General features: G+C 63.2%; 47 protein-coding genes, 1 tRNA gene and 2 pseudogenes. 24 read left to right on the top strand and 26 right to left on the bottom strand.

Features of this window, described 5'->3' with window-relative positions; genetic code table 11:
• The 3 genes from A3E77_RS13625 to A3E77_RS13615 all read left to right on the top strand — a co-directional run.
• On the top strand, positions 1–460 hold a 460-nt coding region (locus A3E77_RS13625), incomplete at its 5' end, for a substrate-binding domain-containing protein (RefSeq protein WP_293646846.1).
• Between the two features lie 101 nt (positions 461–561).
• Entirely contained in the window at positions 562–1,743 is a 1,182-nt protein-coding gene (locus A3E77_RS13620) for a GGDEF domain-containing protein (RefSeq protein WP_293646844.1), read from the top strand.
• A gap of 118 nt (positions 1,744–1,861) precedes the next feature.
• Positions 1,862–4,219, top strand: a complete 2,358-nt coding sequence (locus A3E77_RS13615; protein ID WP_293646842.1) for an EAL domain-containing protein — start codon at positions 1,862–1,864, stop codon at positions 4,217–4,219.
• A gap of 94 nt (positions 4,220–4,313) precedes the next feature.
• On the opposite strand, the gene A3E77_RS13610 is transcribed toward A3E77_RS13615, so the two are convergent.
• From A3E77_RS13610 to A3E77_RS13600, 3 genes are all read right to left on the bottom strand, one after another.
• Positions 4,314–4,922: a hypothetical protein gene (locus tag A3E77_RS13610; RefSeq protein ID WP_293646840.1), complete on the bottom strand. Its 609-nt coding sequence runs from the start codon at positions 4,920–4,922 to the stop codon at positions 4,314–4,316.
• 250 nt (positions 4,923–5,172) lie between these two features.
• Positions 5,173–6,315 carry a beta family protein gene (locus tag A3E77_RS13605; protein WP_293646838.1) on the bottom strand — a complete coding sequence of 381 codons (1,143 nt, stop codon included), beginning with the start codon at positions 6,313–6,315 and terminating at the stop codon, positions 5,173–5,175.
• Positions 6,315–7,610 (bottom strand): XRE family transcriptional regulator, encoded by a 1,296-nt coding sequence (locus A3E77_RS13600; RefSeq protein WP_293646836.1) that lies wholly within the window; start codon positions 7,608–7,610, stop codon positions 6,315–6,317. Before A3E77_RS13600 ends, A3E77_RS13605 begins: the two co-directional genes overlap by 1 nt.
• A 203-nt stretch (positions 7,611–7,813) precedes the next feature.
• On the opposite strand from A3E77_RS13600, the gene acnA reads away from it, so the two are divergent.
• Positions 7,814–10,486, top strand: a complete 2,673-nt coding sequence (gene acnA, locus A3E77_RS13595; protein ID WP_293646834.1) for an aconitate hydratase AcnA — start codon at positions 7,814–7,816, stop codon at positions 10,484–10,486.
• A 73-nt stretch (positions 10,487–10,559) separates the two neighbouring features.
• On the top strand, positions 10,560–10,835 hold the full coding sequence (locus A3E77_RS13590) for a CBU_0592 family membrane protein (protein WP_293646832.1): 276 nt from the start codon (positions 10,560–10,562) through the stop codon (positions 10,833–10,835).
• 69 nt (positions 10,836–10,904) lie between these two features.
• Here A3E77_RS13590 and A3E77_RS13585 read toward each other — a convergent pair.
• From A3E77_RS13585 to A3E77_RS13570, 4 genes are all read right to left on the bottom strand, one after another.
• A tRNA-Val gene (locus A3E77_RS13585) sits at positions 10,905–10,980 on the bottom strand.
• An 85-nt stretch (positions 10,981–11,065) separates the two neighbouring features.
• On the bottom strand, positions 11,066–12,037 hold the full coding sequence (locus A3E77_RS13580) for a magnesium and cobalt transport protein CorA (protein ID WP_293646830.1): 972 nt from the start codon (positions 12,035–12,037) through the stop codon (positions 11,066–11,068).
• A gap of 83 nt (positions 12,038–12,120) precedes the next feature.
• Positions 12,121–12,633, bottom strand: a complete 513-nt coding sequence (locus A3E77_RS13575) for a hypothetical protein (protein ID WP_293646828.1) — start codon at positions 12,631–12,633, stop codon at positions 12,121–12,123.
• Positions 12,634–12,671: 38 nt separating this feature from the next.
• A complete protein-coding gene (locus tag A3E77_RS13570; protein WP_458574453.1) occupies positions 12,672–13,679 on the bottom strand; it encodes a MarR family transcriptional regulator in 1,008 nt (335 codons plus the stop codon).
• A gap of 276 nt (positions 13,680–13,955) precedes the next feature.
• On the opposite strand from A3E77_RS13570, the gene A3E77_RS13565 reads away from it, so the two are divergent.
• From A3E77_RS13565 to A3E77_RS13540, 6 genes are read left to right on the top strand one after another with little or no spacing between them, the layout of a single operon-like run.
• Positions 13,956–14,534 carry a thermonuclease family protein gene (locus A3E77_RS13565; RefSeq protein ID WP_293646824.1) on the top strand — a complete coding sequence of 193 codons (579 nt, stop codon included), beginning with the start codon at positions 13,956–13,958 and terminating at the stop codon, positions 14,532–14,534.
• A 45-nt stretch (positions 14,535–14,579) separates the two neighbouring features.
• Entirely contained in the window at positions 14,580–14,960 is a 381-nt protein-coding gene (gene crcB, locus A3E77_RS13560) for a fluoride efflux transporter CrcB (protein WP_293646822.1), read from the top strand.
• On the top strand, positions 14,957–16,171 hold the full coding sequence (locus A3E77_RS13555) for an RluA family pseudouridine synthase (protein WP_293646820.1): 1,215 nt from the start codon (positions 14,957–14,959) through the stop codon (positions 16,169–16,171). Before crcB ends, A3E77_RS13555 begins: the two co-directional genes overlap by 4 nt.
• Positions 16,171–16,791, top strand: coding sequence for an FMN-binding negative transcriptional regulator (locus A3E77_RS13550; protein ID WP_293646818.1), 621 nt, complete (start codon positions 16,171–16,173; stop codon positions 16,789–16,791). Before A3E77_RS13555 ends, A3E77_RS13550 begins: the two co-directional genes overlap by 1 nt.
• Positions 16,788–17,024: a hypothetical protein gene (locus A3E77_RS13545; protein ID WP_293646788.1), complete on the top strand. Its 237-nt coding sequence runs from the start codon at positions 16,788–16,790 to the stop codon at positions 17,022–17,024. The genes A3E77_RS13550 and A3E77_RS13545 overlap by 4 nt, the downstream gene beginning before the upstream one ends.
• On the top strand, positions 17,021–17,710 hold the full coding sequence (locus tag A3E77_RS13540) for an ATP12 family chaperone protein (RefSeq protein WP_293646786.1): 690 nt from the start codon (positions 17,021–17,023) through the stop codon (positions 17,708–17,710). Before A3E77_RS13545 ends, A3E77_RS13540 begins: the two co-directional genes overlap by 4 nt.
• 35 nt (positions 17,711–17,745) lie before the next feature.
• Here A3E77_RS13540 and A3E77_RS13535 read toward each other — a convergent pair whose 3' ends face one another.
• From A3E77_RS13535 to crtY, 9 genes are all read right to left on the bottom strand, one after another.
• Entirely contained in the window at positions 17,746–18,549 is an 804-nt protein-coding gene (locus tag A3E77_RS13535; protein ID WP_293646784.1) for a crotonase/enoyl-CoA hydratase family protein, read from the bottom strand.
• A gap of 13 nt (positions 18,550–18,562) precedes the next feature.
• Positions 18,563–19,171, bottom strand: a complete 609-nt coding sequence (locus tag A3E77_RS13530; RefSeq protein ID WP_293646782.1) for a 2-hydroxychromene-2-carboxylate isomerase — start codon at positions 19,169–19,171, stop codon at positions 18,563–18,565.
• 4 nt (positions 19,172–19,175) lie between these two features.
• Positions 19,176–20,708: an acyl-CoA synthetase gene (locus tag A3E77_RS13525; RefSeq protein WP_293646780.1), complete on the bottom strand. Its 1,533-nt coding sequence runs from the start codon at positions 20,706–20,708 to the stop codon at positions 19,176–19,178.
• A 248-nt stretch (positions 20,709–20,956) separates the two neighbouring features.
• Positions 20,957–21,475, bottom strand: coding sequence for an ATP-binding protein (locus A3E77_RS13520; RefSeq protein ID WP_293646778.1), 519 nt, complete (start codon positions 21,473–21,475; stop codon positions 20,957–20,959).
• Positions 21,472–22,041, bottom strand: coding sequence for a nicotinamide riboside transporter PnuC (gene pnuC / locus A3E77_RS13515; protein ID WP_293646776.1), 570 nt, complete (start codon positions 22,039–22,041; stop codon positions 21,472–21,474). The genes A3E77_RS13520 and pnuC overlap by 4 nt, the downstream gene beginning before the upstream one ends.
• The gene (locus A3E77_RS13510; protein WP_293646774.1) at positions 22,038–22,997 is read right to left on the bottom strand and encodes a phytoene/squalene synthase family protein; all 960 of its coding nucleotides are present in this window, start codon (positions 22,995–22,997) and stop codon (positions 22,038–22,040) included. Before A3E77_RS13510 ends, pnuC begins: the two co-directional genes overlap by 4 nt.
• Positions 22,997–23,578 (bottom strand): LOG family protein, encoded by a 582-nt coding sequence (locus A3E77_RS13505; RefSeq protein WP_293646772.1) that lies wholly within the window; start codon positions 23,576–23,578, stop codon positions 22,997–22,999. The genes A3E77_RS13510 and A3E77_RS13505 overlap by 1 nt, the downstream gene beginning before the upstream one ends.
• Entirely contained in the window at positions 23,578–25,056 is a 1,479-nt protein-coding gene (locus A3E77_RS13500) for a phytoene desaturase (protein ID WP_293646770.1), read from the bottom strand. The genes A3E77_RS13505 and A3E77_RS13500 overlap by 1 nt, the downstream gene beginning before the upstream one ends.
• A complete protein-coding gene (crtY, locus tag A3E77_RS13495) occupies positions 25,053–26,210 on the bottom strand; it encodes a lycopene beta-cyclase CrtY (RefSeq protein ID WP_293646768.1) in 1,158 nt (385 codons plus the stop codon). The genes A3E77_RS13500 and crtY overlap by 4 nt, the downstream gene beginning before the upstream one ends.
• A 73-nt stretch (positions 26,211–26,283) precedes the next feature.
• Between crtY and A3E77_RS13490 the strand changes: the two genes are divergently transcribed.
• The 9 genes and pseudogenes from A3E77_RS13490 to A3E77_RS13450 form a co-directional block, all read left to right on the top strand.
• The gene (locus tag A3E77_RS13490) at positions 26,284–27,042 is read left to right on the top strand and encodes a sterol desaturase family protein (protein WP_293646766.1); all 759 of its coding nucleotides are present in this window, start codon (positions 26,284–26,286) and stop codon (positions 27,040–27,042) included.
• Positions 26,987–27,397: a DUF2141 domain-containing protein gene (locus tag A3E77_RS13485; protein WP_366652640.1), complete on the top strand. Its 411-nt coding sequence runs from the start codon at positions 26,987–26,989 to the stop codon at positions 27,395–27,397. The genes A3E77_RS13490 and A3E77_RS13485 overlap by 56 nt, the downstream gene beginning before the upstream one ends.
• A 33-nt stretch (positions 27,398–27,430) precedes the next feature.
• Positions 27,431–29,056, top strand: a complete 1,626-nt coding sequence (gene lnt, locus A3E77_RS13480) for an apolipoprotein N-acyltransferase (RefSeq protein WP_293646764.1) — start codon at positions 27,431–27,433, stop codon at positions 29,054–29,056.
• 50 nt (positions 29,057–29,106) lie between these two features.
• On the top strand, positions 29,107–30,327 hold the full coding sequence (gene metK, locus A3E77_RS13475) for a methionine adenosyltransferase (RefSeq protein WP_293646762.1): 1,221 nt from the start codon (positions 29,107–29,109) through the stop codon (positions 30,325–30,327).
• A gap of 151 nt (positions 30,328–30,478) precedes the next feature.
• Positions 30,479–31,381 carry a hypothetical protein gene (locus A3E77_RS13470; RefSeq protein WP_293646760.1) on the top strand — a complete coding sequence of 301 codons (903 nt, stop codon included), beginning with the start codon at positions 30,479–30,481 and terminating at the stop codon, positions 31,379–31,381.
• Between the two features lie 76 nt (positions 31,382–31,457).
• Positions 31,458–32,171: a tRNA (guanine(46)-N(7))-methyltransferase TrmB gene (trmB, locus tag A3E77_RS13465; protein WP_293646758.1), complete on the top strand. Its 714-nt coding sequence runs from the start codon at positions 31,458–31,460 to the stop codon at positions 32,169–32,171.
• A gap of 45 nt (positions 32,172–32,216) precedes the next feature.
• Entirely contained in the window at positions 32,217–33,530 is a 1,314-nt protein-coding gene (locus A3E77_RS13460; protein ID WP_231729164.1) for a tyrosine-type recombinase/integrase, read from the top strand.
• A gap of 191 nt (positions 33,531–33,721) precedes the next feature.
• On the top strand, positions 33,722–34,366 hold the full coding sequence (locus A3E77_RS13455) for a GntR family transcriptional regulator (protein ID WP_293646756.1): 645 nt from the start codon (positions 33,722–33,724) through the stop codon (positions 34,364–34,366).
• A 39-nt stretch (positions 34,367–34,405) separates the two neighbouring features.
• Positions 34,406–34,630, top strand: a pseudogene (locus tag A3E77_RS13450) (transposase); the annotation flags it as partial.
• A 60-nt stretch (positions 34,631–34,690) separates the two neighbouring features.
• Here A3E77_RS13450 and A3E77_RS13445 read toward each other — a convergent pair.
• The 5 genes and pseudogenes from A3E77_RS13445 to A3E77_RS13425 all read right to left on the bottom strand — a co-directional run.
• Positions 34,691–34,981: pseudogene (locus tag A3E77_RS13445) on the bottom strand (FAD-binding oxidoreductase); the annotation flags it as partial.
• A gap of 191 nt (positions 34,982–35,172) precedes the next feature.
• Complete coding sequence (locus A3E77_RS13440; RefSeq protein WP_052182497.1) at positions 35,173–35,745, bottom strand: hypothetical protein; 573 nt, start codon at positions 35,743–35,745, stop codon at positions 35,173–35,175.
• A 55-nt stretch (positions 35,746–35,800) separates the two neighbouring features.
• Positions 35,801–36,100, bottom strand: coding sequence for a UbiX family flavin prenyltransferase (locus tag A3E77_RS13435; protein WP_293646754.1), 300 nt, complete (start codon positions 36,098–36,100; stop codon positions 35,801–35,803).
• Positions 36,101–36,328: 228 nt separating this feature from the next.
• Entirely contained in the window at positions 36,329–36,556 is a 228-nt protein-coding gene (locus tag A3E77_RS13430) for a helix-turn-helix domain-containing protein (RefSeq protein WP_293646752.1), read from the bottom strand.
• Positions 36,553–36,822 (bottom strand): MarR family winged helix-turn-helix transcriptional regulator, encoded by a 270-nt coding sequence (locus tag A3E77_RS13425; protein WP_058539116.1) that lies wholly within the window; start codon positions 36,820–36,822, stop codon positions 36,553–36,555. The genes A3E77_RS13430 and A3E77_RS13425 overlap by 4 nt, the downstream gene beginning before the upstream one ends.
• A 158-nt stretch (positions 36,823–36,980) precedes the next feature.
• Here A3E77_RS13425 and A3E77_RS13420 point away from each other — a divergent pair, with 158 nt between their 5' ends.
• Both A3E77_RS13420 and A3E77_RS13415 read left to right on the top strand, forming a co-directional pair.
• Positions 36,981–37,772 carry an alpha/beta fold hydrolase gene (locus A3E77_RS13420; protein ID WP_293647197.1) on the top strand — a complete coding sequence of 264 codons (792 nt, stop codon included), beginning with the start codon at positions 36,981–36,983 and terminating at the stop codon, positions 37,770–37,772.
• Complete coding sequence (locus tag A3E77_RS13415) at positions 37,769–38,182, top strand: hotdog fold thioesterase (protein ID WP_037557619.1); 414 nt, start codon at positions 37,769–37,771, stop codon at positions 38,180–38,182. Before A3E77_RS13420 ends, A3E77_RS13415 begins: the two co-directional genes overlap by 4 nt.
• A 389-nt stretch (positions 38,183–38,571) precedes the next feature.
• Here the strand turns inward: A3E77_RS13415 and A3E77_RS13410 are convergent, their stop codons facing one another.
• The 5 genes from A3E77_RS13410 to A3E77_RS13390 all read right to left on the bottom strand — a co-directional run bounded on the left by A3E77_RS13410 (position 38,572) and on the right by A3E77_RS13390 (position 45,796).
• Entirely contained in the window at positions 38,572–39,696 is a 1,125-nt protein-coding gene (locus tag A3E77_RS13410) for a serine hydrolase domain-containing protein (RefSeq protein ID WP_293646750.1), read from the bottom strand.
• Between the two features lie 173 nt (positions 39,697–39,869).
• Entirely contained in the window at positions 39,870–41,402 is a 1,533-nt protein-coding gene (locus tag A3E77_RS13405) for a carboxylesterase/lipase family protein (RefSeq protein ID WP_161786580.1), read from the bottom strand.
• A gap of 70 nt (positions 41,403–41,472) precedes the next feature.
• On the bottom strand, positions 41,473–43,575 hold the full coding sequence (locus A3E77_RS13400) for a TonB-dependent receptor (RefSeq protein WP_293646748.1): 2,103 nt from the start codon (positions 43,573–43,575) through the stop codon (positions 41,473–41,475).
• 242 nt (positions 43,576–43,817) lie between these two features.
• Complete coding sequence (locus A3E77_RS13395; protein ID WP_037557615.1) at positions 43,818–45,122, bottom strand: hypothetical protein; 1,305 nt, start codon at positions 45,120–45,122, stop codon at positions 43,818–43,820.
• Positions 45,119–45,796 carry a GntR family transcriptional regulator gene (locus A3E77_RS13390; protein WP_197411506.1) on the bottom strand — a complete coding sequence of 226 codons (678 nt, stop codon included), beginning with the start codon at positions 45,794–45,796 and terminating at the stop codon, positions 45,119–45,121. Before A3E77_RS13390 ends, A3E77_RS13395 begins: the two co-directional genes overlap by 4 nt.
• A 196-nt stretch (positions 45,797–45,992) precedes the next feature.
• Here A3E77_RS13390 and A3E77_RS13385 point away from each other — a divergent pair, with 196 nt between their 5' ends.
• Positions 45,993–47,006 carry a serine hydrolase domain-containing protein gene (locus tag A3E77_RS13385; protein WP_037557614.1) on the top strand — a complete coding sequence of 338 codons (1,014 nt, stop codon included), beginning with the start codon at positions 45,993–45,995 and terminating at the stop codon, positions 47,004–47,006.
• 214 nt (positions 47,007–47,220) lie between these two features.
• Complete coding sequence (locus A3E77_RS13380; RefSeq protein ID WP_293646746.1) at positions 47,221–48,834, top strand: long-chain fatty acid--CoA ligase; 1,614 nt, start codon at positions 47,221–47,223, stop codon at positions 48,832–48,834.
• Positions 48,835–48,843 lie beyond the last annotated feature (9 nt).

Genomic DNA, 48,843 nt, shown 5'->3' with positions numbered 1-48,843 from the left:
CCGCCGCCACATCGCCTTCGTCGGGCCGCAGCAATCGCCGCAACGCCAGTTCGACGAGCGCCGCGACGGCTTCACCGCGACCCTCGCCGCGCACGGCCTCGCCCCGATCATTGCCGAGCCGCCCGCCGCCGCCGACCGCCACGCACAGGGCGTCGCCGCGGTGCAGGCCTTGCTGGCCGCGCATCCCGAAACCGATGCGATCTTTGCCGCCTCCGACATGCTCGCGCTGGGCGTGCTCCAGGGGCTCAAGGACGCCGGCCGCCGTGTTCCGCAGGACGTCGCGCTGATCGGCTTCGACGGTATCCGCGCCGGCACCCTTGCCGACCCCGCGCTCACCACGCTCGAACCCGACCTCGACGCCGCGGGCGAGGCGCTCGTCGCCATGGCGCTCGAAGACGACGAACGGACGCGCAGCGGCACGCGCATTCCGGTCCACCTGGTCGTTCGCGGCACCGCCTGATGCGCGGCATCCCTGGGGTTACCGTGACTTAACTCCCGGAAAAGTAACAATTCGTTATCTAAGCGGTTGCTACCCTTGGGGGCGGGGCAGAAAGCGGTGGTGTGAACGGACAATTTTTCATTTCCTTGCTCAATCCGGGCATCGGCTTGCTGTTCGCGACCGCTTTTTTCCTGCTGTGGCTGAATCGCCGCGAGCGTTATGTCGCCTATGCCGCGGGCGCCTACACCGCGTCGGCGATCGCGTTCCTGATCCTGGATGTCGGCCCGGTGCTGCCGATGGAATTGCAGCGGCTGCCCGCAAACATCGGCTTCCTCGCGACCGGCGGCCTGTTTGCCGCCGCGATCATCAAGCGGTACGACCTGCCGGTGCCCTGGCGCACGATGGCGGTGACCTCGGCGGTGTCGATTGCCGTCTTCCTCTGGTTCCTGCTCGTCCATCCCAGCATCGCCGGGCGCATCCTGTCGATCAGCATCGGGGCGGGGGTCATTGCCGCGACGGTCGTCCGCGCCCTCTGGCCGATCGACAAGCCCTATCTGATCGACCGCGTGCTGTTCTGGGTCGCGGCATTTTCGGCGCTCAATCTGATCATCCGCCCCATCGTGCTGTTGTCGCTGCGCGGCGGGTTCGACAATTATGTCGGATTCCAACAATCGATTTACTGGACCACGGTCCAGTTCACACAGGCAATGGTGTCGATCGCTGCGGCGATCAGCCTGATGGTCGCGGTCGCGATCGACCAGATTGCCGAGCTTCGCCGGCAGGCCGATGACGACAATCTGTCGGGCCTGCTCAACCGCCGCGGGTTCGAGGCGCAATCGGGCGACACCCTCCGTCGCTGCATGAAGGACGATCGTCCGGTCGCGCTGATGGTCGCCGACCTGGACCAGTTCAAATCGATCAACGACAATTACGGTCACGCCGTCGGCGACGCGATCATCGCCGCATTCGGCGCCCACGCCCGCCGGATCGGCCCGGCCGACATGATCGCGGGTCGCATCGGCGGCGAAGAATTTGCCTTGCTGGTCCCCGGTGCGGGGATCGAGGCGGCGCGCCAGTTTGCCGAGGCGATTCGCGCCGGGCTCGCCGCCGCCTGCACCGATCGCATCCCGGCCAAATTATGTCCGACGGTCAGCATCGGCATCGCGATCGGGGCGCCGGGCACCGACCTCGCGGCGCTCATGGCCGACGCCGACCAGGCCCTTTATGAAGCGAAACGGACGGGGCGCAACCGCGTCCGCGCCTTCACCCCCAAGCCGGTCCGCCTTGCCGCGCGCGGGCAATAATTGCGCGCGGCGGCGACGGGGAACGGGTGCGCCGAACGGGTGGGGGCCGACCCGGCGTGACTAAGATAATCTTTACCCGTCCCCGATAACCAGCAAGACGGGGACCGAGGGGGAAAACATGTTCAGCGTCCTCGAATGCGTTGTCTATCAGCATGACCTGCGGCTGGTTCTAATTGCCGCACTGGTGTGCATCCTCGGCAACATCTGCCTGTTCGTCATTCTCAACCGATCGACCTTCTGCGTCGATACGCGCCGTCGGCACTGGCTGGTTGTCGCGGCGATTGCGCAGGGCGTCGGGGTGTGGGCGACGCATTTCGTCGCGATGCTGGCCTATCGCGGGACGATGCCGATCCGTTTCGATGCCAGCCTGACCCTGTTGTCGGTCGCGATCGCGATCGGATTTTTCTGGGGTGCCTTACGCTGGCTCGGGGCCGCGCCGACGGCCCGCGATTGCGCGATTGCCGGCGCGGGTGCCGCGGTCGGGGTCGCGGCGATGCACTTTACCGGCATGGCGTCGATCATCGCGCCCGCACGCGTCACCTATGACCTGGTCCCGATCCTCGTGTCGGTGGCGCTGTCCTGGGCCTGTTTCTCCGGCGCGCTCCTGGTCTTTTCGCGCGCGTCCGGGTGGCGCAAGGTCGCGCTGCCCGCGACCTTGTCGGTGCTTGCGATCGTCGCCCTGCATTTCACGGCGATGTCGGCGACGACGCTGGTGCCCGACCCGACCCGCGGCGCCGATCTGGCCGCTGATGCCAGCCGCGACTGGCTGGTGCCCGCGATCGTGTTTGCCAACGCCGCGCTCGTCGCCCTCGCGCTCACCGGCTCGCTCGTCGACCGCTGGCTCACCGACGCGCACGGCCTGGCCGAAGCGACGCTCGAGGCGCTGGCGATCACGCACGACGACCGGATCGTCGAGGTCAACGGCCAGCTGTGCGACCTTGTCGGGGTCAGCAGCGGGGCCTTGCTCGGCAGCGCGCCGGGTGACTGGTTCGCGGCGGTCGACGGCGGCCCCTTCGCGATCCCCGCCGGCCAGTCGGCGGAGGCGCGGTTGCGGGGCAGTCCCGACGAGGACCAGATCCTCGAAATCGCGACGCGGACGATCGAATATCGCGGCCGCAGCTGCCAGGTGATCGCGATCCGCGACCTGTCCGACCGCAAGCGGGCGCAGCGCGCGATCGAGCATCTGGCATCGCACGACGCGCTGACCGACCTGTCGAACCGCGCCCATTTCGCGCACGCGCTCGACGCGGCGATCGACGCGCAGGAGCCGTTCGCGCTGCTCGCGCTCGACCTCGACCGGTTCAAGGCGGTCAACGACATCTTCGGCCATGGCGCGGGCGACGAGATATTGCGCCGCATCGCCGACATTCTTCGCGCATCGGTGCGCGGCAACGACCTGATCGCGCGCATCGGCGGCGACGAATTTCTGATCATCCAGAAATCGGTCTCCAGCCCCGATGACACCCGCAAGCTGGCCGGCCGCATCCTCGAAAATGTCGCGATCGAGATGGACGTGGCGCACGATCCGATGGCGGTCGGGATCAGCATCGGCGTCTCGCTGTTCCCGCAGGACGGCCATGATGCCGAAACGCTTCAGCGCAACGCCGACACCGCGCTTTACCGTGCCAAGAACAACGGCCGCGGCCACGCCGCCTTTTTCGATCAGGAGATGGACGAAATCGCGCGCGAACGACGCGCGCTCGAACATGACCTGCGCCATGCGATCACGCGCGGCGAGCTGTATCTGGTTTTCCAGCCGCTCGTCGCGACCGCGTTCGGCTCGGTGGTCGGCTATGAAGCGCTGCTGCGCTGGCAGCATCCCGAACGCGGCGACATCGCGCCCGACGATTTCATCCCCGTCGCCGAAGAAATCGGCGCGATCGTCCCGATCGGCGAATGGGTGCTGCGCCAGGCATGCGCCGTCGCGGCGGCCTGGCCCGATAATGTGTCGGTCGCGGTCAATGTGTCGACCGTCCAGTTCCAGGTTCCCAACCTGCCCGCGATCGTCCGCGACGCGCTGACGCAATCGGGGCTCGATCCCCACCGGCTCGAGCTGGAGATCACCGAAACCGCCTTCATCCGCAACCGGCAGAGCGCGCTCAGGATCCTGCACGAAATTCGCGCCATGGGGGTGCGGATCGCCATGGACGATTTCGGCACCGGCTATTCGTCGCTAAGCAATCTCAAGGCGTTTCCGTTCGACAAGATCAAGATCGACAAAAGCTTCGTCAGCTCGATCGACGACGACGATGCGGCGCGCTCGATCGTGCGCGCGATCGTCGGCCTGGGGCGCAGCTTCAACATGCCGATCGTTGCCGAGGGGGTAGAGACCGAGGGCCAGCGCCAGATGCTCCTCGACGAAGGCTGTCCCCAGGCGCAGGGCTATTTCTTCGGCTATCCCGCCAGCGACCCCTATGCGGCGCCCTTTGCCGCAGGTGCCGCAGGCACCGCGCGCGAAGCGGGGGCAGAGGGCTGATCCGGCGGCCATCGCGGCCGCCGCCACCTCCGTCCCGCCGCCACCCCCGTCCTGCCGCCGCCGCCGCCGCCGGGAGGGGGGGGCGCGCGCCGCCCTATTCCTCCCCGTCGGCCGGCCCGCCGCATTCTTCGCACAACAGCCGCCCCCATCCGCGCTGCTTGCGCAGGATGGCAAGCCGCGACAGGATCGCCTCGTCGGTCTCTTCGGACGTCGGCCCCTGCGACTTGCCCCCGTCCGGATCGTCGCGGAACCCGTCGAAGACCATGCCGCCGAAATATTCCGCGCGCGACAGGAAACGGTGCCGCACCGCTTCGGGCAGCTCATAGGCCGCGGCCTCTTCGGCGGTCAGTTGCACGTCGCGCCCGTTTTTCAGGTCGCCGCGCTTGATCAACAGCCCCAGCATCGCGTCCGACGGCACGATCCGCCGCTCGACCTCCTTGCCGTCCCGCAGGATCACCGTCTCGCGCCCCTCGACCGCGCGCTCGTAAGCGACCGCCTCCAGCCCGCGCAGCGCCCGCGCGATCGCCGCGTCGCACGCCTTGTCGAACGGAGGGAACAGCGCGCGCGATCGGTTGACCGACGTCCGGCTGACCCCCGCAATCCGCGCCGCATCGCTCACGCACCCCGTCTTGCCCAGCGTAGCCAGAAACACCCGCGTCCGCGCCGCCGTCCACCCGTCCGACCGCACGCGGAGGCCAGGCATGAAGGGATTGGAGTGCTTGGGCCCCTCCCGCCCCCCTTTGATCCCCTCCCGCTTGCGGCAGGGGAAGCGAGCCCCGGACTTGATCCGGGGTGCAGCGGGGTGGGCACCATCCCCCACGCTGTCCTTCTCCCCCGATTTCCCACGCGAACCCCGCGCCGCCTTACGCCCCATAGCTCAACCTCCCGAATCACCTTGGAATGAATCGGAACGGTTTTGAACCTATTTGGCTAATGTAGGAAAGAGGTAATATCTACCGATTAAAGAGTTCATCTTGCAGTTCGACAGGCGCCGGAGCTCTCTTTTCGAACTCAAATCCTTTAATGTTGCCGATATCCCGGACAACACGAGTGATGTGGTGGCAAGTGTTTATCCCGCGCCAAACTTTCGCCGTGCCCAAGGAGGCAACACCTTTCGAGCACCGATAAATCTGCTCGTCGGCCTTGGAGAAATCTTGCCCAGCAAATTTACCGCTCGACACGATCGCTTCGCAAACCTTCCGCATGGCTGAACCATGCGAACCAGTATTGGGGCCGCGCTGAACCAGCCAGCCATCTTCCGTCGCATACCTGATATGACGAATTGCCATCCCGCCACCGCCGCCGAAAGAAAGCTTAGAACAATCAGCAGCGTAGTCCCCGAACATCATGTGCTCGGCGGTAGTTGGGTCAAAATTTACTGCCCGCTTCCACGCAAGCCATTCGGTGCGAGGAACAATGTAATGGCCATTCGGGTCCGCGGGATTCTTTTCTGGATAATTGGTGCCCTGAAACACGATACTTTGCCAGAGCGCCAAAGCCTGTAGATCGTCAAGCGCAGCCCCGATAATGGGCGCTACAAAATCCGGCTGTGACAAGTCAGCATCGTGAAAGTCCACTGTGACCACACACTGGGCAGCGTCAATATCTAGCTGTTCGAGCACATCGACGGCACGCTGCAACCCTGCCCTATCGGCCAGATCGCTTGAGGACACCGTCAGACCAAATTTGATAGCAGCGTCATCGTTCAAGGCGTCCTTGAACGCGGCAATTTCCAAGGCTCCCAAATCGGATAGACTTGCAGAAGGAATCGCCCAGACGTCTGCCTTCCTCGCTCGTTCAAACATATGGGGGAGCCAGGACGACATCCTATCTCGGCCAAACTCGTCCAGAAGATAGCCTGAATCGATAAGTACCGGCTTTTTGGACCATACCGGCGCAAGAGCGTGACTGATGTCCGGGACAGGTTCAGCCATGGGAATTTTTGTTTGCAGAGCGTCATCACGCTCATTTGGCGGAGGCACGATCATGCGCGGCAAGATGCGCCCGGCAATATCTGCGGCGAGATCGCCAACACCAATCAACTCACCGGCCTTCATGCGGAGAGCAGGAGCGTAAATAGGCTTCTGATGATTCATCATAGAGGAAACCCTTCATCCGACAGGAATTGCTTTCGCACAAGACCCTGTCCAATTTTGTTAGAAAATATCGAATAATTCTTCCGCTCCATCCTGATGCGACCAAACACAATGGCGGGATGGATGCCTAGTAAATTAGCAAACTTTTCAATTGGTTCGGGAGATTTTGCGATCCTTGCCGGTGAACGAACCCATGCCTCGGTAGGTATTAGCAAGCTTCCGGCAAAAGAATTCGCTTCCTGTTCTAGATCATCGAGTTCCTCAAAGGCAAGATCATCAAAGAAACCTGCCGACAGACCAGTCCTGTAGTGTAAAATTACGTGAGCCACTTCGTGAAGTAGCGTGAACCAGAAATTATCTATTGAATCTCGACATATAGTCATTCCTATTACGGGAATGTCGTCTGCCCTGAAAGATGCTCCGTCGAACGGAACACCCTTTATATGCGCCTCTATGACGAGAACGATTCCATGCTCTAAGAGCAATTCTTGCGCCCTGCGCGGGCCGTCATCCAGAACGCTCAATCTGACTAAATCTATAAGCCAAGAGAGATTTATCGGCCGATACTTTGGCCTCGCTTCTTCAATGACGCGCTCAGCGCGACGAGTGACCTGCGCTTTCCACGAAAGCAAAGACCAGTCTTGTGCCCGATCGACCGTTTTTAAGCCCGTCCTAAGTAGCGACGGCGTTCCATAACGGCTTACATGGTCACCCACTAGGCGGACCAATGTCGAGATAGCCTTCTCGTCCTCCTGATCTTGGCCATCCAGCCACTTATGACCGCGAGCATGCCGGACAACCTTCATAAGATCGTCGGTTGTCACATCATATGTATATTCCCAATCACCCCGAGGGCGGAGCTCGTCCAGCCGCAGCCGCACGCCCAGTGTTTGCGCTACTTTTTGATAGTTCGAAAGTGTAATTGAACGATACTTTTCCGATTCCCAACGTTGAATAGCCTGCTCCCTAAGTCCTAGCTTCCGAGCGAGGTCCTTTTGGGAAAGCCCTCTCATAATCCGGGCGACGATCAGAAACGCGCCAGGGTCATTCCCGGCGCGATCGCGGATGGATTCATACTCACCGGACTTAGCGGCAGAAAAAGCTCGTAGCGCATCTGCCAGTTCATGGCGCTCAGCCAAAAAGGACCGACGCACAGCTTCTACGACTTCGTGAGGGAGGCCAGCCATTATTGACCTCAGAATTTGCTCCGAGGATAAGGCACCATCAAGCTCGGCAACTGTGCCGGCGATCTCTCGTGCTTGGCGGTCGTTAGATATCAGCGCGTCAGACGACATGGGTCACCAATGACACAACACATATGTTGTGTAAAGAGCTTCGCGACAAATTTTCCGCGCTCCCCCACCCCCTTGCATTTCCCACCCCCCGGCGTAAGGCGGCGCCAACATAAACCCGCGCGTGCGACTCCCGTTGGCCCCGCTCTCCCGCTTCGCCATCGGACAGTCATTCCCCGCCGCGCCAACATGGGGACTGCAATCCTATGACGACCACGGGCAACGACACGCTTGCTACCCGCTCGACGCTCAGCGTCGGCGGCAAGGACTATGCTTATTATTCGCTCGACAAGGCCGCGGCCAAGCTGGGCGACGTCTCGCGCTTGCCGTTCAGCATGAAGGTGCTGCTCGAAAACCTGCTGCGGTTCGAGGATGGCGGCTTCACCGTGTCGACCGACGATGTCCAGGCGCTGGTCGACTGGCAGAAGGACCCGCATTCCAACCGCGAGATCCAGTATCGCCCGGCGCGCGTGCTGCTTCAGGATTTCACCGGCGTGCCTTGCGTCGTCGACCTCGCCGCGATGCGCGATGCGATCGCCAAGCTCGGCGGCGACACGTCAAAGATCAACCCGCTCGTCCCCGTCCACCTCGTCATCGACCACAGCGTGATGGTCGACGAATTCGGCCATCCCAAGGCGTTCGAGCAGAATGTCGAGATCGAATATTATCGCAACGGCGAACGGTACGACTTCCTAAAATGGGGGTCGAAGTCGCTGTCGAATTTCAAGGCGGTGCCCCCGGGCACCGGCATCTGCCACCAGGTGAACCTGGAGCATATCGCACAGGCGGTGTGGTCGAGCGAGGATGCGTCGGGCCAGGTCGTCGCCTATCCCGACACCTGCGTCGGCACCGACAGCCACACGACGATGATCAACGGGCTGGGCGTGCTCGGCTGGGGCGTCGGCGGGATTGAAGCCGAAGCGGCCATGCTCGGCCAGCCCGTGTCGATGCTGATCCCCGAAGTCGTCGGGTTCAAATTCACCGGCAAGCTGAAGGAAGGCGTCACCGCCACCGACCTGGTGCTCACCGCGACGCAGATGCTGCGCGCCAAGGGCGTCGTCGGCCGCTTCGTCGAATATTTCGGCCCCGGCCTCGCCTCGCTGTCGCTCGCCGACCGCGCGACGCTCGCCAATATGGCGCCCGAATATGGCGCGACCTGCGGCTTCTTTGGCGTCGACGACAAGACGCTCGACTATATGCGCCTGACCGGCCGCAGCGACGAAAATATCGCGCTGGTCGAAGCCTATGCGAAGGCGCAGGGGCTGTGGATCGTCGAGGGGGCCGCGGACCCGATCTTTACCGACACGCTCGAACTCGACCTTGGCACCGTCGTGCCGTCGCTCGCGGGGCCGAAGCGGCCGCAGGACCGCGTCTCGCTCCCCGACGTCGACGATGTGTTCAACGCCGACATGGCGAATGTCTATAAAAAGGCGCAGCAGCGCGTGCCGGTCGAGGGCAAGGATTTCGACATTGGCGACGGCGACGTCACCATCGCCGCGATCACCAGCTGCACCAACACCTCGAACCCCGGCGTGCTCGTCGCCGCGGGGCTGGTCGCAAAGAAAGCCGACGCGCTGGGGCTGAAACCCAAGCCGTGGGTCAAGACCTCGCTCGCACCGGGGTCGCAGGTCGTCACCGACTATCTGATCAAGGCGGGCCTCCAGCAGCACCTCGACAATATCGGCTTCAACCTCGTCGGCTATGGCTGCACCACCTGCATCGGCAATTCGGGGCCGCTGGCCGAACCGATTTCCCGGGCGATCAACGAAAATGGCCTCGTCGCCGCGGCCGTCATTTCGGGCAACCGCAACTTTGAAGGCCGCGTGTCGCCCGATGTGCGCGCGAACTTCTTGGCTTCCCCGCCGCTCGTCGTCGCCTATGCCTTGAAGGGCACGGTGATCGAGGATTTCACCACCACCCCGATCGGGCAGGACCAGCAGGGCAAGGACGTGTTCCTCGCCGACATCTGGCCGACCAACCTCGAAGTGGCCGACGCCGTTGCGGGCGCGGTCGACCGCGAGATGTTCGAGGCGCGCTACGCCCACGTCTACAAGGGCGACGAGCATTGGCAGAAGATCGAGGTCGAGGGCTCCGACACCTATCAGTGGCGCGCCGGCTCGACGTACGTGGCGAACCCGCCCTATTTCGAGGGGATGACGATGACCCCGGCGCCGGTGTCGGACATTGTGGACGCCAAGCCGCTCGCGATCCTCGGCGACAGCATCACGACCGACCACATCAGCCCCGCCGGTTCGATCAAGGCGGACTCGCCGGCCGGAAAATGGCTTATGGAACATCAGGTTAACAAGGCCGACTTCAACAGCTACGGCGCCCGCCGCGGCCACCACGACGTAATGATGCGCGGCACCTTCGCCAACATCCGCATCAAAAACGAAATGGTCCCCGGCATCGAAGGCGGCATGTCGCGCTACGGCGCGGAAGTCATGCCGATCTACGACGCCGCAATGCGCCACAAGGCCGACGGCACGCCGCTCGTCGTCATCGCGGGCAAGGAATATGGCACCGGCTCGTCGCGCGACTGGGCGGCGAAGGGCACCAATCTGCTCGGCGTCCGCGCGGTGATCGTCGAGAGCTTCGAGCGCATCCACCGCTCGAACCTCGTCGGCATGGGCGTGCTCCCGCTCCAGTTCCAGGACGGCGACACGCGCGAGACACTGGGCCTGACCGGCGACGACCAGTTCACCATCACCGGCGTCGCAGACCTCAAGCCGCGCCAGACGGTCACCGTCAATGTGACGCGCGCCGACGGTTCGACCTTCAGCTTCGATACGCTCTGCCGCATCGATACCGCGAACGAGGTCGAATATTATATGAACGGCGGCATCCTGCATTATGTGCTGCGCAAGCTTGCCGCCTGACGGGACAGCCCGCTGATGCTATGAGCGCCCGCCCCCCTGTCGGGGCGGGCGTTTTCATTTGGAGGGTACGCGCATGGGCGCGGAGATCATCGTCATCGAAATCATCGGCTGGGCCGCCGCCGCCATCATCCTTGCGGCCTATATCCTGCTGTCGATCGGCAAGCTCAACGGCCGCAGCCCTCTATACCAGTGGATGAATGTCGTCGGGGCGGGCGGCTTCATCATCAATTCGGGCTATAACGGGGCTCTTCCCTCCGCCGGACTCAATATCATCTGGGCCGCGATGGGACTATTCACGTTATGGAGCGTCCGGCGGGCGCGGCAGACCGCCCGCGCCGCGGTGCCTTGAGGATTTGCGGCGGCATTCCACCCCGCAACCTTCGCTGCCGCGTTGGGCCGAACCGACAAGCGGAAACGATGGTGGGCGCTGACGGGCTCGAACCGCCGACCCTCTCGGTGTAAACGAGATGCTCTACCAACTGAGCTAAGCGCCCCCTGCCCTGTCGCTGGACGCGCCATGGTCGGGAAGCGCGCCCCTGCCATAAGCGATCGCCGCTGGCAAGCGACGCATCGCGAAGGTCAAAGCCAGCCGATGTGCTTGAACCGCCAGAAAACGAGGCCCGAACCGCCGAAGATCAGGGTCAGCGCGAATGGATAGCCAAACGCCCAGTCGAGTTCGGGCATGAACTGGAAGTTCATGCCATAAATTCCTGCGATCGCGGTCGGCACGGCCAGGATCGCGGCCCAGGCGGCGAGCTGGCGCGTGATGACGCCCTGCCGCTGCTGTTCGAGCATGCCGTTGGTCTCGATTACCGACGCGGCGATATCGCGCAGTCCGACGAGGCGATATTCGGCGCGCTGCACATGATCCCAGATGTCGCGGAAAAAGGGCCGCACCGCGATATCGATATTGGGCAGGTCGTCCTCGGTCGCAAGCCGCCCGGCGACCTCCTTCATCATCCCGACAAGGCGCTGGAAACGAATGATTTCGTGCCGCTGCGCATAAAGATGGCGAATTTCGTCGGCATCGAGCGGGGTGTCCATCACGCTCTCCTCGACCAGCAGCATCCGGTCCTCGATCGCGTCGACAACCGGGAAATAGCCGTCGACGATGAAATCGAGCACGGCATAAAGGACATAGTCCGGCCCATGCGCCAGCTTGGCGGGCAGCGTTTCGAGCCGCGCGCGAATATCGGTGTGGGTGCGCGCCGACCCGTGGCGGACGCTGACGAAGAAATGCGGACCCAGAAAAAAGGCCGTTTCGCCGGGATGGATGGTGTCGGCGTCGAGGTTTGCGGTGCGCGTGATAACGAACAGCTGGTCGCCATAGATCTCGACCTTCGGCAATTGATTCGCTTTCAGCGCGTCTTCGACCGCGAGCGGGTGAAGGCCGAATCGCTTGGCGATACCCTCCAGCTCGCCGGGCGTCGGCTCGTATAGGCCCAACCAGAAAAAATCACCGTCGTCGCAATCTTCGGGCAGTTCCTCGTCGGGGCCGATGTCGCGGACGAGCTTGCCGTCGTGATAGAGGCGGGCGGCCATGATTGGCATATGCGAAAACTCCCTTGAACTGCGGCGCTTACATAGGACGCGCGACTGGGAAGGGAAACGCGTTCGATCGCGGCGACGCGCGATCAGATGTCGCGACTGTCATAAGCCCATTGCAGCAGCGCCTGCCGTTGTCTGGGCCGGCAAAAGGGATCGCCCGGTTCGCAATGTTTGCGGACCTGCGCGGCATGCCGTCGGAACGCACGCCATCGCCCGATCTGGCGATCATCCTCTCCCGCCAGGCGGCGTCCCGAATAATAGCGGCAATACCATTGGAACCAGCCGCGCGGATCGTCGGGGTGAAGCCATCCCTTCTGCTTCCACACGCGCAGCGGAACGCTCGCCCCGATGCCGAAATAATTGAGCGAGCAGTCACCGCGCCCCGAGGCGAATTTGGCCTGATCGAACCAGTCGTCCGGAAATTCGGCGGTGCAGTCGGTCATATATTTCCCGCAGAACACCCCAAGCGCCAGCATCTGGGCCGGGGTAAGGTCGGGCTCGAAACCAGGCGCGAATGCAGCCCCCATCGGCGCGGCGCGCGTGTAGCGATAATCCTGCTGCATCCGGTCGTTCACGACCACGTTCACGGCGTTCGTCATGCCCGAAATCTAGCCGGGCCGATCCACGCCGACCATGGCTATTCGTCGAGCGCCTCGAAATAGCGGGCGAGCGCGTCGCCCGCGCCTTCGGCCAGCGCGATGAAAATGCGGCGGCCGTCGTGCGGGTCGGCTTCGCGCAGGAACAACCCGGCATCGGTCATCGTCTTAATCCACCGCAGCGCGGTGGTCGCGGGGACCGCGGCGGCGATGCACAGGCTCGAAACCGAAACCGGCTGGCGCTCAAGCCGCGCGGCATAGAGGTCGAGCAGCATGTCCCACGCCGGATCGGCAAACAGATCGGCGGGAAAATATTGCTCGCGCATCCGCCGCTGACGCAGCATCCGCCGCACCATCTTTGCGCGCTGCCGATCAAGCGTCCGCTCTTCCGGCACAAAGCTGCGCGGCATCACCGCGTAGCTGCGCGATGGCGCGCGGACCTGGCTTGGCGGATAGTCGGCGGAGTCGTCATTCCACGCCGAAACGCCCGTCGGCGTGCCGGGAAGTCCGCCGCCTTGCCCCGCAAGATCGCCGAGCAGCCGCGAAATGCGCGCGACCTCTTCCTGTAGACGGTCGATCCGCTCCATCGCGTCGTCGCGCGCGATATCATGGACCATGGCATGTCGCGCCCGCCGCGCCGCCGCCAGCGCAACGAGCCGGTCGACCGGATCGGCATCGACCAGAAGCTGGGCGGAAAGCGCCGCAGGGATCGCGGCCGCCACATGGTCGAGCGCCGACAGCGGAGTTTCACAGATCAGGTTGCAGCCTTGCTCGCCTGCCGCCGCGCACAGGTCGGCGAACAATTCGCCTTCGATCGTATCCGCCGCGGCGATCCAGATTATGTCCAAAGTCACGGTTTTCCGGACATAGCCGGCAGCGCGGGACGGCGGAAGGATGTTGGCGAGGCGCACCCCGGCGACAGACGCCATATCCGGAAGGGCGGCAGGCGGTCCCACGAATAGCAAGGGTGACGCCACGCCTTCGCCGATCGATCTGGCTGCCCCCGCCGCGGGCCAGGCATATTCCACGCGAACATCGTCAAAGGACATCGCCGAACCATCCAACGCAATCTGTGTGCCCTGGTCCATCATGCTCTCCATCCCCCTTCCATCGCTCCACCTTGGCGTAACTATGTCGTCATTGCGGCTATATTCACCTTTTGTTCGTTCCTGTTTGCCGCCAATCCGGACCCAAACCGCCGTTCCTGTGTGGGTTGGCGCGTGTCGGCCAGATCGGAATGCCTCCATTTTGGACATGGTTTGTTCTTTTCGTCAACTTTTTATTCGCGCTTGCCAAGCGGACGGGGCAGGCTCAGTCGGAAATGGATGGTCGCGCGCGTGTCTCCCCTCACCCATTTGCGCTGGCGCCGCCGCATTCGGTCGCTGGCCGGACTGCTTTTGCTCTTCGGACTCGCGTGCGCCGCGTGGGTATGGTTGCCGACGCCCGCCTTCTCTGTCCGCCCCGTTCATGTGATCGACGGCGACAGTCTGACCGTTCGGCACGACAGCGCATCGCTGACGATCCGTCTCGCGGGGATCGACGCGGTCGAATATCGGCAGGATTGTACGCGCTCCGGCGCCGTCTGGCCGTGCGGGCGGGACGCGCGATCGGCGCTGGACAAGCTTGTCGGGCACGGCTCGGTTCATTGCGAACTGGGGTCGAAAGACCGCTATGGCCGTACGCTCGCGACGTGCCGCACCGCCCCCTTGCCGGACGGCGTCGACATCGGCGCGGAAATGGTGCGCCAAGGCTGGGCCGTCACGACCGACGGCGCCTATATGGTCGAGGAAGCCGAAGCAGGAGCCCGGCAGCGCGGCATCTGGCAGGGCCGCTTCGTCCGCCCCGCCGACTGGCGCGCGACGCACGAACCGCCCGCAACGGCGGCGCCCCGCCCAGACGCATAAAGCGCGCGCTTTGCCTCGCCGCCGATTCCGGCTAGGGCGAGCGACATGAACAGCCTGTTTCCTGTTATGATAGGTGGCGCAATCGGCGCCGGGGCCCGCCATCTGGTCGGTCAGGCGATGCTCGCGCGGCTCGGTCCCGGCTTCCCTTGGTGGACGCTGTCGATCAATATCGTCGGGGGTCTTTTGATGGGGCTGCTAATCGGCGCGCTGGCACGCAGCAGCGATGGCGGGGAGACTGCGCGCCTGTTTATCGGTGTCGGAGTTCTTGGCGGCTTCACCACCTTTTCCTCTTTCAGCATGGAATTCTGGATGCTTTTCGAACGCGGTCAAAACGCGCAAGCAGCCGCCTATGTCCTCGCGTCCGTGATCGGCGCGATCATGGCCTGCGGCCTTGGCCTCTTCATCATGCGGCAGGTGCCGGCATGAGCGAGACCAAGGCAAAACTCGACGGCGCGACGATCGCCGAGGAAGATGACGGCATCCGCCTCGACCGCTGGTTCAAACGCCATCGCGAGGGGACGCCGCACGCGCTGCTCGCGCGCTGGGCGCGATCGGGGCAGCTGACACTCGACGGCAAAAAGGCCGATGTGTCGGACCGCATCGCGGCGGGGCAGAAACTCGTCATGCCGACGCCGCCGGTCGAGGCCGAGCCTCGCCCGGCCCGCAAGGGCCGTCCGCTGACCGACGCCGATGTCGAACTGGCAACCGGGATGGTGATCCACCGCGATGCCAGCGCGATCGTGCTCAACAAGCTGCCCGGCCTGGCGACGCAGGGCGGCACCAAGACCGAAAGCCACGTCGACGGCTTGCTCGATGCGCTGAAATATGATGGCCCGACACGCCCCAAGCTTGTCCATCGGCTCGACAAGGATACGTCGGGCGCGCTGCTGATTGCCCGCACCCCGCGCGCTGCGGCCTATTTCGCCAAGAGCTTTTCCAATCGCAGCGCGCGCAAGACCTATTGGGCGATCATCGTCGGCGTTCCCGACATCCAGCAGGGCGAAATCGACCTGCCGCTCGCCAAGCAGCCGGGATCGGGCGGCGAAAAAATGCATGTCCACGACAGCGGCCTCGCGTCAAAGACGCGCTATCGCGTGATCGAGCGTGCGGGGAACAGCGCGGCGTGGGTCGAACTGCAACCGCTGACCGGCCGCACGCATCAGCTCCGCGTCCATATGGCGGCAATCGGGCATCCGATCGTCGGCGACGGCAAATATGGCGGCAAGGGCGCATTCCTGACCGGCACGATCAGCCGCAAGATGCATCTGCACAGCCGCCGCCTGCGCATTGATCATCCCGACGGCGGCGCGATCGACGTTCATGCCGACGTGCCCGAACATTTCGCCGCGAGCCTCGACGCGCTGGGTTTCGATCGGTTGCTGGGGGACGTCGGCATCGACGATGCCGCCAAGGGTCCGCCTGCCAAAGCGGTCGAAAAGGCCGCCGCAAAGGCGCACAGCAAGCAGATTCGTAAGGCCCGTCGCGGCGAGCGCCGCGGGCGCACCGCGACGAGCAAGCCGACCGACCATGTCGGAAAGCCGAAACCCAAAGCGAAACCCAAGCCGAAACCGGGCAAACCGGCGGACAAGAAGCCAAGCGCGAGGAAGCATCCGGCGCGCCCGCCCAAAGCGGGCTGATGCATCCCAACAGCGTCTTTCGTCCCAAGCAGGACGACCTCGCCCAATTGTTGGTGCGCGAGATCGGCTTTGCCGCGATCTTCGCCGACACCCCCGACGGGCCGCGCGTCGCCCACGCGCCGGTCGTGCTGAGCGATGACGCGGCAACGGTCCAGTTCCACCTTGCGCGCGGCAATGCGCTGACCCGGCACCTCGACGGCGCGAACGCGCTTGCCGTGGTCCAGGGCCCCGACGCCTATGTCAGCGCAAGCTGGTATGCCGACCCCGACCAGGTGCCGACGTGGAATTATGTCGCGATCGAAATCGAGGGCACCGCGCGGCGCCTTGGCGATGCCGAACTGGTCGAGCAGCTCGACACCTTGTCGGCCGGCCATGAAGCGCGCGTCGGCGCGAACCCGCCGTGGACGCGCGACAAGATGAACCCCGCCCTGTTCAGCAAGATGACCGGGGCGATCATTGGCTTCGAGCTGCGCATCACCGCCTGGCGCCCGACGATCAAGCTGTCGCAGAATAAATCCGCCGCCGAGCGCGAGCGGGTGATCGCGGGCATGGAAGCAACCGGCCATGGCGCGCTGGCACAGTTGATGCGCCACCTTGGCGGCGATAGGAAGGACGCATGACCCAGGCCGACGACGCCCTCGCCAAAAAACGCTTTTTCGCGATCAACATCATGCGCCTGATGGGCGCGGCCTTCGTGGCGATCGGCTTTATCCTGATCAGCGGCGGCTTTGCACTTGCGGGCCAACCGACCGACCGCTGGATCGGCGCGGCGATTGTGCTGGTCGGCGCCTTTGATTTCGCGGTGATGCCGCTGCTGCTCGCGCGCCGCTGGCGCTCGCCCAAAAATCCGTGAAGCGGTTCTGGAAAGAGGTCGCTGTCGTCGCGGGCGACGGCGGCTGGGGCATCGCGCTCGACGGGCGGCCGGTTCGCACCCCGCAGCGCGCACCGCTGGCGGTAGCCAGCCCGGCGTTGGCCGATGCAATCGCCGCCGAATGGCGCGCGGTCGGCGAAACGATCGCCCCCGCGGCGATGCCGATCACCGGGCTGAGCAATGCGGCGATCGACCTGGCCGCGCCCGACTTTGCGGCCTTTGCGACGCCGGTCGCTGCCTATGCCGAAAGCGACCTCTTTTGCTACCGCGATGCGCGCGACGCGGTGTTGCAGGCCGAACAGGCGGCGGCGTGGAACCCGCTGCTCGCCTGGGCCGAGGATCGCTACGGCATCGAGTTTGCGTTGACGCAAGGTGTGCTGCCAGTCGATCAACCCGCAGCGACCGTGACGGCGCTGCGCTCGGCAGTATTCGGGCAGGACCAGTGGCGAATCACGGCGCTGACCCCGCTGGTGACGATCGGCGGCTCGCTCGTCGCGGGCCTTGCGTTGCTCGACAACGCGTTCGACGCCGACGCGCTGTGGGAGGCGGTCAGCCTCGACGATCTCTATCAGGAGCGTCGCTGGGGCGCCGACAGCGAAGCGCAAAAAGCCCGCGCCGCGCACAAGCGCGACTGGGATAATGCAGCACGGTTTTTGGGGCTGCTTTGATTATCCGCCCCATCGCTTCGCGACAGGGACGATCTTCAATCCACGAAATTGGGCCGCCGCTTCTGCATCCCAGCCATCACCGCTTCCATCTGGTTCGGGGTGCGGATGACCTTGATCTGCTCGTCGCTTTCGGCCTGAAGAATGTCCGCGTCGCTCGCGTCGGCCAGCATGTTGCAAAGCCGCTTGGCGCCGCGGATCGCATGGGGATTTTTATCGGCGATCACCCTCGCCAGTTCCATCGCCCGCGCCAGCGGATCGTCGGACACATGCGTCGCGAAACCCAGCAGCTTCGCTTCCGATCCATTAAACTCGCGATTGGTATAGATCATCTCGCGCAGCACATCGTCGGCAACCTGGGTGCGCCACAGCGCCATGCCCGCTACATCGGGAACAAGCCCCCAGCGCATTTCCATGATCGCGATGCGCGTGTCGGGATGAACGATACGGATGTCGGCGGCGGCCATGATCTGGCTGCCCGCGCCAAAGGCGACGCCGTGGACTGCGGCGATCACCGGGACCGGCAGCTCGCGCCAGCCCCAGGCCGCATATTGGGCTTTGTTTGCGATACCCCTCGTCCGGTCGGCAAGACCACCGCCCGCGCTGCTCGCGCCGGGATCGCGATCATTGCTGAGGCTGGAGAGGTCGAGCCCGGCGCAAAAAGCACGACCTTCGCCCGACAGGACGACAACGCGCAGGCCCGCCATCGCCTTCAACGCATCCACCGCTTCGGCCAAGGCTTCCCACATCGCGGGGTCGAGCGCGTTCATCTTGTCGGCGCGGATCATCCGCACATCGGCGATCCCGCCATCGAGCATGTTGATCGAAATCCGGTCTTTCATGGATGAGTCCCTTTTATCGCTTCAATGCGGCCTCGACGAGCGGGAGCTGGTCGTTGCCGAAATACATATCATTGCCATCGACGAAAATCGTCGGCGAGCCGTAGCCGCCACGCGCGATCACTTCATCGGTATTGGCGCGCAGCCGCGCCTTGACCGCATCGCTGCCCGCCACGCCCGCCAGCGCGGCGCCGTCGAGCCCTTCGGCATCGGCGACCGCCGCGAGCACGGCAGGATCGTCGAGATTTTCCTGTCGATCAAAATAGCTCGCAAATGCCGCGCGCGCAAAGCGCGCCAACGCCGCCTGATCATCTTCTAGGGCGCAGCAGAAACGCATCGCGGCGATGCTCTTTGCCGGATGCCATTGCGAAGGGAAGTTCATCGGGACGCGCGCGAGCCGCGCCCAGTCCTTGAGTATTTTCCAGCCATGTTGAAGCCGCCGGTTGTCCGCCTGCTCGCGCGCCGCATAGACGGCGGGGTTCACCGCGTTGAACACCCCCCCGACCAGGATCGGTCGATAGATCGCCGTCGCGCCCGCTCTTCCCAGCACGCCCGGCAGATTGTGAAACGCGAGGCAGGTCCAGGGCGAGGAAAGGTCAAAGAAAAATTCGACGCGCGCGGTCATCGCCTCAGGCCTCCGCCTTCGCCTTTTCCCAATATTGGTCGCGCAGCAGGCGCTTGTAGAGTTTGCCCGTGTCGTGGCGCGGCAGCGCTTCCATGAAGTCGATGCGGCGCGGGATCTTCACCCCCGACAATTTCTCGCGCGCGAAAGCGATCAGTTCGTCGCGCAGCGCGTCGCCCGCCTCGGCCATGTCGGCGGGCTGGATCACCGCGATCACTTCTTCGCCCATCTCGTCATGCGGCCCGCCGACGACCGCGACGTCGGCGACCTTGGGATGGGTGACCAGATGATTCTCGATTTCCTGCGGATAGATATTCACGCCGCCCGATATGATCATGAAGCTCTTGCGATCGGTGAGGTACAGGAAACCCTCGTCGTCCAGCTTGCCCACATCGCCCAGCGTCGACCAGCCCTTGGAATTGCGGCTCGACGCAGTTTTTTCATCATCACCATGATATTCAAAAACATTTTCGCTCTCGAAGAAAACCGTGCCTTCCTCGTTCGGGCCAAGCTCGGTCTCATTATCCTCGCCCATGATATGCACGGTGCCCAGGATAGGACGGCCGACCGAGCCCTTGTGCGTCAGCCAGTCGGGGCTGGAAATGAAGGTCATGCCATTGCCTTCCGACCCCGCATAATATTCAAACAGCACCGGTCCCCACCAGTCGATCATCGCCTGCTTGACCGGCACCGGGCACGGCGCCGCAGCGTGGATCGCAACCTTGAGCGATGACGTGTCGTATCGGGTGCGGATGTCGCCCGGCAGCTTGAGCATCCGCACGAAATGGGTGGGAACCCACTGGCTGGAGTTTACGCGATATGTTTCGATGTGCGACAGTGCCGCCTCGGGATCGAATTTCTTCATCAGCACGACGGTGCCGCCCAAACGATGGACCGTCATGGACCAGCGCAGCGGCGCGGCATGGTAAAGCGGCGCGGGCGAAAGATAGATGCTGTCGGCGTTGATCTGGAACACCGCCGAGGCGAGCATGACCAGACTGTTCATCGCATCGATCGCAGGCTCTTCGGGCAGCGGCACGCGCACCCCCTTCGGCCGCCCGGTCGTGCCCGACGAATAGAGCATGTCGACCCCGGCGCGCTCGTCGGCGACCGGCGTCGCCGGCATCGCGGCGACCGCATCCTCCCAGCTGGCCCAGCCCGCAATCTCGCCGCCCATCGCAAAGCGTTTGATCCCGGTCGTGAGTTGCTGCGCGGCGCCCGCAAGGCTGGCGGACACGACAAGGATCTGCGCGCCCGAATTTTCGAGGATATAGTCGGTTTCGTCCTGCGTCAGCCGCGACGAAATGCACACATAACGCAGTCCCGCACGCTGGGCGCCCCACGTCAGGCCGTAATAATGGGGCGTGTTGTCGAGCATGAAAGCGACGACATCCTCATGCCCCAGCCCATGCGCGCGAAAAAGCTGCGCGGCGCGGTTCGAGGCGGCATCGAGTTCGCCATAGCTGATGACCTCGCCCGTTTCGGCGACGATGATCGCTGCTTTGTCGGGATTGTTGCGAGCATGAACAGAAGGGTGCATCGGGCCATCATCTCCGGAATCGTTGATTTCTTTATATCGAAGATCAGTAGCAACCTGAAACTTTCGGTCAAGCAAGCTGGCGCGCTTGACAGCATCTGCAAGATAGCAGGGTGAGGGCCTTGCATGGGGATCGGGGGCACGACGGGAAGCGGACACCCTCCCCTGCCCTCTGCGGACGCGGACATGGCGCGACGCTTCACGCCCGCTCGTGACCCCAAAACCGAGTTTCGTCCATAAAGCCGATCGGGTCAGCCAAGCTCCGCGGCCTCGATCGCCGCCAGTGCGTTCGCCAACCGCGCGTCGCCTTCGCCCTCGACCCACGCCCATCGAAGCCCGCGCCGGTCGAGTTCGCCGATCGCCACATCCATGAATTGCGCCCGCGCGAGTTCGCTGCCGAACAGGCGCGTGCCATCTTCGTGCCATGGCAGGTCCATTGCCGGGACCAGATAGAGGTCGGCGACCGCGTCCCACAGGTCGATTTCGGGCAAGCGGCGACCGAGCAGCATGATCGCCCAGGCCTGGGTCATCAGCGGATCGGTATCGGATATCAGCCATTCGGGCTGCTGCGCGAGCGCCTCGCGCGTTGCCGCCCGATGACCGTCAAAGATGGCGAGCAGGTCGACCTCGTCGAGGTCGGTCCCATTCGCTTCGGCGTAGGTGCGCCCATATTCAGGCACCACCAGCCCACCGAGCCGGAGCGCCAGCCGCGGCGCGAGCGTCGATTTGCCAGTGCTTTCGGCGCCGTGAAGGCAGATATGATGCGTCATATCGCCACCCGGCCCGTCGCCGCCGCGCGGCGCCACTGGATCAACCCGTCGATCGACAGGCCGAGCAGGACAACATAGACGGCGCTGGTGGCATAGAGGCCCCGCGACGCGAACAGCGGCACCGCGATCAGGTCGACGACAATCCAGACGAACCAGCTTTCGACGTGGCGCCGCGCGAGCAGCCATTGCGCGGTGACGCTAAGCATCGCGATTGCACCGTCGATCCACGGGGCCACTGCATCGGTGGCGCGGTCCATCGCAAAGCTCCAGCCGGCCCACGCGGCGATCGTCGCCACGGCCCAGCCGCGGCGCGCCCGCGCCGTCATCCAGCGCACCGGGACCCCCGCATCATCGCGCGCGCCTATCCACGCGGCCCAGCCATAAAGGTTGAGCGCAAAGAAAAACCCCTGGAGGAGCATGTCGCTGTAGAGCTTCGCTTCAAAAAAGACGAAAGCGTAGAGCGTCACGGCGATGAGCGCGAAAGGATAGTTCCACACGCTGCGCAGCGCGACGAGCGCCACATTGGTCAGGACGAACGCCGCCGCGATCCATTCGATATGGCTCACGCCACAGTGCCGCCGCGCGGGCGCGTCCACAGGCCGTCGCGACTGATCCTTCGTTGGGGCGGGCGGCGCAGCACCGACCAGCCCGCGCGGGCGACCCAGCCGAGCTTGGCGCCAAGCGAACTGGATGCACGGTGGTCCCAGGCATGGTCGCCGCGGGCGCGCACCTCGCGCGCGATGTCGCCATAAATCCCCGCCGCGGCGAGCACCGCCCAGCGGCTGCGCGGCGGCAGCAGCCTTGCTCCCCATCGCGCCGACGCCTCATATTCCTCGGCCATTTCGGCAAGCCATTTCGCCATCACCGACAGGCGCGGACGAAAGGCGGGGTGCATATGCTGTCCGGGCGGGATGTCGAGTTCGACCATCCATTCGACAGGCAAATAGCATCGGTCGGCGGCGGCGTCCTCGGCCACGTCGCGCGCGATGTTCGCCAGCTGGAATGCGATGCCAAGGTCCGAAGCCCGATCGAGCGTCCTTTCGTCGGCGGGGTCGACCCCCATCACCAGCGCCATCGCGACCCCGACCGCACCCGCGACATGATAGCTGTAGCGCAGCAAGTCCTGCTCGCTGCGCGGGCGCCAATCGCGCGCGTCCAGATCGAACCCCGCCACGATATCGTCGATCACCGATCGCGGAATCGCAATCTCGGTAAGCAGCAGTCCCAGCGCGTCGAACGCCGGTTCGCCGGTCGGCTCGCCGGCAAAAGCCCGGTCGGTCTGGGTCCGGATATGCGCGACCGCGGCCGCGGGATCATGCCCCGGCTTCATCGCGCCGCCGTGATCCTGTCCGTCGGTCAAATCGTCGGCGGCACGGCACCAGGCATAGAGCAGCCAGACACGTTCGCGCGTTTCGCGGTCAAACAGCTGGCTGGCGAGCGCAAAGCTTTTCGATCCGCGCGCGATGCTGTCGTGCGCGAAACCGTGGAGGGCATGCGAATCATAGGCCCCCGCCTCGATCATTACAGATTTTCGGCCTTCATCGCGAAAATCGTCTTGTGCGGTTCATACGCGGCCATCTTGCCCAACAGTTCGTCCAACCCCGCGTCGACGATCATGATCCCGGCGTGCGCAGGGCGAATAAACCCGACCTCGACCATGTGGCGGTTGAACGCGATCAGGTCGTTGTAAAAGCCCGCGGCATTGAGCAGGCCGACCGGCTTGTTGTGATAGCCAAGCTGCGCCCAGCTGATCGCTTCCCACAATTCATCCATCGTGCCGACGCCGCCGGGGATGGTCAGGAAGCCGTCCGACAGGTCGGTGAACATCTTCTTGCGTTCGTGCATCCCCGAAACGACGTGCAATTCGGTGCAGCCGCGGTGCGCGACCTCGGCGCCGACGAGCGCATCGGGGATGATACCGATCACCTCGCCGCCCGCTTCCAGCGCGCTGTCGGCGATGGCGCCCATCAGCCCCAGCCGGCCGCCGCCATAAACGACGCCGATGCCGCGCTCCGCCAGCGTGCGGCCGACATGGCGCGCGGTTTCGATATAGATCGGATCTTCGGGGGTTGCGGACCCGCAATAGACGGCAAGGCGTTTCATCATATTTCCAACATCAGATTGGCGGTCGCCTTGGCGCTGCCGACGACCCCCGGGATACCCGCGCCCGGATGCGTTCCCGCGCCGACGAAGTAAAGATTGGAAATCACATCGTCGCGGTTGTGCGCCCGGAACCAGGCGCTTTGCCAAAGCACGGGTTCGAGGCTGAACGCGCTGCCGAGATGCGCCGACAGGTCGCGGCCGAAATCCATGGGCGTATAATGAAAGCGCGTGACGATGCGGTCGCGAAGGCCGGGCGCGACGCGGCGTTCCACTTCCTCGAGGATGGCGTCGGCAAACTGCCGCCCGAACGCGCCGTCCCAATCGACCTTCGACTTGCCCAGATGCGCGACGGGGGCGAGGGCATAGAATGTCGATTGGCCCGGCGGGGCCATGCCGGGATCGGTGATGCTGGGATGATGCAGGTAAAGCGAGAAATCGTCAGGAATGACGCCCGTCTTGTAGATGTCGTCGAGCAGTCCCTTGTAGCGCGGGCCGAAAAGAATGCTGTGATGCGCAATGTCGGGATAAACGCCTTCGACGCCGAAATGGACGACGAACAGCGAAGGCGACCAGCGTTTGCGCGACAGGCTGCGCGCCGCCTTGACGCCGCGCGGATGATCCGCGAGCAGCGTCCGGTAGCTGTGCATGAGGTCGCCGTTACACGCCACCATGTCGGCGTCGCCGCACCATCCGCTTTGCGTCGTCACGCCGGTTGCCCGGTCGGCCGTGGTTTCGATCCGCGTGACCGGATCGTCCAGGCGCAAGGTCCCGCCCAGCCGCTCGAACAGCCGGACCATGCCGGCGACCAGCGCGTTGGTGCCGCCGCGCGCGAACCAGACGCCGCCATCTTTCTCGATCGTATGGATCAACGCATAGATCGCGCTCGTCGTCATCGGATTGCCGCCGACCAGCAGCGTATGGAACGACAGCGCCTGCCGCAACCGTTCGTCCCGGACGTAGGAGGAAACGATCGAATAGACGCTGCGCCAGGCCTGATATTTCATCAGTGCGGGCGCGGCCTTGATCATCGACGCAAAGTTCAGAAAGGCGACCGAGCCGAGCTTGACATAGCCCTGCTCGTAAACGCCCTTTGAATAGGCGATGAAGCGGTCATAGCCATCGACGTCGGCGGGGTGCAGCGCGGCGATTTCGGCGCGCAGCGCCGCTTCGTCGTTGGAATAGTCGAAATTCGTCCCGTCGGGCCAGTTGAGACGATAAAAGGGCATGACCGGCATCAGGTCGATGTCAGCCGCCATGTCCTGCCCGCTAAGTGCCCATAATTCTTCGAGGCACGGCGGATCGGTGATGACCGTCGGCCCGGCGTCAAAGGTGAAGCCGTCTTGCCGCCAATGATAGGCGCGCCCGCCGGGCTTGTCGCGTGCCTCGACGATCGTCGTTGCGATCCCCGCCGACTGAAGCCGGATCGCCAACGCAAGCCCGCCGAACCCGGCGCCGATGATGATCGCGCGGCGCGTCATCGCCAGTCCAGCCTCGAAAGCGCGGCAATGGCGCGGCGAACCGACACGGGCGGCTTGCCGGACAGGATGCGCAATTTGTCGGCGGCGTTCGACCGGCCCGCATAAAAACGCGCGATCAGCCCGGGCGCGAGCCCGTAAAAACGCTGGAAAATGCGGTAACGCGCGTCCGGATCGGCGGCGCGGAACAGCATCGCACCCAACATGCGGTAAAAGCGCTGACGGCGCCACGATGCCGCGGCGCGGCCGCGCAGGCGGGCGGCTAGGTCGCCGCGATCGACGAGCGCGGGCAGCGCCGCCGCCGTTCGCACCGCGGCGGGCAAGGAATAGCCGGTCATCGCGTGGAATTCGCCGGCGCGCACGCCGATGCGCGCCGTTCGATCGACCGCGGGCCACAGCCGATCGAAATCGCCCGCGACGACGACTGGCAACATCCCGGTTTCCTCGCGCGTCACAGCCGTGACGTTCCACTGGCGGCGCTGCGCATAGGTTGCGATTCGATCGCGGACGGCTGCGACGTCAAGATCGGGGCTGTCACTATAATATGTGTCTTCAACAAAGATTGTCTCCGCATCGAAAGGCAGCAGATAGATAAAGCGATAGCCGTCGAGCTGCTCGACCGTGGCGTCCATGACGAGCGGCCGGTCGATGCCATGCCCGCCTTCGACGGTCAGCGCCTGACCCACGAATTTCTGCCAGCCGCAGTCAAGCATCGACGTCTTTCCGGTGCCGCGCGCGTCGATGACATGCTTTGCCAACAGCCGCCCGCCACGCGCCAGCAGGACATGGTCGGGTGCGACATGCTTGGCCCTGTCGGCGATGATCCGGTCCGCGGGCAGCGCCGCGGCGACCGCTGTGGCGAGGGCTTCGCCGGTAATGCTCTTATATCCCATCCGCACCTTGCGCGCGCGCGCGGGGAAGGCGACGTCATAACTTTCCCAATGACAACGGACCAGCGGCGCAACGAGCCAGCGGTCCTTTTTCGCAATGTCGCTGTCGAAAAAGGACCAGATATGGTTGCCGCCGATCGGACCGGGTTCGACAAGCCGGACATCGAGATCGGGCCGCTTTGCCGCCAGGCACAGCGCCGCCAGGCCACCGGCGAGGCCGCCGCCGACGATCGCGATATCGCATTTATCGAAACTTTGCCCCGCCATCGTTCCGCCTTAGCCACCCCAGCGCGAAGCGCAAAGCCATTGCAACATGGGCGCGAGCGTTTAGCCTTGCCGCATGACCGGCTGGGCGATCCTTTTTTCCGCGCTTGCGATGACCGCCATCGTCGGCGTGCGATATCTGATCACCAGTGGCGCCTTCGCCTTCGCGACCCGGCTCCGGCATCCAGACCTCTATCGCGGGCTTGGACCGCAGATGCGGCGTGAAATCGGGTGGAGCCTTGCCAGCGCCGCAATCTACGGACTTCCCGCCGGGGTCGTGGCGTGGGGATGGCAGGAACGGGGCTGGACGCGCATCTATACCGATTGGAACGTCCTGCCGCTCTGGTATCTGCCCATCAGCCTGCTCGCCTATCTGGTCCTGCACGACACATGGTTTTACTGGACGCATCGTTGGATGCATCGGCCGCGGCTGTTCCGCCTGGCGCACAGTGTGCATCATGACAGCCGCCCGCCGACCGCCTGGGCGGCGATGAGCTTCCACCCGCTGGAAGCGATGACCGGCGCGGTGGTGATCCCGGCGCTGGTGTTCATCCTTCCGATCCATGTCGCGGTGCTGGGGCTGGTGCTGACGATCATGACCGTGATGGGCGTCGGCAATCATATGGGGTGGGAGATGTTTCCGCGCGCGCTTGTTCATGGACCAGCAGGGCGATGGCTGATAACCGCGACGCATCACGACGCGCATCATGCCGCTTACCGGGGGAATTATGGGCTTTATTTCCGTTTCTGGGACAAAATTTGCGGCACGGATATCGGGCTTGGCACTTTTGCCGCTGCTCAGCGTCGCCGCAAGCCCGCCGCCGCCGACGGTTGACGTCAGCATAACGGGCCTGCGCAGCACAAAGGGGCAGGTGCTCGTCTGCCTGACCGCCAATCCCAAGGCCTTTCCCGATTGCAGTAAGGACAAGGCGTCGGTTCGGATGGCGGTAAAAGCGGCAAATGCGGGTGGCTTCAAGATTTCGGCCCCTGCCGATGGCACCTATGCCGTCGCCGTCGTCCACGACGAAAACAGCAATAACAAAATGGATATGGCGCTGTTCATGCCAAAGGAAGGCTTTGGCTTTTCGCGCAACCCGGCGATCGGCATGGGTGCACCCAAGTTCAAATCGGCAAGCTTTGCGGTGGCCGGGGACACGCATCAGGCGATCAAGATGAAATATATGCTCTAGTGGGCATCAACGCGCCCGGCTAAAGCAGCGCGCGTGACCGCGCTATCCCCCCGCATCGCCGCTTTTGCCGACCGCTGGCCCAAGCTGATTGCCCTGACGCTGGGCGCCATTTCGGCGACGGGGTTTGCGCCGCTCCATCTCTGGCCCCTGACACTGCTCGCGCTCGCGGGCTGGATGGCGCTCGTGGCGCGCAGCCCCAAGGGCTGGCGAACGTTCGGGATCGGCTGGGCGTTCGGGGTCGGGCATTTCGTCGTTGGGCTGAACTGGATCGCGACGGCGTTCACCTATCAGGCGGCGATGCCCGCGTGGCTGGGGTGGATCGCGGTGGTGCTGCTGGCGCTGTATCTGGCGGTGTATCCGGCACTGGCGGCGTGGGGGGCATGGATGGTGCGCAGTTGGGGCGAACCGGTGACGCGCTTGACCGCACCGTCCTATATTCTTGCCTTTGCGGCGCTGTGGACGCTGACCGAGTGGCTGCGTAGCTGGGTATTCACCGGCTTCGCGTGGAATCCGCTGGGTGCCGTTGCAATCGGCTTCGCCCAACCGGCGCAATGGATCGGGACTTACGGCTTGTCCGGACTCGTTTTCATTGTCGCGGCGATTTACGTGCTCCCCTATTTTCAGCGCCGCACGACCGACGAGGCGCCACGCGATCTATCGGAACGCCGCCAGCTCATGACTCAACTCGGCTTTGGCGTTGTGATCGCCGCCTTCATGGCCCTCGTCTATTTCGCGCCGTTCCCATCCGCCCAACGTCCGATGGAGGAGGGAACCATCCCCATCACCGTCGTCCAGCCCAATGTCGGCCAGGCCGACAAATGGGTGGGCGCAAAGGCCGACGCCAATTTCGCCAAGCTCGCGCGGCTGACCGCGCCGAAGGACGACACCCCGCGCCTGATCCTGTGGCCCGAGGCGGCGGTGCCCGACTATCTCGAATGGGGCTATCCAGTGGTCTATTACGACCGCTCGCCCGCCACGGCGCGCGCGCGGTTGGCCGCGCTCATGAACCCCGGCGACCTGATGCTGCTCGGCGCGCTCAAGCTTGAACTCGATCGCAGCGGCGATGTTATCGGGGCGCGCAATGCGGTCATGACCGTCCATTCCGACGGCACCCTTGGCCCGCGTTACGACAAGGCGCATCTGGTCCCCTATGGTGAATATCTGCCGCTGCGCCCGGTGCTGTCGGCGATCGGCTTGTCGCGGCTCGCCCCCGGCGACATCGATTTCTGGCCCGGCCCCGGCGCCCGCACCCTCGACCTCGGCGCTTTCGGCCGGGCGGGCCTGCAAATCTGTTACGAAATCATCTTTTCGGGCCAGGTCGTCGATCGCGACCACCGCCCCGATTTCATCTTCAACCCGTCGAACGACGCGTGGTTCGGCGCATGGGGTCCGCCGCAGCATCTGGCGCAGGCGCGGCTGCGCGCGATCGAGGAAGGCTTGCCCGTCGTGCGCGCCACTCCGACGGGGATCAGCGCGGTGATCGGCGCTGACGGCCGGCTGATCGAATCGCTCCCGATGCACGCCGCGGGACGGATCGACACGCTACTGCCGCCCGCCCACGCCCCCACGCTGTTCGCGCGCTTCGGCAACCTTCTGCCCGTCGGATTTGCGTTGCTGCTGTTCGCGCTGGGCATTGCCTTTCGGCGGCGCGGGCGTTAACAGCGCACCGACATAAAGCTTCCTTTATATCCGTTCACAGAAGGCTCTCCATGCGCAACAGCTTCCTTTTCACCTCCGAAAGCGTGTCCGAAGGACATCCCGACAAGGTGGCCGACCAGATTAGCGACTCGATCGTCGACCTGTTTCTGTCGAAGGACCCCGAAGCCCGCGTCGCATGCGAAACGCTGACCACCACCCAGCTGGTCGTCCTTGCCGGCGAAATCCGTTGCAAGGGCGTGTTCGAGAATGACGAATGGGCGCCGGGCGCGCTCGAAGAGATCGAAGCCACGGTGCGCAAGACGGTGAAGGACATCGGCTATGCGCAGGATGGCTTCCACTGGGAAAGCTTCCGCTTTGAAAACAATCTTCATGCCCAGTCGGCGCATATCGCACAGGGCGTCGACGAAAGCGGCGACAAGGATGAAGGCGCCGGCGACCAGGGGATCATGTTCGGTTATGCGTCGGATGAAACCCCCGACCTGATGCCTGCGACGCTCGATTACAGCCACAAGATCCTCGAACGCATGGCCGCCGACCGCAAGGCAGGCATCGCGCCCTTCCTCGAACCCGACACGAAGAGCCAGGTGACGCTGCGCTACGCCAACGAGCGCCCGGTCGAGGCGACCGCGATCGTCGTATCGACCCAACATGCACCGGGCTATTATTTCCACAATGGCGAAGGCGACGAAGCAAAATATACCGAGCTGCGCAAATATGTGCTCGGCGTGATCGCCGACGTACTGCCCGCCGAGTTGCTGACCGCGAACACCGTCTATCACATCAACCCGACCGGCCGTTTCGAGATCGGCGGGCCGGACGGCGACGCGGGCCTGACCGGCCGCAAGATCATCGTCGACACCTATGGCGGCGCCAGCCCGCACGGCGGCGGCGCGTTCAGCGGCAAGGACCCGACCAAGGTCGATCGTTCGGCGGCCTATATCACCCGTTACCTCGCCAAGAACATCGTCGCCGCGGGCCTCGCCCGTCGCTGCACGATCCAGCTCAGCTATGCGATCGGCGTCGCCGAACCGTTGTCGATCTATGTCGACCTGCACGGCACCGGCACGGTCGATGAGGGCAAGATCGAGGCGGTCATCCCGCAGTTGGTGCGCCTGACGCCGAAGGGCATCCGCACCCACCTCGGTCTCAACAAGCCGATCTATCAGCAGACCGCCGCTTATGGTCACTTCGGCCGCACCGCGACGGGTGACGCCTTTCCGTGGGAGCGCACCGACCTGGTTGACAAGCTGAAAGCGGCGCTCACCGCCTGAGGCGCAGATTCCAGCCCTTTCTTTCGGACGGATCGCTTGCGCCGCGGCGCGACTTGTGACAGCTATCCCTCTGGGTAAAGGGGGGATTAAGATGTCGAAGCACCGGATCGCGACGATTTTCGCGGGCGCGCTGGTCGCGCTGGCGCCCGAGATGGCGGCCGCACAGACGCCGACCGATATTGCCTTTAAAACCGGCGAATCGTGGACCCATTCGTCCAGCGGCATCGTCGTGCCGCCAACGCTTGGCGGCAGCCCGCGCTTTAACGGCAAGATCATTATCGGCCCCGACCTCGACGTCAGCGTCGGGTTCGGTGGCCCGGGCCGTGATGCCATTACCTTCTTTATTTTCCGCGACACGACAGGCTCGGTACCGATCTGGATGGCGCAGTCGCAGACAGCGATCCTGCTGGACAAGAAGCAGGCGTGGGCGACGCCTGTTCCACCAATGAGCTTTACGCCGCCGGGACAAGCGGCCAACAGCGGGCTCAAAATGGTCTATGTGCCGCAGGGCCACAAAACGATAACCGCCACCGGCATCGCCATCTTTGCCGTCAACGGCTGGTATGTGAAAATGCGGATGACCAGCTTCGGCAAGTCGCCCGCCGCCGTCTCGGCGATCATGGAAAGCGCGCTGCACGAGATCCGTTTTCCTGCCCCGACCCGCGCCCTGGGCCCGGTGCGGCCAATTGCCGATTGCCCGTCCAAACTCACCTTCGGCACGGCTGCCGATTCAAAGGCCAGCCCGTCGGTTCTGACGACCGGCATAACAAGCGCAGCACCGACGCTCCGCGCGGCGCTATGGTGCCGCGACACGACATTGGAAAGTAATCGCGCGGTATATCGCCCTAGTGGAATGAGCGATCGCTATCTGCTCGCAGTCGGCGACAATGGCAACGGCGTGTCGGTCCTGCCGCAAGCCGGATATTATTCGTCGAATTTTTACACGGCGAAGAATATTTTTACATTGGTGGCGCAGGATAAAATGCCGTCGCCACAGCGAATCTTGGCCCTGATAAATGGCTCGCGCACCGTGGCCGTCACGCCAAATCCTTAACAGTGCGGGGGCGCAGGCCGGTCCCGCCATTTGCAGCGCTTGCCCCGACGACCTTGGCTCGGCTAGGGCGCGCGCCATGACTGCACATAAGCCCGGCGACCCGACCACGATCAACCGCCTCTATGGCCGTTCAAAGGGCAAACCCCTGCGCGCAGGCCAGCAAGAGCTGGTCGACACGCTGTTGCCGCAAATCGCGGTGCCGACCGACGGCGACGTGACCGCGACACGCCTGTTCGGTTACGACCGGCCGCTGCATTTCGAGATCGGCTTCGGCGGCGGCGAGCATATGGCGGGACGCGCCGACATGCTGCCCGACCATGGCTTCATCGGCGCCGAACCCTTCATCAACGGCGTCGCACAGGCGCTGGTCCATGTCGCGGGAGACCATGGTGCGCGGCTGCCGCTCGGCAACGTCCGCATCCATCATGGCGACGCGCTCGAAGTGCTGCGGCGCATTCCCGACGGGGCGCTGAGCTTCGCCTATCTGCTCCATCCCGATCCCTGGCCCAAGGCGCGCCATGCCAAGCGGCGGATGATGAACGACGGCCCGCTGGACCTTATCGCGGCAAAGCTGAAGCCCGGCGGCGAGTTCCGGTTCGGCACCGATCATCCCATCTATCTCGCGCACGCATTAATGGTGATGCGGCGCCATCGTCATCAGTTCCAATGGCTGGCAAAGGACGCGCAGGACTTCCTCGTCCGCCCCGGCGGCTGGCCCGAAACGCGGTACGAAGCCAAGGCGCGCGCGCAGGGGCACGAGGTCTGGTATTTTCGCTGGAGGCGTATATAGGAGTGCTATAGGGTTGAAAAGGCTAGTTTTTTATAGCCACTCCCTATGCTATCTTTTCCCCAATTACGCGGCAATTTCCGCCACGGTGATTGCCGGGTGATTGCTGGAAACGCCGTATTGGGAGACCAATTTATGGCAAGCGGAAAGATCACAAAACGGTCGGTCGATGCTCTCATTTCGAGCGGGCAACATGACATTCTTTGGGATGATAGCATAAAGGGTTTTGGCGCAAAGCGAACCAAAGCTGGCGCCGTGTCTTACGTGTTGCAATTCCGAATGGGCGGTCGCGAATCTAAGACGCGTCGCTACACGATAGGCAGCCATGGCTCGCCATGGACGCCAGCCACCGCCAGAGCCGAAGCGGAGCGACTGGCTATTCTGATCGCCCAGGGAATCGATCCAGGCGAAGCAGAGCGGCAACGACGGCGAGAGTCGGTCGATCTAGCCTTCGATAATTACTCTGATCGCTTCGCTGAGGCCTGCGTTGGAGAAGGCTGGAGGCGCCTCGTCAAGCGCAGCCTCGAGCTGCATGTAAAGCCGGTCTTGGGATCAAAGCCCCTTCCCAATCTTACGCGAATCGACATCGTTGCCGTCTTCGACCGCATGCCGCGCGCGCAGATCGCAAATATCCGTAACGTCTTCGCTGTTTTGCGCCGCCTTTTGCGCTGGGCCGTCAGCCGGGGAGATATCGATCGGAGTCCGATGGAAGGCATGGAAACCCCGCCCCCGGTCAAACCTCGCGATCGCTGGCTTTCAGACGAGGAGCTTGGCCGCATCTGGATGGCGGCGCCAAACACGCATTCCTGTTTCGGACCCATCATCCGCCTTCTGATCGTCACCGGTCAGCGACGAGAGGAGGTTTCGTCGCTGCGTTGGGAGGAACTCAACCGTAAAGATCTCCTATGGACCCTGCCCGGCGAACGGGCAAAGAATGGCGAGCCCAACCGAATTCCGCTCAACGAACTTGCAGTTGCGATCCTCGACGAGGTTGCCGGGTCGGCTATCTGGCCGCGTAGCGGCAGGATGTTCACGACCTCCAGGGGCGGAAGGTTCACCGGATATAGCAAAGGCAAGATCAAGCTCGACCTGCTTATGTCGCAAGACGGCCGCGAACCGTTACCGGACTGGCGACTGCATGACTTGAGACGAACTCTTGCAACCGGGTTTCAACGGCTAGGCGTTCGATTTGAAGTGACCGAAGCTGTGCTCAATCACGTCGGAGGTTCCCGCGCGGGCGTCGCCGGTATCTACCAGCGCCACGACTGGAAGGACGAGAAGCGCGAAGCAATGAAGAGTTGGAACGATCATCTGGCGGCGATCATTCGTTTGGCGAATATGGCGCGTGATCGCGCATGGTAAGCGCTTATAAAAAGACTTGCTGTCCACGATCGATTGCGCCGAACAAAATATGCAGAGTGAATCTGTCGATTTCCGTTGCGAACAGCTCTTGCAGCCGGATCCGTTCGCCAACGACTGACTCTTGCGTTCTTGCTGAATCAAGGGGGATATTCGCGGCGTGCGTAGCAGCGCCAAAGTTGGAGACAATTCGAGTGAACAAGAAGGATGAAATTTACGATCTTCTCGTTAGCCGAATGGTTGGCGCGCAATATAATTTTGGCCAGCGGCTGTCGGTCAAGGATCTTGTGAGCGATACCGGAGCGAGCCGCCAGCCGATCATGGCCGCGCTCAACCGTTTGAGTTCGGAAGGATTTGTTCGCATAATTCCGCAGGTCGGTTGCGAGGTGATAAATCCAAGCTATGACCAGATCGCAGATTTCTATATCATGTTTGAAAGGCTCGAGGGACTGCTGACGGAACTGGCGGCAGCGCGTCGGACCGATTCGCAAACGCGCGATTTGCGCGCGCTGCAAGCACGTATTCTCACGATCGACTTTGACGAGCCGCGCAGCGCGGTAATTTATTGCGAACTCAACCGTGCCTTCCATCAGCTCATCCACGATATGGCTCAGTCGCCCTTTCTCGACGCGCGGCAGAACAGCAATTTTGACATGTCTGATTTCTTCATCAACCAAGCCGGTGGTTTCAATCATTTCATGGCCGATACCGCACGTGAACATGATGAAATCATTGAGGCGATCGCTTCCAAATCTCCTGCCCGCGCGCGCGGGCTGGCAGAATCACACATCGGTGTCCGCCGTCAGGGCCAATGGCACAGATTTGAGGTTGTGGTTTAAGGAGGATTTGGGCTTCGTCGTAGTGACGAAGGAACGAAGATGAAGCCCAAATCCTCCTTAAAAAAATCGCCGCCCAAGGCTCCCGCGGAGCGGGTGGTGAAGGACATCCGGCGTGCGACACGTCGGCACTTCTCGGCCGAAGACAAGATCCGGATCGTGCTGGAAGGCTTGCGCGGCGAGGACAGCATTGCCGAGCTGTGCCGCAAGGAAGGGATCGCCCAGAGCCTGTATTACACCTGGTCGAAGGAGTTCATGGAGGCCGGCAACTTCCATCCCGCATTGCATAATGAAGTGATCGCCATAGGGCGTGTAGCCGGCGCCATGCTCGCGCGCGTTCCCCATGACGCCGCCCCAGGCGGGCGCTGCCGGATCGATCCACAATTTGCTGCCGATCCGCTGCAGGTGGCGATAAAGCTGCATGTAGGAAACGCCCGGCTCGACCAGCGCATATCCATATTTTTCGTTGACTTCGATGATCCGGTTCATCCGTTTCAGATCGAGGACAAGATATCCGGATTTGCGGGGTGCCGGCCCGCCATATGCGAAGTTCCGTCCAGTCCCGATGGTCCAGATCGGCAATCGGAAGCTGTTGGCGATGGCAAGGATCCGCTGCACCTGTTCGACGCTTTCCGGAGCGACGGCGGTAGAAGGAAGCAGAGTGCCATCGGCAAGCGGCGAATACGCGTCGCGGTAAGTCGACAGCGGAAGCTCGTCGACGAAAACCCAGGTTTTGCCGACGACGCCTGCGAGTTCATCGAGGGCCCGTGAAAAGTCGGCCGCCGCAATTCCCTCGGGCAGCGGCGGCCTCACCGCGTTTCTCCGGCAAGCCGAAAGGCCCAGGTCACAAGTAGGCCGGGGCTATTCGAGGCGAGTGCACATTCCCCCGAAATGCACGCGGCCCGGCGCGGTGATGATTTGTGGCCGTCCAGCTCATCGCGAACTTTCTGCGCAACGACGGCGGGCCAAGTATATTGCGGGAGCGCGCCCAAGCCGGGGGCGGCGCCGATGCGGTGTGTCCAGCGGCCCGCCTCATAGGAATGTTCCCATCGAAGCAAAGGCTCCGCTCCACTCTCGATGAGCAACTGGGCCGCAATCATTGCAGCGGGGTCGGAGGTCAGGCCTGCAATCACCTGCGCGCCGCGGGGCCAGTCGCCAAGCAACTCATCCAGCCCGCTTCCGACATCCAGCGCGAGAGACTTTTTCGAAGACGATATGAGGGACGCGGCAAAACGCTCGCTTTCCTCAACCCTTGGCTGGCTGACGACGAGAACGGCCTCTTCGTCCGCCGCACTTCCTGACCGGAAGCGGGAGGCTCCAACCAGACCCGCGCAAAAAACCCCGGCGCCCAATAGCTCCCGGCGCATCAGCACTGCCGCCATCAAATTGTCCTTTCCGATTTATCCGCCTGCGCCAGAGGCATCACTTCTGCGCCCTTCAGTCCGGTCCATCGGCGATCGGCGGCCCGATGGATGCCGAACTGGTCGAGGACCCGATTTCGTCGATCGACGATGGCCGAGCGTAGAACGCCGGGACGGGTGGGAAAATTATCGCCCCCATTTCGGTACAGGCTGCCATGTTTCGAAGATGGGCAAGGTTCAGGGGCGTCTCTCGCACCATGAGCGTTAATGGACGACGCTCCTTGAGCATGACGTCGGCAGCTCGGGTGATCAGATTGTCGGAGAGCCCATTGGCGATCGCCGCAAGGGTGCGCATGGAGCAGGGCGCGACAATCATGCCGTCACAGAGAAACGATCCGCTCGCGATACTGGCGCCGACATTCCGTATGTTATGAACCACGTCCCTGCCGCCATATTCGCAATTCGTTAGTCGTCAGTGCTGGCGATTTGGTGCAGAGGGGGCAGAACGGCGGCGGTGCGCCGCCGCAAACGCGAGCGGCGCCAATTGGGGAAATCGGCTTGCTGACGATGAATGGCGTCGGCTATTTCAAATCTTTCAATGCTTCTATCGAGGAGGCATGTCTTCCGATCCGCTTTCGAGATTGCCTGACATTTTCGTCAGCAATGCGCGGACCGCGCGTATTTCACTCGGTGAAATCATATGGAGCAGCCGCGCGTAGATCATGTCGGCTTCGGCGCGCAGCTGGGGCAGGATTTCGATCGCTCGGGGTAAGAGATGAAGCTCCCAGACGCGCCGGTCGCCCTTGGCAGCGCGCCGTTCCGCGAGCGTCATTCTTTCCAGCTGGTCGACAACATGGCCAACGCTGGCACGCTCCAGTTCGAGCATTTGGCGAGATCGGTCTGGGTAATGCCCGGGGTCCGATAAATATAGACGAGCGCGCGCCACTGGGTTCGGGTCAATCCGAAGCGCGCCATTGAGGCGTCGAACAAGCGGCGAAGTTTGCGTGGCACTTCTTCGATGACAAAGACAAACTCGTCTGAGTCCGTCAGAAGACTTTTCCCGAGAGAAGCATCGCTGGTGCTGCGAAAGTCGACCATCGGCTGAAACTGTAAAGCCACTATCGGCATATGAACATGCTTTACTGTAAGATATGATACAGTATGATGCCTGAATGTATGATCGGACGATCACGCTTGCGGGAAAAGCGGGCCATGCAATCGCGGCGTCGATCGATGGACCGGAACTGGGCTTTCCGGTGATTTTGGCGCACGGCGGCGGCCAGACCCGCCGGGCGTGGAAGTCGGTGACCCGTCAACTCGCGAGCCACGGTTTTCGGACGATCGCCGTCGATATGCGCGGGCACGGCGAGAGCGCTTGGGCCAGTGATGGGGCTTATGACATTTCCGATTTCGCGGCCGATCTCGTTGAGATCGCTGCGGCGATGCGAAGAAAGCCGGCGATGATCGGCGCATCGCTTGGGGGGCTGGCTGGGATCATTGCGGAGGGAAACCGCGCACCGGGGAGTTTTGGATCGCTTACCTTGGTCGACGTCACGCCGCAGATGGAACCGAGCGGCGTTGCCCGCGTGGTCGGTTTCATGGCGGCCCATGCGCGCGAAGGGTTTGCGTCGGTGGAGGAGGCCGCTGAGGTCATTTCCGACTATCTGCCCCATCGGCCTAGCCGGAAGGCCTCGCCTGGGCTCGCCCACTATCTGCGCCGCAAGGACGATGGGCGCTTCTATTGGCATTGGGACCCGACCTTCATCGAAGGAGTTACGCGGCAAGGCGGTGTCTCAAGCGACAATGGCCGCAGCGAACTGAGCGCCGCCGCTGCCAGTTTAGCCTTGCCTGTGCATCTGATCCGCGGTGGGTCGAGCGACCTAGTTTCGCTGGAAGCCGTCAAGCATTTCCGAAGATTGGTCCCGCATATGGCATATAGCGACATCGCGAATGCGACCCATATGGTGGTGGGCGACGAGAATGACGCGTTTGGCAAGTCAATTGTGGAGTTTTTGCTCAGCACCCATGAAATGGAGATGAAGTCATGAACGCCCCACGGGTCGCCCCTGGGCTTGAGGAACTGGGGGAGCTGCTGTTGCTTGCGCCTTTCCACCGCTGGCTCGGGCTCAGGATCGCCGAGGTCGGCACCGACGAGTTGGTGATCTCAATGCCCTGGCGAGACGAAATAATCTCAAATCCGACGGTCGGCGCAGCGCATGGTGGCATTTTATCGGCGCTGATCGATCTTACCGGCCTTTACACGGTCATTGCCATGGGAGGGTCTGCGCGGGCTACGGCAAACTTGCACGTCGATTTTCACCGACCGGCCTTGCCAGGGCTGATGCGGGCGATCGGCAGGCCGGTCAAACTGGGTCGGCAGATAAGCATAGCCGGGACGCGGATTGTGTCTGCAGACGGAACCTTGATAGCGAGTGGTAGAGGTGCTTACGTCGCCTGACCATCGCGCAAGAGTCGTGGCACTTCTCGCAGCCATCGTGCTGGTGCGGTCCTGCCTCGGCGACCTTTTGATCATCGCTGATCGGCTGCGGCGAGTTATCGAGCGGAACTAAGTCTTAGGGCATAGTTGCGGCACCGCGTTTGGCGCTGTCATGCGTCGCGCCGAACGCTCGAGCAAGATGCGCAGGGCGAGATGGTCCGCCTTCGGTTCTACTTGCTCTACTCGCGTTCGTATTGAACCGCTCCATGATCGAGAAAGCGGTCCTTCATGCCCTTCGAAAGCCGGCTGTCAGCACAACCACGCGGTGTCCAGCCCCCTCCGTTGAGCCAGACCGCTACCTCACGGCGCGGCCTGGCCCAGGCACCATAGGCGAAGTTTTGCCGATCAGGTCAGGGCGCCGGAGTGCGGTTCGCAATCGCATCCTCGATCAGATCCTGCATGACCTGCTCGAGCTCGACGCCCTTGCGGTCGCCTCCGCTCGATATTTCGGTCGCGATCAGGGCATAATAGCCGGTCTCGCGATCGATCCAGCCGGTCCAGCCATAGGCGCCGGGCGAAGAGTTGATCTTCGACGTCGCGCACGCCGAGGGCGTGTCGCATTCGACGAAGGAGCCGAGCGCATATTCCCAGTTCACTGTGCTCGCCGGAACGAAAACACGCGGCAGTCCGATCGTGCGCGGCTGCGTGAAGGCCGTCATGTTGGTGATGAAGCTGCCGCCGAGGAACGCGCGCAGCAGTTTCGCATAGTCGCGCGGCGTGGAGAAGGCGCCGCCGGCCACCCACGGATTGGTTGGGACGGTCGCGGGGGGGTGGGGATCGTACCACGTGGTGCTTGACATCCCGAGCGGGATGGTGACGTGCTGCGCAAACAGTTCGTGGAAGTTCCGCTCGCGTGCTGGCGACGTTCCTGGTTCTATGCTTGTATCCTTGGCCTCCAAATACGCCCCTGCGACCTGAATGCCGTGAGGACCGTAGCTATATTGAGCACCAGGCGCATTGCCCGGGCGCAGGATGTCGTAGCGCAGGTCGTGGATGCTCTTGGCGCAGTTATAGAGACCAAAAGTCGGGAGAAGCTGGCAGCCGCCGACGAGCGGGCTCGCATTAAAGCCCGATGTCATCGACAGCGTATGCTTGAGTTTGACATCCTTCTTCGTTCCGCTCGTCGTCCAGAAGGCGAGTGGTGGCCGCATCGGATCGTCGAGCGTGGCAATGCCCGCCTGCACCATGCGCATGCCGAGCGCGCCAGCAAACCATTTGGAAGCCGAGGCGAGCGGTGTCACCCGGTCGATGCCAAAACTGCCCTTGTCGAATTCGAAAAGATAAGTGGGATCGGACGCGTTCCCGACAATGAAATAGCCACTAGCGACTTCGGTGTCAGCGACGATCGCGGCCTTCAGCGCTGTCCAGTCATAGGTGTAACCGCCGACGGTCGTTGTGAGGCTTGCGGTCGCGAGCGCCGACGCAGCGGATGCCGTCGCCTTGGCGGCGGACGGCGCGGGTGGCAGTTGGACCATCGGACGCGTTTCGCCGCCGTCGCTGCTCCCGAAGCCACTTTGCGCCGCAAAAACCGCTACGCCGACCAATGCGGCGCCGGCGGCAAGCCATATCGATTTCCGTCGTCCAGACATTTTATCTCTCCCAGCTTCGTTGCACGTTTCGAAACGGTGGGCCTGTTTGGCCGAGCGGGCTAAGGCCTGGGTTGGCCTGCCGCGAAATGGATTTTCAGCAGGTGGTCGAGTTGCGCCTTGCGAAAACCGGCGACGACGGCTGACCGGGGCGCGAGATGTGCGAGACGGTCGTCAGTCGGCTGGTACCGGGGCCAGTCAGGCACCAGCGCGCAGTCGGGTACGCCATTCTTCGCGAAAGCGACCCAGCAGGCGGACACGCCTTCGCCGAAGCGGCGATCCTCGTCGTCGACGGGGCCGGCGAGCGAAGCGAAATAGCCCAGCGTCCCGAAAATATAGGGAATTTCGGAGCCATGCCCGGCGCCCTTCGCCCGATCGCGGCGCGCTGCTGCAACATAGTCGAAATGATAGAGGTAGGACGGCGCGCCGGCGGACGTCCGCGCCGCGAGCCATCGCGACGGTGCGACGAACCAGGCGTCGCCCAGTATTTGGCGGGCCAGTTCGTCATCGGCGAGCCCGGTGCCATAGGCGGCGCGGCCCGCCGCCTGGTCGGGCCCGAGATAGGTGAGCGCGGCCGCCGGCGGCACGCCCATGGCGAGGATTACGCTGGCTTCGTTGCTGTTAGCGCCGACGAGGAGCGGCACGTCGATCGGCTCACTGCGCGCAAAAACGCGCCATGGCGCTTCGCGCACCAGCTCGCCGTCGAGAATGGGGCCGACCATCGCGCCCGGCGTCCGGACATCGCCGGCCGCGACGAGCGCGTCGGCCGAAAGCGCCCGGAGCGCGTCGATCGTCGCCGAAGGCGGCGCGCCGGCGCGAGCCGCCAATGCCGTGCCTAGCGCTTCCTGCTCGATAAGCGGGCGCGGGTCGAGTAGGCCGACGCCCGACTGTACGATGGCGCGCGCGAACAGGCCCTTGGCTTCGGAGTGGGCGAGGATCGTCGTCACGCCGATTGCCCCCGCGGACTCGCCGAACAAAGTGACCTTCCCCGGATCGCCACCAAAGGCTGCGATATTTTTCTGGACCCAGCGAAGGGCGGCCATCTGGTCCATGAGGCCATAATTGGCGAGCGCCTCGCGACGCGGCTTGGCTGCGCTCAGAGCCGGGTGGGCAAAATAGCCGAGTGCGCCGAGCCGGTAGTTGATCGTGACAAGAATGACCCCTTGCCTTGCGAAGGCTGTACCGTCGAAAGCCGGGAACGTACCCGACCCGATGACATGCGCACCGCCATGGATCCAGACCATGACGGGAAGTTTCCGCGCGCCGGCCGGGCGCCAGATATTGAGCTGTAGGCAGTCTTCGGATTGATCATCCGCTACTCCACCGGCGACGAGCGCAGGCCGCACCATCTGCGGGCAAGCGGGTCCGAACTTCGCGGCATTGCGAATACCCGCCCAGCGCGGCGGAGCCTGCGGCGCGCGCCAGCGGAGCGCGCCTACGGGAGGCGCAGCGAAGGGAATATCGAAAAAACGCTCGACTCCTGCCTCTGCAGCGCCCGTTAGTCGCCCCTGCGCCAGCGTCGCTTGCGGAGGGGCAACCGCCGCCGCGGCGGATGCTGAAGCGAGCAGCGTCGCGGCTCCAGCACATGCTGCCATGACCCATTGCCGCATTTCGCCGTCCCTTTCGTCTCGGCTGGCGGCCGCAGGCCGCGGGCAAGCATATCCCCTAGAAAGAAATGCGGCCCTCGACGCCTATCACCCGGGGTTGGCTGTAACGGTTGATCGTCGGCGCCTGGGCAACATAGTAGAGCTTGTCGAAGAGGTTGTTCGCGAAGGCGCTCACATTGACCTTTCCGAAGTCGACGCCGATGCGAAGATTGACGAGGACATAATTGTCGAGGTCGACCGACGTTGCGGTCAGCTCCTGCTTGCCACCCCATTGTCCGCTGACAAGCACATTGCTCGTCAAGGCAACGTCGCCGGTGACCGGATAGCGAAGATTGAGGTTCGCCGAGGCGAGCCAGTCGGGAACCTGCGCGAGATCGAGACCGTCGTATCGGCCCGTCTTGACCTTGCCGCCCTGCCGCGAGCCGCTGAGCGCGAGGCGGCCGTCGCCTTCTCCAAGGTCGAATCCGTGGCTATATTCTGCCTCGATACCCCAGCTCTTCGCATTACCGGCATTAGTGAGATAGGCGACCGCGGCGACCGGGCAGGCCGCGTTTGTCAGCGCGCATCCATCGTCGACCTGCGCGATCAGATCCTTGAGCTCGGTATAATATCCCGCGATTGCGAAATAGCCGCGCCGCACCGGGCTGCCCTTGATGCCGACCTCATAGGAGGTGCTGCTTTCGTTGCCGAACAGTACCTGTACCGGGCTCGGAGCGCGGGGATCGGACAGGCGCGTGTTGAAACCGCCGGCGCGGTAGCTGCTGCCGACCTTGCCATAGGCGAGAATATTTGGAGTAAGTTTGTACGAAAGCGTCGCATTGTAGGAGAGATTGTCGGCGCTGATGTTGTCGTCGATAATCCGCGATGACCCGCCTGTTGGCAGGCCTGTCGCGAGATCATAGAGCCGCGCGCTGATGCTCCGGCTGTCGCGTGTATAGCGGAGCTCGCCGGTCAAGTTGAGGCTGTCGGTGATATCGAAACCGAGCGAACCATAAGCCGCATAGCTTTCGAAATGGAGCCGGGCGGGGGCGATGTTGCCCGGAGAAGGATTGGCAAGCGTCGGCGTGCGCGTCGTCGTCACGGAGAAATCGCTGTCGAGCAGCAGCATCTCGGCGCCCACGAGCCAGGTCAGACGGTCGCTCGCGCCCGTCACATGGATGTCCTGCGAGAAATTGTCGGTGGTGTCGACGACATAGGAGGCGCCGCTCGGGTCGAGCGGGGTTAGCGCCCCGATCTGACCTGCAGCGCGCGCGCGCGCAAGTTCGGCCGGGCTCACCGCGTCATTGTCAAGGTCATATTCCGAGTGGCGCTTGCGAAAGGATGTTGTCGAGGTGAGGTCGGCGCCGCCCAAGTCCACGCGGATAATCGCCTGCAGTCCATCGACATCCTGGCTGGCACGGGGCGCCGTGTTCCAGGGATAGCGGAAGCGATCCTGGGTATATCCCCCCGGGAAGCCTGGCGTGCCGGCGGGGATGGAAATCTGATAATGAACCGCCGGGGTCATCAGCCGCTGGGTCTCGGCCATGATGATCGCGTCGACGGGTCCGCGTTTGAGACGGATCTGGCCGCGCAGACCATGACCCTTCTGTTGGTCGAAATAGACGTCGTTGTCCGGATTGTAGAAGAAGCCCTTGTCCTGCTCGACGAGATCGCCGCTGAGACGGATCGCAAGACCTTCGGCAAGCGGAACATTGATCGCGCCTTGCGTCTGGAAGCTGTTATTCTCGAAGCCGTAGCGCGCACTCGCCCAGCCTGAGAGATCGAATTCGGGCTCGGCCGAAATGATATTGATCGCGCCGCCGACCGCGTTGCGGCCATAGAGTGCGCCCTGTGTCCCCCGCAGCACCTCGACCCGGCCGATATCGAGGAGATCGAGGCGGGTGAAGTTTCGCCCGCCCACGGGACCACCGGCGATATAGGCACCGTTGCGATACAGGCCGACGCTGGGATCGCCATTGGTCGCGCGCGCGGTCGACGAGGCGCGGATCGAAATCTCGGAAGTGATCGATGAGCTGAGATTGTTGAACCTGACGCTCGGCTGGTCTGCTAGCAATTCGCCGCTGCCGCTTGCGCCGCCGCGATCGGTGAGTGAGGTGATATCGATGACAGAAGCGGCTGTAGGAACGTCGGCGAGCCGCTCCTCGCGGCGCCGCGCCGTCACGACGATCGCGCCGTCATCGTTCGCTTCCGCCGCGTCCGGAAGAGCTTCGGGCGGTCTGTCTTGCGCGAAAGCAGGCGGAGCGACGGCTACCCAAATTGCGGCCGTGCAGAAAAGAAGGTTCGCCCTGCGTCCCATGGTCACTCTCCCCATTTTGTTATCGCAATTATTATCGATAATTTTGTGCAGAAAACGCGAGCGAGTCAAGCCGGAAAGCGCAATGTCATTGCAGGTGGGTCACGGGTTTAGGAGACGACGGCGCTCAGCAGGTCGCGGACGCCCCGCGCCGTAGCGGCAAGCGGGTCAGGTGTGACGGTAGATAAATCGTCGGTCACAGCGTGGTGATGACGGTGTGCGCCAAAGATGCCAGCATGACGTGTGTAGCCGGCCTTTATCACTTCCGAGAGTTCGCCCGCTGTGCCTTCCGCCGAAGGATAGGCCATTTCCAACCCTGGCTGGCCTTTGAATATCTCGCGCGCACGCGCAACGAATTCGGGCGATGTCATGAGAAAACGATAGGGATCGGCACTCGGCAGCGGCAGCAAGCGCCCCGGCATTTCCTGATAGTCACGTGCTGCGGCATTGGCGCCGAGATGCAACCAGAAAGCCGTCTCGCTGGGGGCTGGACCAAACTTGTCGGCGATATGGCTCGCACCGAGATTCTCATATTCATGCCCGCTGTTGCACAGAAAGAGCAGGCTGTGCTGGGGAAACGCTCGGGGCATCCAGTCGGCGAGCGCGAGCCACATCGCGATGCCCGGCCCCCGCTCGCCGGCGCAATCGGTCCAGCCTGAACGCGGCGTCGAGACGACGAGCCAAGGGCGGCCGGAGCGAACGAGTCGCCCGATTATATTCTGAGCTGCCCGAGCCCCACCGCGCCCGCGCAGCGCTAATTTCGCCGCGGCACCGTGGCGCGCGGCTTCAATCACCGGGGCGGCGAGTCGCGGCGCGAGCAAGGCAAGTGGCTTTTCCGATACGGGATGACCGGCCGGGACATTGAGGAGCAAGGCCTCGCCCGTCGGCCCGGTCGTAATGAGAATGACCCCGCTCGCACCGCGCGCAAGCGCATCGGCGAGCGGCTCGCGCGCTGCACGATCTACGAGGCTCGACCAGCGGCGGAAAGGCAGGCGCACTACGGCGATCGCGCCGTCGAGGCGTTCAGGAATTTCTGCGAGGCGCAGCGGCGCAGCGAGTCCAGCCTCGCCGGTTTCGATGGCGAGCGGTTGTGCGACGAGCGGTATCGTGATGTCGCCGAGCCTGAGGTCGCAGCGCGAGGCCTCGAACCAAGGCACGTCAAACGTCTGGCGTTCGACTTCGAATCCGGCACTGGACAGCCGCTTCGCTGTCCAGTCGGCGGTCCAACGATCGCCCTCGCCGCCCGACTGCTTGTTGCCGGCCTCGGTATAGCTTTGGACGTCGGTGAAGAGGCGTTCGGAGCCGAACATGGTCAAATCCCGAGATACAGCGGCAGCGGAGTTAACCTGCAATGCGATCGGCGCCGCGAGGCCCGCCTTAAGCAACGTGCGGCGGTCGGTCGGGAGGCGGCTCATGTCACTTTTGCGCGGCGGCGGCTGGGCTTAGTCTTTGCGTGCCGGGCCTTATATTCCTCGAGTGCGCGCCCGAAACTATTCTGAGTAACGCCGATCAGATCGCGCGCCACCGCATCGGCGGCATCGCCATCGCGCGTGACGATATGGCGGCAAAGCGCGTCGTAGAGGATGGCCGATCGCTTCGCGGCGTCATTGCCATGCGTCTCGATATAGCTGTCGGTATAGACATTGTGCTGCCAGCGCGCGAGCAGCGCGACCCGGTCGAGGAGCTCCAGCGCGAGCGGCGCATTGCTCCGCTTGGCGATGAAGCGGCCGATGCGGTTCGAGACTTTGATATGCTCGAACGTATTTTCGGTGCGCTGGGTGACATCCTTATATTCGACCAGACGGTGCATCAGTTCGCGCCCGTCGCGATCCGTCATCTCGACCGCAGCCAGGCGGCAAACTACACCGAACAGGGATTTCCACAGCTCATAGACCTCGTTCGCGGCATGCTCGTCGATATCGATCACATAGGTTCCGCGCCACGGGACCACCTTCACGAGACCGATCCGCGCAAGATGACGGAATGCTTCGCGCACGGGCGCATGGCTCACCCCGAAGCGCGCGGCGATTTCGCGCTCGCGCAGCCACGATCCCGGCTGGATGCGCCATTCGACGATGTCGTCAGTCAAGAGACGCGCAATGACGCGGTCTTGAGTCGGTGCACTGTCGTCTTCGGTCTTCGTCGCGCCCATTTCTCTCCGTTCGGCTTTCCCTGCTACCGGCACCATCCTAATCGGACAGTGCACGCGAGCAATCGATGATTGCGAATGAAATTATTATCGATAATATCGAGAATGACAAGCACCAGAAAATGGGAGTCGGAACTTGAAGCGCACCATCCTCTTTTTCGCAGCAGCCGTTGCGGCACAGCCGGCCACGGCAGGCGAACCCGCTCCTCTTCCCGGCTGTGCCGCGGCGATCGCCTATTCCGAGGCAAACTCTGGCGTGGCGCTGCTGATCCTTGAGGATGGCGAGGTTCGATGCCGTTCTGCAGATATTGCGACACCGCAGGAACTCTGGTCGGGCACCAAGAGTCTTGTCGGGCTGATGGCGGCGGCGGCCGTACAGGACGGGCTTTTGACGCTCGACGAGCGGGCATCAGAGACGCTCGCTGAGTGGAAGGGCGACGCCGAAAAGGAACAGATCACGCTTCGCCAACTGCTGTCGATGACAGGTGGTCAGGCCTCAACCGTCGGGAGACCCCAAGGGTATTTGGACTCGGTCAAGGCACCGCTCGCGGCGGCACCGGGCGGGAAATTCCAGTATGGCCCTGCTCCGATGCAAGTCGTCGGCGAAATCATGCGCCGAAAGCTCGTCGCCAAAGGCGAGGACGGCAACCCTCGCCATTATATCGAGCGTCGCATTCTAATGCCGCTAGGCGTAACGGTCGGCGATTGGCGCAGCGGCCCCGATGGCGCACCGCTCATGCCGCAGGGCCTAGTGCTGGCCGCATCCGAGTGGGCGAAGATCGGCGAGTTCGTCCGCGGGGGCGGAAAGCTCGAAGGCAGGCCACTTGTCGACGAAGCGACATTCGGCGAGATGTTCCAGGGTAGCCAGGTCAATCCTGCCTACGGTCTCACTTGGTGGCTACCCCGTAGCACGCCGGCTGTCGATATTGTTACTCGGTCCACCGATATCACCAGTCATGCCGCCGAACTACCGGCGGATATGGTCGTCGCCGCCGGCGCGGGCGATCAACGCCTCTATATCATTCCGTCGCTTCGGCTTACGATCGTGAGGCAGGCGAAACTCGACATTGCCGCCTTAGCGGCGGGGAAAAAAGGTGATTGGTCCGATTGGCGGTTCCTGTCGCTGTTGCTGAAACCAGCGAGTGAATAATTTGAAACGCGGCCGAAAACATGTCGGGGCCGATCGAACCTAGGCCGTGCCGCCGCAATATGATCATTGAGAATTGCTGGCCGAATGGAAACGCGGCACGTGGAGTTTGCCGCTGGACCAAAATGATGACGGTCATTGACAGCCCGCGCGGCAATCATACCCGAGGGGCGGAATCTTGCACGCGACGCCGCAGTGGGGCGAAGAAGGATGCAGCATGTTACGGGGATTGATGCAGGACGCGCCGCTGCTGATCAGCGGAATATTGGAATATGCCGCGCGCGCGCACGGCGAGAGGGAGATCGTCTCGAAGGCTGTCGATGAGCCGGTTTGGCGGTATGACTGGCACCGCTGCGACCAGCGTGCGCGTCAGGCTGCGCAGGCTCTTGGTGTCCTCGGGATTGCAACGGGTGACCGCGTCTCGTCGCTCGCCTGGAACACGCACCGCCACCTCGAACTCTTCTATGCGGCGCCGGGCATGGGCGCTGTATTGCACACTGCCAACCCGCGTCTCAGCGACGAGCAAATCGCCTTTACTATCGCTCATGCAGGCAGCCGCATTCTCTTCTTCGAGCCCAATCTAGCCGAGCTCGTCGCACGGCTGCGCCCTCTCCTTCCAGGTATCGAGCGTTATGTCCTTCTCGCGGATCGCGGAGCGACCGCGCCAGATGTTGCTGAAGCGTTGAACTATGAAGCGTTGCTGGCACGCGAGGACGGGGCCCTCACCTGGCCGAGCTTCGATGAAAAGGCAGCCGCATTTCTTTGCTACACTTCGGGGACGACGGGCGACCCCAAGGGCGTCCTATACAGCCACCGATCAATCGTTCTCCACGGGATGGCGGCCGGTCTGAGCAGTGCCTTCGGGTTCAGCGCTTTTGATGTCATCATGCCCTGCTCGTCCATGTATCATGCGACGGCATGGGGACTTCCGTTCACGGCAGCGATTAACGGCTGCAAGCTAGTGCTTCCTTGCGACAGGATGGACGGTGCCAGTCTCGCCGATCTGATCAACGAAGAGGGCGTCACCTTTTCGGGCGGTGTGCCCACGATCTGGACCATGTACCTCGCTCATCTCGACACCACGGGGACGGGGGTCGGCAATCTCAAGCGCCTCGTTATTGGTGGCTCAGCCGTCCCCCGGGCGATGGCCGAGACATTCCGAGCCAAATATGGTGTCACTGTGCTGCAGCTCTGGGGCATGACCGAAACCAATCCGCTCGGCGTGATTTCGACGCCCTCCCCGCTCCTGATGGCCGAAGGCGAGGATTTCGCGAACGACCTCCTGCTGACGAAGCAGGGTCGCATGCAATTTGGCATCGAACTGCGCATTATCGACGGCGATGGCACGCCGCTCCCCTGGGACGGTGAGCAGGCGGGTGCGCTCCAGGTCCGCGGACCGTGGGTCGTCGATCGCTATTTCCCCGATATTGAGGGTGCCGGGAGCGATGGCTGGTTCGACACCGGGGACATCGGTACGATCGATCGCTTCGGCTTTCTCCGGCTGACCGACCGCGCGAAAGATGTGATCAAGTCCGGGGGCGAATGGATCAGCTCGATTGATATCGAGAATGCGGCGGTTGGGTACCCCGGCGTCCGGGTCGCGGCGGTCGTTGGCGTATATCATCCAAAATGGGAAGAGCGCCCCCTTCTCGTGATCGAAACGCATGAAGGTCAAGCCGTCACAGCCGACGCAATTCGCGCGCATCTGGAGACGAAGGTTGTTCGTTGGTGGCTGCCGGACGACATCCTGTTCGCGACAGTACCGCTCACTGCAACGGGAAAGATCGACAAAAAGGCCTTACGCGAAGCGTATCGTAACCAACTCGCCTAGATGAGATCA

This window comes from Sphingopyxis sp. RIFCSPHIGHO2_12_FULL_65_19 (assembly GCF_001830555.1).
Taxonomy (GTDB): domain Bacteria; phylum Pseudomonadota; class Alphaproteobacteria; order Sphingomonadales; family Sphingomonadaceae; genus Sphingopyxis.
The sequence above is the reverse complement of the archived record's forward strand: the minus strand, read 5'-3'. Positions and strand labels throughout refer to the sequence as shown.

Bases quoted from the DNA above. Each gene is read 5' to 3' on its own strand.
- A3E77_RS13505 (WP_293646772.1), bottom strand. From the start codon at position 23,578: ATGAAACGCCTTGCCGTCTATTGCGGGTCCGCAACCCCCGAAGATCCG.
- A3E77_RS13565 (WP_293646824.1), top strand. From the start codon at position 13,956: ATGGTCGCGCGCGTGTCTCCCCTCACCCATTTGCGCTGGCGCCGCCGC.
- A3E77_RS13580 (WP_293646830.1), bottom strand. From the start codon at position 12,037: ATGCCAATCATGGCCGCCCGCCTCTATCACGACGGCAAGCTCGTCCGC.
- A3E77_RS13575 (WP_293646828.1), bottom strand. From the start codon at position 12,633: ATGACGAACGCCGTGAACGTGGTCGTGAACGACCGGATGCAGCAGGAT.
- A3E77_RS13590 (WP_293646832.1), top strand. From the start codon at position 10,560: ATGGGCGCGGAGATCATCGTCATCGAAATCATCGGCTGGGCCGCCGCC.
- A3E77_RS13460 (WP_231729164.1), top strand. From the start codon at position 32,217: ATGCTATCTTTTCCCCAATTACGCGGCAATTTCCGCCACGGTGATTGC.
- A3E77_RS13530 (WP_293646782.1), bottom strand. From the start codon at position 19,171: ATGACCGCGCGCGTCGAATTTTTCTTTGACCTTTCCTCGCCCTGGACC.
- A3E77_RS13435 (WP_293646754.1), bottom strand. From the start codon at position 36,100: ATGATTGTCGCGCCCTGCTCCATGCGCACCCTTGCGGCGATCGCCAAT.
- A3E77_RS13615 (WP_293646842.1), top strand. From the start codon at position 1,862: ATGTTCAGCGTCCTCGAATGCGTTGTCTATCAGCATGACCTGCGGCTG.
- A3E77_RS13570 (WP_458574453.1), bottom strand. From the start codon at position 13,679: ATGTCCTTTGACGATGTTCGCGTGGAATATGCCTGGCCCGCGGCGGGG.
- A3E77_RS13605 (WP_293646838.1), bottom strand. From the start codon at position 6,315: ATGAATCATCAGAAGCCTATTTACGCTCCTGCTCTCCGCATGAAGGCC.
- metK (WP_293646762.1), top strand. From the start codon at position 29,107: ATGCGCAACAGCTTCCTTTTCACCTCCGAAAGCGTGTCCGAAGGACAT.
- acnA (WP_293646834.1), top strand. From the start codon at position 7,814: ATGACGACCACGGGCAACGACACGCTTGCTACCCGCTCGACGCTCAGC.
- A3E77_RS13520 (WP_293646778.1), bottom strand. From the start codon at position 21,475: ATGACGCATCATATCTGCCTTCACGGCGCCGAAAGCACTGGCAAATCG.
- A3E77_RS13500 (WP_293646770.1), bottom strand. From the start codon at position 25,056: ATGACGCGCCGCGCGATCATCATCGGCGCCGGGTTCGGCGGGCTTGCG.
- crcB (WP_293646822.1), top strand. From the start codon at position 14,580: ATGAACAGCCTGTTTCCTGTTATGATAGGTGGCGCAATCGGCGCCGGG.
- A3E77_RS13440 (WP_052182497.1), bottom strand. From the start codon at position 35,745: ATGGCGGCAGTGCTGATGCGCCGGGAGCTATTGGGCGCCGGGGTTTTT.
- A3E77_RS13405 (WP_161786580.1), bottom strand. From the start codon at position 41,402: ATGGCAGCATGTGCTGGAGCCGCGACGCTGCTCGCTTCAGCATCCGCC.
- A3E77_RS13430 (WP_293646752.1), bottom strand. From the start codon at position 36,556: ATGACGCTCGCGGAACGGCGCGCTGCCAAGGGCGACCGGCGCGTCTGG.
- A3E77_RS13555 (WP_293646820.1), top strand. From the start codon at position 14,957: ATGAGCGAGACCAAGGCAAAACTCGACGGCGCGACGATCGCCGAGGAA.
- A3E77_RS13510 (WP_293646774.1), bottom strand. From the start codon at position 22,997: ATGATCGAGGCGGGGGCCTATGATTCGCATGCCCTCCACGGTTTCGCG.
- A3E77_RS13545 (WP_293646788.1), top strand. From the start codon at position 16,788: ATGACCCAGGCCGACGACGCCCTCGCCAAAAAACGCTTTTTCGCGATC.
- A3E77_RS13425 (WP_058539116.1), bottom strand. From the start codon at position 36,822: ATGGTCGACTTTCGCAGCACCAGCGATGCTTCTCTCGGGAAAAGTCTT.
- trmB (WP_293646758.1), top strand. From the start codon at position 31,458: ATGACTGCACATAAGCCCGGCGACCCGACCACGATCAACCGCCTCTAT.
- A3E77_RS13490 (WP_293646766.1), top strand. From the start codon at position 26,284: ATGACCGGCTGGGCGATCCTTTTTTCCGCGCTTGCGATGACCGCCATC.
- A3E77_RS13395 (WP_037557615.1), bottom strand. From the start codon at position 45,122: ATGAGCCGCCTCCCGACCGACCGCCGCACGTTGCTTAAGGCGGGCCTC.
- A3E77_RS13470 (WP_293646760.1), top strand. From the start codon at position 30,479: ATGGCGGCCGCACAGACGCCGACCGATATTGCCTTTAAAACCGGCGAA.
- A3E77_RS13550 (WP_293646818.1), top strand. From the start codon at position 16,171: ATGCATCCCAACAGCGTCTTTCGTCCCAAGCAGGACGACCTCGCCCAA.
- A3E77_RS13410 (WP_293646750.1), bottom strand. From the start codon at position 39,696: ATGGTCCAACTGCCACCCGCGCCGTCCGCCGCCAAGGCGACGGCATCC.
- A3E77_RS13535 (WP_293646784.1), bottom strand. From the start codon at position 18,549: ATGAAAGACCGGATTTCGATCAACATGCTCGATGGCGGGATCGCCGAT.
- crtY (WP_293646768.1), bottom strand. From the start codon at position 26,210: ATGGCGGGGCAAAGTTTCGATAAATGCGATATCGCGATCGTCGGCGGC.
- A3E77_RS13415 (WP_037557619.1), top strand. From the start codon at position 37,769: ATGAACGCCCCACGGGTCGCCCCTGGGCTTGAGGAACTGGGGGAGCTG.
- A3E77_RS13600 (WP_293646836.1), bottom strand. From the start codon at position 7,610: ATGTCGTCTGACGCGCTGATATCTAACGACCGCCAAGCACGAGAGATC.
- A3E77_RS13610 (WP_293646840.1), bottom strand. From the start codon at position 4,922: ATGCCTGGCCTCCGCGTGCGGTCGGACGGGTGGACGGCGGCGCGGACG.
- A3E77_RS13525 (WP_293646780.1), bottom strand. From the start codon at position 20,708: ATGCACCCTTCTGTTCATGCTCGCAACAATCCCGACAAAGCAGCGATC.
- A3E77_RS13380 (WP_293646746.1), top strand. From the start codon at position 47,221: ATGTTACGGGGATTGATGCAGGACGCGCCGCTGCTGATCAGCGGAATA.